Here is a 56,653-nt window from a genome sequence, read left to right as displayed (position 1 = left end):
ATCAGCAGCGTGCCGCGGGCGCGCGCCTGCAGGTTTTCCTCGGTGATATCGCGCGGCAGGCCGGCGAACGGGCCGGACAGGATTTTTTCGAAGCCGTTGACGGCGTCGGCAATCGGCAGCACCTCGTAGCGGATGCCAAGCGCTTTCGCGAGCTTGGCGGCATCGTCGAGCGAGACCTGCGCCGTGAACCGGAACGGAAGCATCACGCCGCGGACCTGGTCGGCGCCGAGCGCATCGACCGCAATCGCCGCGCACAGCGCGGAATCGATGCCGCCGGAGATGCCGAGCAGCACACCCGGAAATCCGTTCTTGCGGACGTAATCGCGCAGGCCCAGCACGCAGGCGGCGTAATCGCCCTTGTCGCCCTCGACCAGCGGCACCACTGGCCCGGAACAGCGCCAGCCGTCGGTGCCCTTGGTCCAGCGCAGCGTGACGATGCTCTCTTCGAATGCCGGCAACTGCGCCGCCACCGAGAGATCGGCGTTGAGCGCGAACGACGCGCCGTCGAACACCAGTTCGTCCTGCCCGCCGATCTGGTTGAGATAGACCAGCGGCAGGCCGCTCTCGGTGACGCGGGCCACCGCGATCGACAGCCGGAGGTCGTTCTTGTCGCGCGCATAGGGCGAGCCGTTCGGCACCACCAGGATTTCCGCGCCGGTCTCGGCGAGGCACTCGACGACGTTTTCGTACTCCTCCGATTCTTCGAGCCAGATGTCCTCGCAGATGGGAACGCCGACCCGGATGCCCCTAACGGTCACCGGACCCGCTGCCGGACCACGCGCGAACAGCCGCTTCTCGTCGAACACGCCGTAATTCGGCAGGTTGGCCTTGAAACGAAGGGCGGCGATACGGCCCTGATCGAGCAGCGCGCAGGCATTATAGAGCTTGCCGTCCTCGACCCAGGGCGTGCCGATCAGGACAGCCGGACCGCCGCCTGCCGTCTCCCGCGCCAGTTCCTCGACAGCCGCGCGGCAGGCCGCCTGGAACGCCGGCTTGAGCACCAGGTCTTCCGGCGGATAACCGCAGATGAACAATTCGGGCAACACCAGGAGATCGGCGCCGTCGGCCTTCGCCTTGTCCCGCGCGGCGCGTGCCTTGGCGGCATTTCCCGTGACGTCGCCGACCGTCGGGTTCAACTGCGCCAGCGTGATCTTGAAGGTGTTGGTCATGGGGCGATGGTGCCTTGCACAAGAGCAAACTGCAAATGCTCGCTTTAGATCGCGCCCATGCGTTCCGCGAGGGCGAACAGCCAGAACAGGCCGGCCATCAACAGCGCCACGCCGACCGCTGCCGACCCCATGTCCTTGACCTGGCCGATCTTCTGGTCGTGCTCGGTGGTCAGGCGGTCGGCGAGCTTCTCGATCGCGGTGTTGAGCAGCTCGACCACCAGGACAAAGGCGACGGCCGCGACCAGTTCCACGCGGCGCATCGTGGTCGTGCCGATCAGCCAGGCCAGCGGTACCGACAGAACCAATGCGAACAGTTCCTCGCGGACGGCCTGCTCCGAGCGGATCGCAAAAGCGAGGCCGTTACGCGTGTTGATCGTGGCCCGCCAGAGTCGCAGCAAATCAGAGTCCCGCTGCGGCCGGCATCGGCTTTTCCTTGCCGGCGCGTTCCTGCTTCAGCAGTTCGGCGATCAGGAAAGCCAGATCGATCGATTGTTCGGCGTTGAGACGGGGATCGCAGACCGTGTGATAGCGGTCGTTGAGATCCTCGTCGGTGATGGCGCGCGCGCCGCCGATGCATTCGGTGACGTCCTGCCCGGTCATTTCCAGGTGCACGCCGCCGGCATGCGTCCCCTCCGCCGCATGGATGGCGAAGAACGATTTCACCTCCGACAACACCCGGTCGAACGGACGGGTCTTGTATCCCGAGGTCGAGGTGATCGTGTTGCCGTGCATGGGATCGCAGGACCAGACCACGACCCGCCCTTCCCGCTGCACCGCGCGGATCAGCGGCGCGAGGTGATCGCCGACCTTGTCGGAGCCGAAACGGTTGATCAGCGTCAGCCGTCCGGGCTCGTTGTCGGGATTGAGGATGTCGATCAGCTTCAACAGCTCATCCGGCTTCAGCGAGGGACCGCATTTCAGCCCAATCGGGTTCTTGATGCCACGGAAATATTCGACATGGCCGTGATCGAGCTGGCGGGTGCGATCGCCGATCCAGATCATGTGGCCCGAGGTCGCGTACCAGTCGCCGGTCGTGGAATCGACCCGCGTCATCGCCTGCTCGTAGCCGAGCAGCAGCGCCTCGTGGCTGGTGTAGAAATCGGTGGCGCGCAGTTCGGGGTGGCTTTCGAGATCAAGGCCGCAGGCGCGCATGAAATTCAGCGCGTCCGAGATACGGTCCGCCAGCTCCTTGTACCGCCGCGACTGCGGGGAATCCTTGAGGAAGCCGAGCATCCACTGATGCACGCTGCCGAGATTGGCGAAACCGCCGGTCGCGAACGCGCGGAGCAGGTTCAGCGTCGCCGCCGACTGCCGGTACGCCATCAACTGGCGCTGCGGATCGGGGATGCGCGCCTCGGGGGTGAAGGCGATGTCGTTGATGATGTCGCCGCGGTAGCTCGGCAGCTCGACGCCACCAACCTTTTCCGTATTCGACGAGCGCGGTTTTGCGAACTGCCCGGCGATGCGGCCGACCTTCACCACCGGCAGCGCGCCGGCATAGGTGAGGACCACGGCCATCTGAAGCAGGACGCGGAAGAAGTCGCGGATGTTGTTGGCGCCGTGCTCGGCAAAACTCTCGGCGCAGTCGCCGCCCTGCAGCAGGAAGGCTTCGCCCGAGGAGACCCGGGCCAGCGCCTTTTTCAGGTTGCGGGCTTCGCCGGCGAACACCAGCGGGGGAAACGTGGCGAGCTGCGCCTCGACGTCGGCCAATGCCTTGGCATCGGGATAATCGGGCACTTGCAGCACCGGCTTGGCGCGCCAGCTATCGGGCGTCCACCGCTCGGACATGACGTTAACTCCTGAGCAAAAACCGCTACTTATCCGCCTTCGCTAAAGCTTCGGCGGACAGGGAATTGAAAAACCCGGCGAAGCCTTCGGCGTAGCCGGGCAAGCGATTGTGAAGGCCGGGTTATACACAGGCCTTCGGCCCACCGCTAGTTAGATTTCCGGTAGTCCTGACAAGCCCTTGCGGCAAAAGCCGATTTCGCTTTTGTTATGGCCGCTCGCAAAAGCTGGCAGGAGAACACGGTGGCCGAGCCGGGGCTGGACGACGTTTTTAGCGACGATATCACGGTGCCCGCGACGGATGGATATCCCCTTGCCGCGACGCTGTTTCTGCCCCGCGGAGCCAAGCGCCATGCCGTCCTGATCAATTCGGCGACCGCAGTCCCCCGCAAGCTCTACCGCGGCTTTGCCGGCTATCTGGCCAAGCGCGGCTGCGCGGTTCTGACCTACGACTATCGCGGCACCGGCGACAGCAGGCAGAAGGCGATGACCGGCGACAACCGGCCTAAATCGCTGGTCGGCTTCACGGCCTCGATGTCGGACTGGGCCGCACACGACATCACCGCCGCGGTATCGTGGATGCGCGAGCGCTACAAGGCACTCCCCTTCGCCTATGTCGGGCACTCCTTCGGCGGTCAGGCGCTCGGCCTGCTGCAGAACAATTCCGAGATTTCGCGCGCGCTCTTCATTGCAGCCCAAGCCGGCTACTGGAAACTGATGACGGCGCCGGAGCGCTACCGCGTCTATGCCTTGCTGAATTTTGTAGGCCTCCCCCTCACCCGCGCGCTCGGCTACATGCCGGGCAGGGCCGGCCTCGGCATGGATCTGCCGAAGGAGGCGTTCCTGCAATGGGTCGGCTGGGTGATGAGCCCGCGCTACCTGTTCGACGATGCCAAGCTCGACGCCTTGCAGAATTTTCCGAAATACAAGGGCGAACTGCGCGCACTCTGCATGTCCGACGATCCCTGGGCGACACGGCCCGCAGTCGAATTGCTGTGCTCAGGATTTGCCTCGATCAAGCCTGACATCATCACGGTGACGCCCGCCGATACCGGCGTCGCCAAGATCGGGCATATGGGATTTTTCAGGCCCGAGCATCGCGACACGCTGTGGCGTGGGGCGGCGGAGTGGATCGAGGCCGGGGAATAGGTTCATCGCGCCGCTGGTTGTTGTCGTCATTGCGAGCCAACGGGTCGCGCGAATGCGCGCTCGATGACAGGCTCCGCGAAGCAATCAATTAGCGCCGCAAGTGGAGACGTGGATTGCTTCGCTGCGCTCGCAATGACGGTGGATATAGTTGCGGCCGCGGCTCACTTACACGCGTCGGAATGCGATCGCGCGGGCAAGCGAGCGGGCTCGGGTGCGAACCGCACCACCGTCGTTGCCGCTGTGGACGATCCACTGGCCGTCAGGTGTTTGTCCCGTGATGATCCCCACATGATGCGGCCAAACGACCACTACGCCGATTCCGGGACCGCCGGCGTTCATGCCTTCGCTCGCCCAGGAGCGTGCAAGCGCAAGGCGCCGATCTGATTTGCCAAGATGTTTGCTTAAGTAACTGCCGCACCAGGCCTTCGCCTGATGACCGTGATGCCGATGGTAGGGACGTGCTTCGGCCTGAATGGAAAAGACAAGCAGGAACGTCGACGCGACAGCGAGCGGTTTTAGCATGATTGCTCCAGAGAACGCTGGTGGTGGGGACGGTTCAAGCGCGCCTCCAACAGCGTTCCTCGTGGATTGTTCCTGCATGGCTGCCATTTCGGCTCGACCTGATAATCGCGCGGAGCAGCCGCGTTCAACCTGCGGGATGCAATGACGCTCCGGAGCACTCTTCGGTCGAAAATCGCATCCAATTTGATCCGATTCACCTGAACCGACTTGAGTTGCCGGTAATAACTTCGGGGGAAGCTTGCTGGATCCACTCGGGGCAGAACGGGAGGATGACAGTGAAACAGAAACACCACCATCGATCGGAAACGCAGGAACACATCGCCTTGGCGCTCATGACGAAGGAAGCGGAACAGATCACGGCGCTGATCGCCAGCCTTCGTAAATCGGTCCGCGATATCGACAAGGAACGCCAGCAAGCCGATGTCGCACTGAGGGGCGCGCTTGACGTCCGCCGTAACAATTTGATGGTTACTATCGCTGCATTGGAAGACCGCGTTTCGGCTATTCAGGGACTAATCAAACTGGACCGCCCCTACGTGGGGCATCGAATGCATTGACCGGCGCTTCCGGCGCTTCACGGCTTCCAAGGAATGAAATGCATCAACTTTCCAGGGTGACGCAGGCCGGACACAATTGATTCTGATTCCGCTCCTGCCGGTCGGCGCGTAGAGTAACCGCCTCTCCGGTAGCAAACTGCATCAGACCCCTCACGGCGGCCAAGGTGGCCGCCGTGTCGCCGATGTGACAGCCGTTTATCGCCGCGCCTGAAACCAGTTCTGGTCTGCCGAATTAGCTCTTCCGATGAAAGCGGAAACAACGGCGGCCATCAGCGACGCTGCGCATCTATGCGTCGATATGCAGAACATCTTCGCCAAGGGCGGCGTGTGGGAAACGCCGTGGATGGAGCGGGTGCTGCCGGTAATCTCGAACATATGCGCACGGCACCCCGAGCGGACGGTGTTCACGCGCTTCGTCACACCGGAAAAACCCGAAGACCGTCGCGGCCAATGGCAGGCCTATTTCACGAAATGGCAGCGCGCAACGCGCGGCAGTCTTCCGCCCAGCGCCCTCGACCTGGTGCCGGAGCTTGCGCGATATTCGCCTCCGGCGCTGGTGGTCGACAAATCCGCCTATTCGGCATTCTTCGGCTCGAGGCTTGGCCATCTCTTGGTCGAACGGCACGTCGGAACGGTGGTGGTGTCGGGCGCGGAGACCGACGTCTGCGTGCTGTCCACTGTGCTCGGGGCCGTCGATCTCGGCTTCCGGGTCGTCATCGTGCAGGATGCCCTCTGCAGCTCCTCCGACACCGGCCACGATGCATTGATGACGATGTACCGGACGCGGTTCGGCGAGCAGATCGAACTGGTCAGCGCCGAGGAACTGTTCGACCTGTGGCATCCGGAATAGGTGCTCCGAGACCGGCGGAACTGCCGCTCCGGCTCCGGCGTTGACCCGCTGCAGTCAACCACGCGAGGATCGATCCATGGCGGCGCCGGACATTCGTAAGGGAATGCCGCCCGTCAAATTGCCGCGCGAGGAATTCGAGAAGCGCTACCGCGGCCGCTTCGTCGATCCGGCCTTTCAGCCTTTAGCCCGCGAACTCGACGCCATCGTCGCGGCCGCATGGGATGCCTACAGCCATTCACGCAAAGCCCCGCATACGCGCAAGGCGGGGCCCGGCTTCGCCGATCCGGAGTACGAAATCTCGCTGGACTGGCTCGCGGCGCGCGAGGCCATTCTTGAGGCGCAGCGGCGCCACGACGATGCGGCCGCGCAGCCGCGCATTCTCGTCATCAACGGCTCCGCGCGCAGCGAGCATACCTGTCCCGGCGAGATGTCGAAGACGTGGCGGCTGGTCAAGCTTGCCGAGCCGGCGTTGGCCGAGATGGGATTTGCGGTGGACATTCTCGACCTGTCGCGACTCGCGTCGGAATTCGGCCGGCAGATTCATCCCTGCAAATCCTGCGTCGCTACCGCGATGCCGCTCTGTCACTGGCCCTGCAGTTGCTATCCGAACTACTCGCTCGGCCAGACCGACGACTGGATGAACGATATCTATCCGCTGTGGGTCGCAGCCCACGGCATCCTGATCGTGACGCCGGTGAACTGGTATCACGCCCCGACCCCGCTGAAGGCGATGATGGACCGCCTGGTCTGCGCCGACGGCGGCAATCCCGATCCGACGTCAACCCACGGCAAGCACGCCGACCAGGCCAAGGCGCTCGAGCTGAAAGGCTGGCCCTATCCGCGTCACCTCGCCGGCCGATATTTCGGCCTTGTCGTTCACGGCGACAGCGCCGGCGCGGAGATGCTGCGCCGCTCGCTTTCGGACTGGCTGACCGACATGTCGTTGATCTCGGCAGGGAGAACCAGCGAGGCCGAAGGCTATGTCGGCTACATGGAGCCCTACGCCACCTCGCATCAGGCGCTCGACGAAGATCACGATTTCCAGGACGAGGTGCGCAACGCGGCGCGCGCGCTCGGCAATGCCGTGAAGCTGGCGCGCGCCGGCAGACTGGCAAATCCCGCCGAGGGGCTTGTCGATCCCAATCCGAAATAGCTTCGTAGGATGGGTTGAGCGCAGCGATACCCATCACATCTCCGCGCAAAAAAAAATGGGTTTCGCTGCGCTCTACCCATCCTACACGCCGCCGCTACGCGCCTTTGCCGTAGCTGTAAAACCCCTGCCCGGTCTTGCGGCCGAGATGGCCGGCGGCGACCATTTCCTTCAGCAGCGGCGCCGGGCGGTATTTCGGGTCGTTGAAGCCCTCGTAGAAGACCTCCATCACCGACAGCATCGTATCCAATCCAATCATGTCGGCGAGCGCCAGCGGGCCGATCGGATGGTTGCAGCCGAGCTTCATGCCGGCGTCGAGGTCTTCCGCCGTCGCGAGCCCCTCCTGCAGCGCGAAGATCGCCTCGTTGATCATCGGGCACAGGATGCGGTTGACCGCAAAGCCGGGGCTATTCTTGGCGGTGATCGACACCTTGCCGATCCGCTTCGCGAACGCTTCGGCCTTGGCATGCGTGTCGTCGGAGGTCTGCAGGCCGCGGATCAATTCGAGCAGCGCCATCAGCGGCACCGGATTGAAGAAGTGCATGCCGATGAAGCGGTCCGGACGATCGGTCGCTGCGGCGAGCTTGGTGATCGAGATCGACGAGGTGTTGGTGGCGAGCAGCGCCTGCGGGCGCAATTTTGGGCAAATATCCTTCAGGATCTTGACCTTCAAATCCTCGTTCTCGGTGGCGGCCTCGATCACGAGATCGCAGGTGGAAAACTTTGCCGTGTCGGTGGTCGTCGTGATCCGCGCGATCGCGGCCTGCCGGTCGGCGTCGGTCATCTTCTGCTTGTTGACCAGACGCTCCAGGCTGCTCGAGACAACCGACATGCCCCGCGCGAGCGCGGCATCGGAGATGTCGGTCATGACCACGGGAAGACCGGCGGCAGCACACACCTGCGCAATGCCGTTGCCCATCGTGCCCGCGCCTACAATACCGATTGTTTCGATCATGGGACAAACTCCGTTATTGAATGGTTGCCTGCACCGTTATCAGAGTGCCGCGGCCATCGGTAGTGTGCAGAGCGTAGGATGGGTGGAGCGAAGCGATACCCATCAATGGCGCTTCAAGGAAGGTGATGGGTATCGCTTCGCTCCACCCATCCTACGGCCCTATTCCGCCGCTTGCCTCACATACCGCGCCGTCGGCGTGTGCATCGTCACCAATTCTTCCGCAGCGGTCGGATGCAGTGCGATCGTCGCGTCGAAATCGGCTTTCGTCGCCTTCATCTTCACCGCGATCGCGACCGCCTGTATGATCTCGGCGGCGGTGTCGCCGACGATGTGGCAGCCGAGCACGCGGTCGGTCGTGCCGTCGACCACGAGCTTCATCAGCACGCGGGTGTCTCGGCCGGACATCGTCGCCTTGATAGGGCGGAAATCGGCCTTGTAGATGTCGACATGGCTCACTTGCGCGCGCGCCTGCGCTTCGGTCAGGCCGACGGTGCCGACCTCGGGCTGCGAGAACACCGCGGTCGGGATGGTGGCGTGGTCGACCTGGACGGGGCGCTTGCCGAACACGGTGTCGGCGAAGGCGTGGCCCTCGCGGATCGCCACCGGCGTCAGGTTGAGGCGATGGGTGACGTCGCCGATCGCATAGATGTTGTCGACCGAGGTCTTCGACCACTCATCGACCGCGATGCCGCCATTGGCTGGGTTGATGGCGACGCCGGCCTTCTCGAGCCCGAGATTGGCGACGTTCGGGTGGCGGCCGATCGCGAACATCACCTTCTCCGAGGCGATGCTCGAACCGCTGGATAGATGCGTGGTGTATTCGTTGCCGTGCTTGTCCACTTTATCGATGGTGCAGCCGGTGATGATCGTGATGCCCTGCTTCTCCATCTCGGCGCGCACGTGCTTGCGGACGTCCTCGTCGAAGCCGCGCAGGATGTTGTCGCCGCGATAGACCACGGTGACGTCGGAGCCGAAGCCGGCAAAGATGCCGGCGAATTCCAGCGCGATATAGCCGCCGCCCTGGATCACGATGCGCTTCGGCAATTCGGTCAGATGAAACGCCTCGTTCGAGGAAATCACGTGCTCGATGCCGGGAATCTCCCGCCCGTGATTGGGCGCGCCGCCGGTCGCGATCAGGATGTACTTTGCGGTGACCTTTTCGCCGGTCATCAACCGCAGCGTATGGGCGTCTTCCAGCACGGCGCGTGTTTTCGCGATGCGCGCGCCGCTCTTCTCGACATTGGCGGCGTAGATGCCTTCGAGGCGCGCGATCTCCTTGTCCTTGTTGGCGACAAGCGTGGACCAGTCGAACGAGATTTCGGGGATGGTCCAGCCGAATCCTGCGGCGTCGGCGATCTCGTGGCGGACATGGGAGCCGAGCACGAACAGCTTTTTCGGCACGCAGCCGCGGATCACGCAGGTGCCGCCCATCCGGTATTCTTCGGCAACCATGACCTTCGCGCCATGGCCGGCGGCGATACGGGCGGCGCGAACGCCACCTGAACCACCGCCGATGACAAACAGATCGACGTCGAACTCAGCCATATCAACCCCGCCCGAAGTCAGATCGCTTCCTATAGTTGTCGCAACGTGTGTTTTTGAACCGGTTTAAATATCCTTGCCACGCTTCTTCATCTCGGCGCGGAACTGGCCGTTGACGGTTTCGGCAAAGGCCTGCGCCCACTGGTTCATGTAGGACATGCTGAACTGGATGGCGCGGGGCTCGTGCGAGAGCAGCTTCTGGCCGAGCGGCGACTTGTAGAAGGTCACGAGATCCTTGAGCTCCTGCTCGGTGAACTCGTTGGCGTAGACCTGCGCCATGCCCTCGCCGATTTCCTTCTCGCGGCCGGCGAGATTCTTGGCCACGATCACCGCGACCTCGTTGAGATCCTTCTGATAGTTCAGATTGCTCTGCAACAGCACGTTCTTGGTCTGCTCGACCAGATTCGGAACGGCTGAAGCGTACATCGCGCTCGCGTTCTTCATCGCCAGGATTTCCTTGGCGGCGGCGAGCGCCGCCGGCGAAGCCGGCTTGAGCGCCGGCGCAGCGGCAGGAGCCTGCTTCTGTTGCGCGTTGGCGGGAATGCCGGTCAGGGCCAGTCCCACTGCAAGGCCGGCCGCCGACAAAATCCGTGAAAGGCTCTTCATTCCGATTCTCCTCGATTACCGGCGTTACCGCCGCTCAACTACGCGAATTCCCTGGGCACCTGCCAGGACGGCGATGCTGGCCAGGCCAATGAACAACCCGTGTTCAACGACACCCGGGATCAGGCTCAACAGGCCCGCCAGACGCGGCGCATCCGTGATGCGCCCCAGATGGGCATCGACAATCCAGTGGCCGCCATCGGTGACAAAAACGTGACCGTCCTTGGCCTTCCGGAGCCCCATTTGCCCGGAAACGCCGCTTTGGGCAAATGCCGTGGCCATGGCCCGTTGGGTTGCGGCCAGCCCGAACGGGATCACCTCCACCGGGAGGGGAAAACGGCCGAGAACATCGACCCATTTGGTATCGTCGGCAATCACGATCATGCGATCGGAGGCCGCCGCCACGATCTTCTCGCGCAACAGCGCGCCGCCACCGCCCTTGATCAGGTTGAGGGCGGAATCCACCTCGTCGGCGCCATCAACGGTAAGATCGAGCCGATCGATCTCATCGAGCGTGGTCAGCGGAATCTTGCAAGCTTCGGCCTGGGCGCGGGTCGCTTCCGAGGTCGGCACGCCGACCACCTTCATCCCGCCGGCAACCTTCTCGCCGAGCAGTTCGACAAAATGCTTGGCCGTCGAACCGGTGCCGAGCCCGAGCCTCATGCCATCCCGCACATGCTCCAGCGCCCGCGCCGCCGCCTGCCGCTTTAGTTGGTCCATATCCACGCGCCGATGCCTTTCGAAATCCGCCGATCTGCGGGCGCATGTCTAGCGTCGTTTGGGCCGCAGGAACAGCACCTTAAGACATTACGCGAGAGGGATTATGGGGCCTCCACCCGATCCATCGCCGCCAGGATGGCAGAAAAGCGCGGCTCCACCTGCGCCCGCATGCCGGGATGCGTGAAAACATAAAGTTCATCCTCCCGGATTGCGGTGAGCACGCGCGCAGCGACGGAAGCAGGATCGAGCCCCGCCTCGATCTGCCTTGCAATCTCAGCCACCACGGCCGCTGCCGGACTGGCGGAATCGAGCGGCTTCGACTGGCCATAGCGCTCCGGGCGATTGCGCCCGCTCTCGCCGATTCGGGTTCGAACAAAGCTTGGGCACAATACGCTCACGCCGATGCCGTGCGGCTTGAGCTGCGTGGCGAGGCCCTCAGACATACTGACGACTGCAAATTTGGTCGCCACATAGGGGCTGAATCCCAAACCGGTCTCCATACCCGCCATCGACGCGGTGTTGACGATATGGCCGCCTTCGCCATGCGCGCGGATATGGGGCAGAAAGCTTTTAATGCCGTGGAGCACGCCCATCAGGTTTACGTCGATGACCCATCGCCAGTTATCCAGCGAGATGTGGTCGATACCGCCGCCGGCGGCCACGCCTGCATTGTTGCACACGACATGCACGCGCCCGAAAGCATCGAACGAGGCCTGCGCCGCGCGCTCGACGCTCGCAGCATCGGCCACATCGCAAACTGTGCCGCGGATATCGGGGGAGATTTCCTGCAGGCTTTTGACGGCGGCCTGCAGCGCGTCCGTCTCGATATCGGCCAGCATCACCTTCATGCCGATTTGCGCAAACGCCCGGCCGAGCGCAAGTCCGATACCTGCGGCTCCGCCGGTCACAAAAGCCGTCTTGCCGGCGAAGTCCCTCATTGTCGTATCTCCGGATATCTGAGGTTTCCTACTTGCATGATGTCGCGCCTGCCGCTAGCGAATTCCGGATGAGCCTTCCCCGCACTGTTGTCTTCGACCTCGACGGCACGCTGGTCGACACCGCCCCTGACCTGATTGCCGCACTCAATTTCGCGCTCGACCGTGAAGGCGTGCCGCCCCTCCCCCTGAAATCTGCGCGCAACCTGATTGGCGCCGGCGCGCGCAAGCTGATCGAGCGCGGGCTCGAGGTGGAAGGCCGCGTGATGGGTGTCGAGGACGTCAACCGCCTCATGAAGGATTTCATCGACTATTACGCCGCCCACATTGCGGACGTCTCGCGGCCATTCGAGGGGCTGGAAGCCGCGCTCGATGAGCTTGCGGCACAGGGCTGCCGGCTCGCGGTGTGCACCAACAAGCTGGAATGGCTGTCGAAGCGGCTACTCGACCAACTAGGCCTGAGCGGACGGTTTTCCGCGATCTGCGGCGCCGACACATTCGGCGTCTCGAAGCCCGATCCCATCATCCTGCAGCAGACGGTGGCGCGGGCGGGCGGACATATCGCGACCACCATCATGGTCGGCGACGCCGGGCCCGACGTCGGCGTGGCAAGGCGGGCCGGCGTTCCCGTGATCGGGGTCGAGTTCGGCTATACAGATGTGCCGATCGCCGAATTGAAACCCGACCGGCTGATCGGCCATATGCGCGACCTGCCGGCGGCGGTGGAGAGCCTCAGCAAAGTCGCATCCCAGACCTAAACATCTGATTTGCTGGACGTATTTGGAACGTCGATTCTCGGCGTTAACCATTCCCCTGCTCGATCGAGGTGCCCGCGCCCGATGCCGGCTTCTCCGTCACCTTCGCGAGGCCCAAGTTCCAGCCGGTCACGGTTCCGGTCCAGTGATCCGTAATCCTGGCGATTTTGCCTTGCCGGCGACGACCATCATCGAGCCCAGCCCGGTGTTCGCGGAACTTAAGCCGGCCGCGCCGCCGCGGAAGGTGCGCAAGCCGATGCGGCCGAAAAAGCCTAAGCCACCCAAGGCGGCCGCGGTGCCGACCCCTGCCGAGCCGCCGCGCGCTGATTCCAGCCGCAGCCTCCTGCGGGCCTCCGAGAGGTTGCGGATTGTAGGCGCCTTACAAGCTGCCTAGATTATGCTAGCGAACCAGCTCGCGCAGGCCCCTTTACAAGGCAGTTTGAATGAACGGATCCCCGTCACCCGATCAGCTGACACGCCCGATGGTCGATCCCTTCGGCCGAACCATCCGGTATCTGCGCGTGTCGGTGACCGATCGCTGCGACTTGCGCTGCTTCTACTGCATGTCCGAGGACATGACGTTCCTGCCGAAGAAGGACCTGCTGACGCTGGAAGAACTCGACCGGCTGTGCTCGGCCTTCATCGCCAAGGGCGTGCGCAAGATCCGCCTCACCGGCGGCGAACCACTGGTCCGGCGCAACGTCATGTCGCTGGTGCGCTCGCTGTCGCGGCATCTTGGAAGCGGCGCGCTCGATGAGCTGACGCTGACCACCAACGGTTCGCAACTGGCGCGCTTCGCGACCGAATTGCGCGACTGCGGCGTCCGCCGCGTCAACGTCTCGCTCGACACGCTCGATGCGCAAAAGTTCTGCGCCATCACCCGCTGGGGTGATCTCGACAAGGTTCTGGCCGGCATCGAAGCCGCGCGAGATGCAGGCCTTGCGGTCAAGATCAACGCCGTGGCGCTGAAGAATATGAACGAGGAGGAAATCCCGGCGCTGATGGAATGGGCCCACGGCAAAGACATGGCGCTGACGCTGATCGAGGTGATGCCGATGGGCGATATCGGCGAAGGGCGCATCGACCAATATGTGCCGCTGTCGCTGCTCCGGGCCCGCCTCGCCCAGCACTATACGCTGACCGACCTCGATGAGGACACCGGCGGGCCTGCCCGCTATGTCCGGGTGGCCGAGACCGGCGGCAAGCTCGGCTTCATCACTCCGATGACGCATAATTTCTGCGAGTCCTGTAACCGTGTACGGATCACCTGCACCGGCACGCTGCACACCTGCCTCGGCCATGAGGATGCCTCCGATTTGCGCAAACCGTTGCGGGCCTCCCCCGACGACGACCTGCTGTCGGCTACCATCGATCGCGCCATCGGACTGAAGCCGAAGGGGCACGACTTCATCATCGACCGCCGGCACAATCGCCCGAGCGTCTCTCGCCACATGAGCGTGACCGGCGGCTGATTACCGCCCGTAAATTTACCACCCTCCCCAACGCGGATTCATCAGGCCAACCAATCAATTAATCCCCGCGTCAATTTGTCCATTTTCCGATTGACGCCGCCGCGGCGCGCTGAAATGGTGCGGCGGCTTTCACGCCAGCACGGTCGGAACAGGCCGCTGCATCCCTTGGGTTGCAGTCAAGACGGCGGTAGCGCGAGACGGGGGAGGACTTATCGTTGCAATCGCATCTGCGACTAAGCTGCGGCCCTGCGCGTTTTTCGCGCGGGAGGGCCCTTGCGCGTTTGGCGCATGGCGGCAGCTCCAGGCGCCCGGTGCGAGATGGCGACGCAATATCAATCAAGACATCCGGCGCGCGTCGATGACGCCGCCGAGGAGAACGTAATGCGCCCATTGTTGGCACTGAGTAATTCAATCGATTGGCTCAATGAGAAACTAGGCGGCGTCTGCAACTGGCTCGTGCTCGCAGCCTGTGTGGTGAGCGCCGCCAACGCGATGATCCGCTACGCGTTCGGCTACAGTTCCAACAGCTGGCTCGAATTGCAGTGGTACATGTTCGCCATCTTCGTGATGTTCGGCGCCTCCTATACGTTCAAGAAGAACGAGCATGTCCGGGTTGAAATTCTCTACCTGACGCTGTCCGAGCGCGGCCAGCTCTGGCTCGACCTGATCGGCACGCTGTGCTTCCTGATCCCGTCCTGCCTGCTGCTCAGCTATCTGTCGTGGCCGTTCTTCATGCAGGCCTACGCGGTTGGCGAGACTTCGAGCAATGCCGGCGGCCTGCTGCGCTGGCCGATCAAACTCGTCGTTCCCGTGGGCTTTGTTTTCCTGGCGCTGCAAGGCGTCTCCGAGGTGATCAAGCGCATCGCCGCACTGAAGGGTTATGTCGTGATCGACGCGAAGTACGAGAGGCCGACCCAATGATCACGCTGGAGATGATGCCGCCGCTGATGTTCGGCGGCTTGATTCTGGCCATGTTGATCGGCTTCCCGGTGGCCTTCACGCTGGCCGCGCTCGGGCTGTCGTTCGGGTTCCTGTCGATCTATCTCGGCTTCTTCGACATGAACTTCCTGCAGGCGATTCCGGGCCGCATTTTCGGCGGCGTGCTTTCCAACGAATTGCTGCTCGCGATTCCCTTCTTCACCTTCATGGGCTCTGTCCTGGAGCGGTGCGGTCTCGCCGAGGACATGCTGGACTCGATGGGCCAGTTGTTCGGCCCGGTCCGCGGCGGTCTCGGCTATTCGGTCATTATCGTCGGCTTCATCCTCGGTGCGATCACCGGCACGGTGGCGGCGCAGGTCATCGCCATGGCGCTGATCTCGATGCCGGTGATGCTCCGCTACGGCTACAATGTACGCTACATCACCGGCGTGCTCGCCGCATCCGGCACCATCACCCAGCTAGTGCCGCCCTCGCTGGTGCTGATCGTGATGGCTGACCAGCTCGGCAAATCGGTCGGCGACATGTATCTTGGCGCCTGGGGGCCGTCGCTCCTGCAGATCGCGCTGTTCGCCGGCTACACGTTCGTTCTGAGTATCTTCCTGCCCCATCACGTCCCGGCCGTGCCCAAGGACGCGCTGACACTGCGGGGCTGGCCGCTCTGGCGCAAATGCCTGATGGGCATCATTCCCTCTGCTGTGCTGATCTTCGTGGTGTTAGGCACCATGATGATGGGCCTGGCCACGCCCACGGAAGCCGGTGCAATGGGAGCCATCGGCGCCATCGTGCTCGCCGCGATCCATCACAAGGATCTGAGCAGCAAGGGTCACAAGATGCTGCTGGTCGGAATCGCCGCCACCGGCATCGCCGTGATCGTCGGAATTCTCGTCGGCGAAGGCAAATTGCTCAAGCTGACCTTCGCGGTGCTCTATCTCGCCGTCGTCTGGCTCTGCCTGGAAGCCGTCCGCATTCCGGACCTGCGCGACCTGATCAAGCAGGGCTACCAATCGACGATGCGCCTCTCCACCATGGTGGTGTTCATCCTGATCGGCTCGACCTGCTTCTCCGTGGTGTTCCTTGGCGTCTCCGGCGGCGTCTGGCTCGAGCATCACCTGACCTCGATTCCCGGCGGCGTCTGGGGATTCCTGATCTTCATCAACCTCTTCATCTTCTTCCTGGCATTCTTCCTCGACTTCTTCGAGATCGCCTTCATCATCCTGCCGATGGTGGCGCCGATTGCGCAGAAGGTGCTGGCGCCGGTCGTCGGACCCGATGCCGCGCTGATCTGGTTCGGCGTCATGCTTTGCGTCAACATGCAGACGTCGTTCCTGCATCCGCCGTTTGGTTTCGCGCTGTTCTATTTGCGCGGCGTCGCGCCAAAGGAAGTGAAGAGTTCCGATATCTATTGGGGCGCCCTGCCCTGGATCGGCCTGCAGGCGATCATGGTGGCGATCGTAATCGCTTTCCCGGTTGTGGTGACCGCCTTGCTCGACAAGCCGCTCGACGTCGATCTCAGCAAGGTCAAGATCGAGGTACCGCAGATCGAATTGCCGCCGCTGGATTTCGGCGGACCGAAGCAGTAGCGGCGCAAAACCCTCTGTCCGTCATGCCCCGCAAAGGCGGGCATCAGTATTCACCGGCAGCGGTGACAGAGCCGAGAGTGCACGGAGTACTGGATCGTCCGCCTGCGCGGACGATGACAGCTCGCAAAAAACCCCGGAGCATTCGCTCCGGGGTTTCGCTTGTTTGAAACGGTCGCAATCAGCCTTGACTGATCAGCCTTGCGGATTGCGCGCCATGAAGCTGTCGTAACCGAGCTCGGCGACCTGGAACCACTGGTATCCGTTGGCCGTGAACGAGTTCATCGATTCCAGCACCTTCTTGAAGTTCGGATTGGTCGCCGCCGTTTCGGCGTATACTTCCTTGGTGGCCTTGAGGCAGGCCTGCATGATCGCCGGCGAGTAGGCGTGCAGCTTGGTGCCGCCGGCGAGTAATTTCTTCAGCGCCGCCGGATTGCCCTGGTCGTATTTGGCCATCATCCAGCTATTGGCGGCCTGGCCGGCCTGTTCGAGGGCGCTTTGATAGGCCTTCGGCAGCGAATTCCATTTGTCCAGGTTAACGAGCCCGAGCAGCATCGGGCCGCCTTCCCACCATCCGGGATAATAATAATGCGGCGCGACCTTGTTGAAGCCGAGCTTCTCATCGTCATAGGGACCCACCCATTCCGCCGCATCGATCGTGCCTTTTTCCAGCGCGGGATAGATGTCGCCGGCGGCAAGCTGCTGCGGTACGACGCCCAGCTTCTGCATGACGCGGCCAGCGAGGCCGCCGATCCGCATCTTCAGCCCTTTCAGATCGTCGACGGTGTTGATTTCCTTTCGGAACCAGCCGCCCATCTGGCAGCCGGTGTTACCGGCCAAAAACGAGGTGACATTGTAGTTCTTGTAGAACTGGTTGAGCAGGTCTCTGCCGCCGCCGAGCATGTACCAGGCCTGGTTGAGACGCTGGTTGGGACCGAACGGCACGGCGGTTCCAAAAGCAAACGTCGGGTCCTTGCCGAAATAATAGTAGGACGCGGTATGGCCCATCTCGACGGTGCCGTTCTGCACGGCATCAAGCACCTGGAGGCCGGGAACGATTTCTCCGGCGGAGAAGGCTTGGATCTGGAACTTGTTGTCGGTGGCTTCGCCAACGAGCTTGGCCATAAGCTCGACCCCGCCCCATAGCGTGTCGAGCGACTTTGGCCAGCTAGCCGTCAGACGCCATTTGAGCTCCGGCATCGTTTGAGCGATGGCGGGAGCCGCCAGAGTTGCAGCGCCAGCCGCGCCAATACCAGTAGCTTTGAGAAAATCTCTTCTTTTCATTGAATCCATCCCTGTTGGTGAGCATGTCATGGCCTTCTTGGCGAGGCCTTCGCAGCCACCATGGAACAATCAGTTCCCGATTTCCATCCCGAACTATACGGGGCAAAACGAAAAAGCCCGGCTTTCTTGCGAACGCCGGGCTTTCTTCTACGACTTAAGGCGTAATCAGCCGCGGGTGCGCGAGCGGATCATGAAGCTGTCGAAGGTGTATTCGGCAACCTGCCACCACAGATACTGGTCGGAACGATAGGCCTGCATCGCGTCGATCGACTTCTTGAAGTCAGCGTTCTTGCCGGAGATTTCGGCCCACAGCTCGTTGGTCGACTTCAGGCAGGCTTCCAGCACTTCATTGGTGAACGGACGCAGTTGCGTGCCACCGGCCACCAGGCGCTTCAGCGCGGACGGGTTCTGCATGTCGTAACGTGCGTTCATCCAGGTATTGGCGTGAGCCGAGGCATTGGCGAGAATTGCCTGATAGTTCTTCGGCAGCGAATTCCACTTTTCGAGATTGCAGAAGGCGTGGATCATGGGGCCGCCTTCCCAGAAGCCCGGGTAGTAGTAGTACTTCGCGACCTTCGCGAAGCCGAGCTTCTCGTCGTCATAGGGACCGACCCACTCGGCCGCGTCGATGGTGCCCTTCTCGAGCGCCGGATAGATATCGCCGCCGCCGAGTTGCTGCGGCACCACGCCGACCTTCTGAAAGACCTGTCCGGCGATGCCGCCGATGCGCATCTTGAGGCCCGAGAGATCGGCAACCGTCTTGATCTCCTTGCGGAACCAGCCGCCCATCTGCGCGCCGGTATTGCCGCAGGGGAAGCCGATCACGCCGAACTTCTTGAAGAACTCGTTGCCGAGCTCCTCGCCGCCGCCCTGATACCACCAGGAATTCTGCTGGCGCGCATTGAGGCCGAACGGAACCGAGCCATAGATCGCAAAGGTTGGGTCCTTGCCGACGTAATAGTAGGAAACGGTGTGGCACATCTCGACCGTGTTGTTCGACGTCGCATCCAGCGCCTGCAGAGCCGGAACGATTTCGCCGGCGCCGAACACCTGGATCTGAAACTTGTTATCGGTCATCTCGGCGACGTATTTCGCCATCTGCTCAGCACAGCCATAGATGGTGTCGAGCGACTTCGGGAAGCTCGACGTCAGGCGCCATTTGATCTCAGGCGATGATTGCGCGATCGCCGGCGAGGCAACGGCTGTCGCGGCAGCACCAGCCGCTGAAACCTTCAAAAAATCACGACGCTTCATTCAAGTCTCCTTAAGACGGGGCGTTTCCCATATTCCGCGAGCAGTCCTCCGGCGGGGCGAATTCCACGTCATCCGGGGCGCTCTGGCGGGGCGGCTTTAACACGGAAGTTGGCTATCGAAAACGCGACAAAGGCATGACTGCACTGATTAAACCAAAGTCCTAGGAGGGTCGCATAAAGCGCCCTCAGGCCGCGGCAATGGCGCCCTGAAGCTGGTCGCGAACCTTGGTCCCGATGGCCCGGTAGATCACCGCATGCGGACCCTCCGGCTCGCTCGCCACCACCGGATTACCGGCATCGGACGTCGTCCGGATCGACATGTGCAGCGGGATCTCGCCCAGAAATGGGACACCCAGCCGCTCCGCTTCATGCCGCGCGCCGCCATGACCGAAAATGTCCGAGCGCGTGCCGCATTCAGGACACTGGAAGTAGCTCATGTTCTCCACGATGCCGAGCACCGGCACGTTGACCTTCTTGAACATCGCAAGCCCCCGCCGCGCGTCGATCAGCGAGAGATCCTGCGGGGTCGAGATGATCACCGCGCCCTTCAGCGGCACATTCTGCGCCAGCGTCAATTGCGCATCGCCCGTGCCCGGCGGCATGTCGACAACGAGAATATCGAGCGTGCCCCACGCCACGTCGCGCAGCATCTGGGTGATCGCCGACATCACCATCGGCCCGCGCCAGATCATCGCGGTGTTTTCCTCGACCAGAAAGCCGATCGACATGATGGCAAGGCCGAAACGCTTGATTGGAATCATCTTCCGGTCGTCATTGAGTTGCGGCTTCTCGTTGATGCCGGTCAGCCGCGGCACCGACGGGCCGTAAATGTCTGCATCGAGCAGGCCGACGCGCAGGCCGAGATCGCGCAGACCCAGCGCCAGGTTGAGCGCCGTGGTCGACTTGCCGACACCGCCCTTGCCCGAGGCCACTGCGATGACGGCGGCGACGCCTGGGATATCCGCCTGCTTCGACATCGGCGACGGCGCGCCTTGCGGCGGGCGGTGCGAGGCGACCGGTTGCACGCCGGGAGAATGTGAATGCGCATGCCGCTGCGGCGCGGGCGCAGCGGATGGCGATCCGGGCTTGCGCTCGGCCGTCAGCGCGATCATCGCCGTGCTGACGCCGGGGATCGCGCGCACCGCGGCTTCGGCCTGCGCGCGAACGTTTTCCCAGGCGCGGGCCTCGGCGGCATCGACGTTGATCGAGAAGAACACCTTGCCGTCGGTGACCGAGATCGCCGACAGCACGTTGGCATGGGTCAAGGGTACGCCACGCGGCGACGCCACCCGGCTAAGGGAATCGAGAACCTGTTGCTGCGTTACGCTCACTCGCGCATCTCCTGAAGCCCTTTCGGTTCTGCGTGAGAACCGGGCTCTACTCTCTTGTGTCGACACGCTTTCTTGGCGCCACCCGATTCACTTCGGACAACGTCCGAAAAGCGGGCCTGCGCTCCAAACGCTGCCAGTCCGATGCGACCCATTAGAGCGGTTCAGCGCAAAAGGCTACCTTACTCCCACGTCGTCTCGCCGCTCGGCGGGGGCTGCAGCCGCCTGCTCCTTGGCGGCCTCATAGTTCAATTCGATCATGACGCCGTTGGGGTCATTGACGAAGATCTGCCAGAGGTCGCCGCCCGGAACTTGCCGGGAGTCGTACGCCATGCCCTTCTGTTCCAGCCGCCGCTTCATGCCGTCAAAGCCGTAGCTCGCAAACGCGACATGGTGGACGACGCCGGAATCGGGCTTCTGCGGTTCCTCGGTCTTGGAGATATCGACGAGGTGCACCACCGCCTTGCCCTCGCTGTACATCCACGCCCCGGGGAAGGCAAAGTTCGGCCGGGCGCCCTTTTCCAGGCCCAGAACGTCCTGATAGAACCGGACCGTGTCGGCAAGGTTGCGGGTCCGGATGTTGAAATGGTCGAGCACGCCCACGCTGACGCCCATGCAATGTCACTCCCTTTTTTGTGAGGTTCTTGAGCCCCAATCCTAGCACAAAACCTGCCCTGCCCGCCAAACGAAGGCGTTGCCCTCCCCTGCGCAGGGGGTATGGTGCGGCTCCCTCCAAAACAACGTCCGGCCCATCCAAGGTCGCCGGCGAACTGCAAGGTATTGCATATGGCTAAAGTCGCTTTTCTCGGTCTCGGCGTGATGGGTTTCCCCATGGCAGGACATCTGGTGAAAAAAGGCGGCCACGAAGTGACCGTCTACAACCGGACCGGAACCAAAGCAAAGGAATGGGCCGACAAGTTCGGCGGCCGTACCGCGCCGACGCCGAAGGCTGCAGCCGAGGGCCAGGACTTCGTGATGTGCTGCGTCGGCAACGACAATGACCTGCGCGCGGTCACGATCGGCGCCGATGGCGCTTTCGCCGGCATGAAGAAAGGCGCTGTATTCGTCGACCACACCACCGCCTCCGCCGAGATTGCCCGCGAGCTCGACGCCGCCGCCACCAAGGCCGGCTTCAAGTTCATCGACGCACCGGTGTCCGGCGGCCAGGCCGGCGCGGAAAACGGCGTGCTGACGGTGATGTGCGGCGGCAAGGAAGATGCCTATGCCGCTGCCGAGCCGATCATCGCCGGCTCTTACGCGAGGATGTGCAAGCTTCTCGGGCCCGCCGGCGCCGGGCAGCTCACCAAAATGGTCAACCAGATCTGCATCGCAGGTCTCGTCCAGGGCCTTTCCGAGGGCATTCATTTCGCAAAGAAGTCAGGGCTGGACGTTGCGGCCGTGATCGAGACCATCTCCAAGGGCGCGGCGCAGTCCTGGCAGATGGAGAACCGCTACAAGGCCATGAACGAGGGCAAGTTCGATTTCGGCTTTGCCGTGGAATGGATGCGCAAGGACCTCTCGATCTGCATCGCCGAGGCCCGCCGCAACGGCGCCAACCTGCCGGTGACAGCTCTCGTCGATCAGTTCTACGCCGAGGTCGAGAAGATGGGCGGCAAGCGCTGGGATACGTCGAGCCTGATGGCCCGGCTGGAGCGATGAGTTAAAAAAGCAGGTTAAGGCAGAAACGATGGCCTCCGCTTCTTATCCCGTCAGAAGCGGGGGTTCCCCCCGTCCGACAGGTTAATTTAACTCCTCGTTAAGGGAAGTTTTTAGCTCTCTATAAGTCATCGCTTAATGATTTAGCGGCACAGATAGACAATGCAAAAGCCCGCGCCGTTCGTGGGCAGGATTTGTGTTGTTCGATGAGTAACCCCGCAGAAAAGCCTGAGGTTGTCCAGCTTCCGGCCGAAGCGCCGGTCGTGCCGCCGGTCAACACCCGGCGCGTGGCGGCGCAGCGGGTCCGCGAGGCGCGGGACCGGTTAACGTCATCAAGCGGAACGCGTCCGGCCTTCGATACCGAATTGCTCCGGCAATACGCCCAGACCCGGGTATCGGCGTCCTTTGTCGTTATGCTGCTGGTGGTTGCGACCGGCGTGCTGTTCGGCCTCTGGAAGTACGCCGTGCCGGCCGCGATCTGGACCGTCGGCATGCTCTGCATCCATGCCGCTATCATACGCAATTGCTGGCGCTTCCTCCGCGAGCAGCCCTCGCTCGCGGCGACGCGCAAGTGGCAGACCCGGTTCGTGCTGCTCGACCTGCTCTACGGCCTGTCCTGGACCGCGATCCTGCTCCACCCGGCCGGCCTCGACACCGTCTCGAACACGATGATGATGTTCCTGATGCTGCTGGTAATCGCGGTGTCGAGCATGCTGGCGGCGACGCTCCCGATTGCGGCGATGGCGGCAACCGCGCCGGTGACGGCGGCGATCGCGCTCAATTTCGTGATGGGCGGGACTTTCGACAATTACGCGCTCGCGCTGCTTGCGGTCGCCGCCGAAGCCTATTTTGCCCTGCTCGCCCATCAGCTCCATTCGACGACGCTGGCCATCCTGGAAGCGCGTGCCGAAAAGGACGCGTTGATCGGCGAGCTCGAACAGGCGAAGGCGATCTCGGACGAAGCACGGCACCGCGCCGAATCCGCCAACGTCGCCAAGTCGCGCTTTCTGGCGCAGATGAGCCATGAGCTCCGCACGCCACTGAACGCGATCCTCGGATTCTCAGAGGTGATGAAGAGCGAAATCTTCGGCGCGCATGCGGTGCCGGTCTACAAGGAATATTCCGCCGACATCCACAATTCCGGCGTCCACCTGCTCAATCTCATCAACGAGATTCTCGATCTGTCGCGGATCGAGGCCGGCCGCTATGAACTCAACGAGGAAGCGGTGTCGCTCGTGCATGTCGTCGCCGACTGCCATCATCTGTTAAAACTGCGCGCGAGCAGCCGCGGCATCACTATCCACGAGGTGTTCGAGCACGGCATGCCCAGGATCTGGGGCGACGAACGCGCCACGCGCCAGGTCGTGCTCAACCTGCTGTCCAATTCGATCAAGTTCACCCCGCAGGGCGGCGAGATCTGGCTCAAGGTCGGCTGGACCGCTTCCGGCGGACAATATCTCAGCGTCAAGGACACCGGCTCCGGCATTGCCGAGGACGAGATTCCGGTCGTGTTGGCTTCGTTCGGCCAGGGCTCCAACTCGATCAAGTCGGCCGAACAGGGCGCGGGCCTTGGGCTTCCGATCGCGAAAAGCCTGATCGACATGCATGGCGGCACCTTCACGCTGAAATCGAAGCTACGCATCGGCACCGAAGTCATCGTCACGTTCCCGCCGGAGCGCGTGATGAGCGCGCTGGCGCCGATGGCCGAGGAGGCCCCGCCTTTGCAGCCCGAACCATCCATCACGGCGGCTGCCGACGACAAGCGGCGGGCGCGTCACAAACCGATCATGAGTGCAGGAACCGGCTTGTAACCGGGTTGTAGCTGGAGCGCTTGCGCAAGGGACCCAAACCACTTCACTATTCCTGAATGAGCAAAGAAACGCCGTGTATCGCAGTCTGTATGATCGATCCAAAAACCAAACTCTGCTTCGGCTGCGGACGAACGTTGCCGGAGATCGCGCGCTGGCACCGCATGGATACAGCGGAGCGATTGGCCGTGATGGAAGGGCTTGCGGCGCGCATGGCGGAAGCCGGCCTCGTGCAGATGCCGCCGCGCACCGAGCGCGGCTGATCACCGGACGAACCGGCGGAGGCGCGCTGTGATCCGCATCATGCTCGTTCTCGCGATGCTCGCTGCCACTGCCGGCGCCGTCGTCGCCTATGGCGATCCGGAGCAGATCGCGCGCGCCAGCAACTCGGTCACGAAAATGCTACGGCAACGCAGCTTGGAGCCGGCACCAGCCGTGCAGATCGCGCGCGGCAGAGCCGGCGAATTCGCGCTGCACGCCAAGATCAACGGCGTCAAGGCGCCGATGGTGATCGACACCGGTGCGACCTCGGTGGTGTTGACCTGGGAGACGGCGAAGGCGATCGGCCTGCCGATCGAGATGCTCGAATACAATGTCGACGTCGAAACCGCCGGCGGTCACACCAAGGCGGCGCGGCTGACGCTCGATCGCCTCGCGGTCGGCGGGCTCGTCGAGAAATCGGTTCCGGCGCTGGTCGTGCCGCGGGGACAGATGAAGACCAACCTGCTCGGCATGAGTTTTCTGGATCGCCTGGAAAGCTGGGGCGTGCAGGCCGACAAGGTGATGCTGCACGGCTATCCCGAGGCGGCGTCCAACCGCAAACGCTCCCGCTCGGCGGCGAACTAGGGTGCGTACTCATAAATTCGTCATGACCGCTTAGCCACCAGGAGCGGCGCAAAAGCAGACATGCCGACAGCGACGCGATGGGCCATAACCGGACATTCACAATGTTCAGGCTTCCGTAACGCGTCCGATGTTTTTTGATCGCGAAATGCGAACCAAATCGTTACTATTCGCCTGAGCGCTACTTTTCCGGTGGCGACTGTCAAGCAGTACGATCATGAGCCTCAAACCCGCTGTCTTGCGCGACGTTCCGGCCGATGCGCCTTCAATGAAGAAAGCACTCGGCCCCAAGCTTGCAAAGCAATTCGCTGCAAATCCTAATGTGGCGAAATACTCGTTTGTGCTTAAATTTCCCGACGGCGTCGTCACGGGACGCGCGGTATCTCATGCGTTAGGAAAAATACCGACGCCACGCGGGCCGACCCTGCTCGCGGGCACGAGCTTTACAGTCGAAGCAATGAGCGCGGCTAAGGCAGACGCTTGTGACGTGATCGCCATTCACGAGTACTTTTGGACCGATGACAGCTACGCAGCTATTCGCCAAAGCATCTGAAGCACAGCGGAAATCGTGATTGGTCTGAGACAATCTTAGCCTTCGCGGATGTCCACCTTGGGTCATTCGCGTCATTTTGACGGTGTACCGATCACTTCTGGTCCGCCCCGGTAAACAGGCATCCTCCAGTCGCCGTCGGCACGTTCTCAAAGGTGCCAAAGGCGGAAGTGATCCCAACTCGCGGCGTCGCTAAACGGCGATTGTGCGACACATCGAGAGTGGCTCTGTTAAGCCGCTTCCCTGTTTAGGAGAGTGGCCGCCGCGCCGCTCCCTCCCCATTTTGTCTGCAAGCACGTCCTCGTATGCATCGGAGATGGGTAATGACCACAAGAACCTTCTGCACGCTTGCCGCCGCCATCTTTGCCCTGATCGCACTTCTGCAGTTGATCCGGATTGTGATCGGATGGTCCATCACCTTGAATGGCGTCGATGTGCCGTTCTGGCCAAGCTGGATTGCGGTCATCGTGGCTGGCGCGTTGAGCTTCGTCGGCTTCCGCGCCGCCATGCGCAGCTAAAGGCGACCGCCAGTCCGGTATAACAAAGCAAAAGGAGGAGGCGCGTTCAGCGTTCTCCCGCCCGCTGCAAATTGCCTGCAGAGGTGTCAACCTTTCGGCCTTGCCGCCTTGCGCGCCTTGTTGGCTTCCTCGATTTCGGGCTCGATCGAATTCAGGCTCTCGTAGATTTCTGCGAGCACCGTCTTCAGATCCAAAATGTTCTTCGAGGGGAAATCGCGCACCGCAACCTCCTCGAAGTGGATGGCGATCGGGATCAACTCTTCCACCAGCGCGCGTCCCTTGGGCGTGAGATTGATCGCGACGGTGCGCGCATTGTCTTTCAACCGCGTGCGCGTCACCAGGCCACGCCGCTTCATCTCGCCGATCAGCCGCGACAGTGTCGATATCTCGATCGTCGTCATCGCGGCGAGATCGCCGAGGCGCTGGTCGCCGATCTCCCAGAGCGCAGCCATAACGCGGTACATCGGTAGCGTCACGCCGTAGCCAGCAATGCGCCTGGAAAACAGCTCACCCATCCGAACGCCGACGCGGTTGAGCAAGTAGGGAAAGGAATTTGTCAGCCTATACAAGGTCTTGTGCTCCGCCCCGATGCAACTTTTGCGCGCCTTCAATAGCCGCGCGCCGATCGCTTTTCAAGGCAATTGTTGCATTTGAAAGTTTCTGATTGACTGTCATTTGCAAACGCAATTATTGTTTCTGAAAGTTAAACCGCCGGACAAGAGCGGATCGTTCAGTGGAGGAAACCATGTCGCTGGATTCGGCATCCGACGAATTGCGTGAAACGTTCAAGCGCGCGTTGCGGCGATTTCCCGCGGCGGTGTCGGTGATCACGTCTGCAGACCAGAACCGCCGCCACGGAATGACGGCAACCGCGGTGACGTCGCTCTCGCTCGACCCGCCTTCGCTGATCGTCTGCGTCAACCAACAGACGCTGCTGCACGACATCATGCTCTTGGCGCGCCGCTTCTGCGTCAACGTGCTGCGCCGCGATCAGGTCACGCTTTCATCCGCCTTCAGCGGCGCGCTTCCGGCCGAAGAACGGTTCGGGCTCGGCGACTGGATGACATCGGCTGAGGGCGTCACCTACCTCGCCGATGCGCAGATCAACATCTTCTGCAAGAAGGCGGCCGCGGTGCCCTACGGCACGCACACGATCTTCATCGGCGAAGCCGAGACCGTGAACGTGCGCGATCCGATCGAGCCGCTGATCTACCAGGACGCGACCTACTGCTTCTCGGTGCCGCACGACAGCCAGGCTGCGTGAACCGCGCCCGGCGCCTGACCGCCTTTCAACCAATCGAAGACACGGAGCAAACCAATGGTATCAGTCGCCCAGTTGAAGGACGTGCCGGCACAGCCGTCGCTTCGCCCTGATATTGCCGAGTTGCGGAGCCGCGTGGCGCAGATCGCACCGCAGATCAAGGCGCGCGCCCACACCACGGAAAAGGCCGGCCGCGTTCCGGAAGAGAACATCACCGCACTACGCAACATCGGCTATTTCGACATCGTCAAACCGGCGATGTTCGGCGGCTACGAGCACGATTTCGACGTGCTGGTCGAACTGAACATCGAGCTTGCGAAAAGCTGCGCCTCGACGGCTTGGGTCGGCGGCCTGCTCGCGGCCCATCAATGGCTGATCGCGGGATTTCCGGAAGCGGCGCAGTGCGACGTCTGGGTCAGCAATCCCGATGCAGTGGCCTGCGGCTCCTATGCGCCGGCCGCCAAGGCGATCGAAGCCGACGGCGGCTATCGCCTCACCGGACGCTGGTCGTTTGCCAGCGGCTGCGACAACGCGCAATGGTCGTTGTGCGCGGCGCTGTTGCCGTCGAAGACCGAAAGCGGCCAGTTTGCGCCGGCCTTCCTGCTGGTCCCCGCTTCCGACTACGTCATCGACGATACCTGGAACGTCGTCGGCCTCAGCGGCACCGGCAGCAAGACGCTGGTGCTGTCGGACGTGTTCGTGCCCGCGCATCGCCTGTTGTCGTTCGCCGACACCACATCCGGGAAAACGCCGGGCGCCGCGCTCTATGCCAACAACCCCACCTTCGCGATTCCGATGCTGTCGAACATCCCTTCCTGCCTGGCTTCGGCCGCGGTCGGCGCCGCGGCCGGCGCGCTGGAAGACTACCTTGCCGTCACCTCCAGGCGGATCACCCGCGGCGCGGTGGCCGGCCACAACAACCGCATGGCGGATTTCCCGACCGTCCAGTTGCGCGTTGCGGAAGCGGCCGCCTCCGTCGATGCCGCGCGCGAAGTGCTGCTGCGCGATCTCAGGGATCGCGCGGCGACGATCCGCGATGGCCGGCCGGTTTCGATCGAGGACCGTATTATCAGCCGCCGCGGCCAGGCCTTTTCGGTTGCGCTCGCCATTCGCGCCACTGAAGCGCTGAACGCCTCGACCGGCGGGCTTGGCCTCGATCTCTCCAACCCGGTGCAGCGCGCCTGGCGCGACGCCAATGCCGTCGGCCGTCACATCAGCATGAACTGGGATGCCGTCGGCACCATGTACGGCCAGCTCGCGCTCGGGCTGACGCCGCAAGGCCAGTACTAATCAACATCAGATATCAGCGAGGACGATATGCAGGGCAAGATCGCGCTAGAGGAACACTTCGCAATCCCGGACACGCTGATGGATTCGGCGGGCTTTGTCCCGGATTCCTATTGGCCGGAACTGAAGGAACGCCTTCTGGATATCCAGGACAAGCGGCTGGCCCAGATGGACCGGCATGGCGTCGAAATGATGATCCTGTCCTTGAACGCCCCCGCGGTGCAGGCGATTCCCGACGTCGCTCGCGCCAACGAGATTGCGATCCGGGCTAATGATTTCCTCGCCGAACAAGTCGCCAAGCGCCCGTCGCGCTTTCAGGCTTTTGCCGCGCTGCCGATGCAGGATCCGGATCTTGCGATCGCCGAGCTCGAGCGCTGCATCAAGACGCTCGGCTTCCGCGGCGTGCTGGTCAACGGCTTCTCGCAGATCGGCGACGGCAAGCGCCCCGTTTATTACGACCTGCCGCAATACTGGCCGTTCTGGGCGGCGGTCGAGAAGACCGGCCTGCCCTTCTATCTGCATCCGCGCAATCCGCTGCCGGAGGATTGCGCGATTTATGAAGGGCACCCGTGGCTGATGGGCCCAACCTGGGCGTTCGGACAGGAGACCGCGGTTCACGCGCTGCGCCTGATGGGCTCCGGCCTGTTCGATGCCTATCCAAAACTCAAGATCATCCTCGGGCACATGGGCGAAGGACTGCCCTACAGCATGTGGCGCATCGATCACCGCAACGGCTGGGTCAAGGCGCCGCCGAAGCACAAGGCGAAGAAGAAGATCTGCGACTACTTCAACGCCAACTTCTTCCTGACCACGTCGGGCAATTTCCGTACGCAAACGCTGATCGATTCCATTCTCGAGATCGGATCGGACCACATCCTGTTCTCGGTCGATTGGCCGTTCGAAAACGTCGATCACGCCTCGGACTGGTTCAACAGCGCCAGCATCAGCGAGAACGATCGCCTGAAGATCGGCAGAACAAATGCGCTCGACCTGTTCAAGCTCGATCTCGGCGAAACCACGATCGCCGGGCACAGCATCCATCAAGCCGCGGAATAAGCGGTCTCACACGACATAATCACCATCTGGGAGGGATACGGCCATGACTGCGAAGGCAATCGATCTTCACGAGGAACTAGCCGAGGCAAAGGTCGGAAAATTTCACTGGCGCCTCGGCGCCATCATGGGACTGCTTACGCTGTTCGACGGATATGACACGTTCAATCCGGCTTACGTCATTCATTATGTCGCAAAGCCGTGGGGTCTTCAGGCCGGACAGGCGGGGCTGTTGATCTCCAGCGGGTTGGTCGGATTCCTGCTCGGTGCTGCGATCCACGGCATCATCGCCGACCGCCTCGGCCGTCGCGGCACGCTGCTCGGGGGCCTGTGGATCACCAGCATCTTCACCCTGCTCACCGCGACCTCGGCGGACTCGTTCCTGTCGTTCTGCATCCTGCGGCTGCTCACCGGCATCGGCCTTGGCGTGCTGCTGCCGCTCGCGACCACCTACATCAACGAACTGGCGCCGCGGCGCGTGGCGAATACGTTTGCTTTATGGGGCGTTGCGCTTGGCTGGGCGCTCGGCGGAACGCTGGCCGGTGTCGCCGGCGTGTTCGCGACGCCGGTATTCGGCTGGACCTCGTTATATTGGATCGGCTCGCTGTCGTTCCTGCTGCTGCCCTTCATGCACCTGATGCTGCCGGAATCGCCGAAGTTTCTCGCCCTTCAGGGCCGCACCGGCGAAATCCGCGACATGCTGACCAAGCTCCGTCCGGAGCGTGCCAATGTCTACAAGTCAGCCGAAATTGCTGTCGGTGAGTCCGAGAAGCCGGTCAATTCGGTCGCGACGCTGCTCCAGGCCAAATATCGCCGGACCACATTCGCGATCTGGGCATCGGCTTTCCTCAGCCTGTTCTGCATCTTCGGTCTGTCAGGCTGGATTCCGACCGTGATGATGCAGCGCGGAGAAACCTTTGCGGCAAGCTTCGGCTTCGGCGCGCTGATGCAGATCATGTCGTTCGTCGGCGCGCTCGTGCTTGGACACTTTGTCGACAGGTCCGGCAGCAGCCGCGGGCTGATCGCAACCTGGTGGGCGATCGGCGGCATCGCAGTGCTCTCCCTCGTGGTGATGAACGATCACATCGTCAACATCACGTCGGTGGCGGCCGCCGGCTTCTTCATCATCGGCGCGCAGTTCGTGCTGAACAATTTTACCGCGGCGTCCTACGAGACCGGCGTGCGCGCCACCGCAGTTGGAATGGAACTCGGGGTCGCGCGCGTCGGCGCCATTCTCGGCCCGTTCGTCGCCGGCGCGTTGCAGCAGATCTACCAGAGCCCGACGCCGATGTTCGTGTCGATCGGCATCTCCGCGATTGCCGCCGGGGCGATTATCCTGCTGGCCCGGCGGCCGGCGAGCGCCCCCGCGAGCAGCCTTGAAGAGACGGCCGGCTTGCGCAAGGTTGCACAGCCCGCCTCTTGAGGAGGTCTCAATGCGGGAGGTCCGGCTCCGGAATCGATCTGGAGCCGGCCATTTCGTCCGCAAGGAGCGACCATGCAAGATTTCGTCTACCAGAGCGCACCGATGCGGGTGGTGTTCGGCACCGGCACGTTGCGTCAATTGCCCGACGAATTGTCCCGCCTCGGCGTCACCCGCGCGCTCGTGCTGGCGACCCCACGGCAGAAAGACCTCGTCGCCGGCATCCGGGAGATGATCGGTGAACGCTTTGCCGGCGTTTTCACCGGCGCCGTCATGCATACGCCCGTCGAGGTAACGGAACGGGCCATGGAAACCGTGCGCGACGTGCGGGCCGATTGCCTCGTGGCGATCGGCGGCGGTTCGACCACCGGCCTCGGCAAGGCAATTGCGTTGCGCACCGACCTGCCGCAAATCGTGCTGCCGACCAGCTACGCCGGCTCGGAAATGACGCCGGTCGTCGGCCAGACCAGCGGCAGGATCAAGACCACGCAGTCGAGTCCGAAAATTCTCCCTGAAATCGTCATCTACGACGTCGACCTGACCATGACGATGCCGGCGGGATTGTCCGCGACATCAGGCATCAACGCCATCGCGCATGCGGTCGAAGCGCTCTACGCGCGCGATCGTAATCCCGTGATATCGCTGATGGCGGAGGAGGGAATCCGCACGCTGGCGCAGGCGCTGCCAATAGTTTGCGCCCAGCCGAATGACAGAGCCGCGCGCACCGACGCGCTCTATGGCGCCTGGCTCTGCGGCATCTGCCTCGGCGCCGTCGGCATGGCCCTGCATCACAAGCTCTGCCATACGCTGGGCGGATCGTTCAATCTGCCGCATGCAGAGACGCATACTGTCATTCTCCCACATGCCCTCGCCTACAACGCGCCCGCTGCGCCTGAAGCGATGACGCGCATCGCCGCCGCGCTTGGCGTGCCCGACCCGGCGCTCGGCCTCTACGATCTGGCGCGAAAGCTTGCTGCGCCGGCATCGCTGCGCGAGATCGGCATGCCCGAGGCCGGCATCGACCAGGCCGCCGACCTCGCCGTGAAAAATCCCTACTGGAATCCGCGCCCGATCGAGCCAGAGGCGATCCGCGAATTAATCGCGCGGGCCTGGCGCGGCGACGCTCCGCAAACCACCCTCACCATCTCCTGAAGAGAATATCGACATGCGCAACTTTGACGAAGCCGCGATCACCGACGCCGTCGTGCACGTCAGGCTTTACGCCGCGACCGGCTCCGCCGCGCGGTCCTCGACCAGCGCGATGGCATCACGCAGCACATCGACACCGGCCCCTGGCCTGACGCCCTTCTCCGCCAGATGGCGGCGAAAAGCGCGCGCGCCGGGGACGCCGTGAAACGCGCCGACGAAGTGCCGCGTCATCGAATGCAGCTTTGCTCCCTGCGCCAACTGTTCTTCGATGTAGGGAAGCATCGCTTCGAATACATCCTTCATGGTGGCGTATGGTGCCGCCTCGCCGAACAATTCCGGGTCGACCTCGAGCAATCGCCAGGGCTCCTGATAGGCCGCCCGCCCCAACATCACGCCGTCGACATGGTCGAGATGCCGCTTTGCCTCCGCAAGGCTGCCGATGCCGCCATTGATGATGACGGGCACCTCAGGCAGCGCGGCCTTCAGCCGGTAGACCCGGTCGTAATCGAGCGGCGGGATGTCACGGTTTTCCTTCGGCGACAATCCGTTGAGCCAGGCCTTTCGGGCGTGCACGATCAGCGCGTCAGCGCCCGCTGCGATCACGCCGCGCGCCAGCACGTCGAGCGCAGTTTCCGGATCCTGATCATCGATGCCGATCCGGCATTTGACGGTGACGGGAATCTTGACCGCGCGCTTCATGGCGGCAACGCCGTCGGCGACCAGTGCCGGCTCCGCCATCAGGCATGCGCCGAAGCGGCCGTCCTTCACCCGGTCGGACGGACAGCCGACATTGAGGTTGATTTCGTCGTAGCCGCAATCCTCGCCGATTCTGGCTGCGGTCGCGAGATCGGCCGGCTCCGACCCGCCGAGCTGCAGCGCGACCGGATGCTCGCTCCGGTCGAAGCCGAGCAAACGCCTGCGGTCGCCATGAATGATGGCGCCGGTCGTCAGCATCTCCGTGTAGAGCCGGCCCCGCCGCGTCATCAGACGGTGGAAGACGCGGCAATGCCGATCGGTCCAGTCCATCATGGGTGCGACGGAAAAGCGATGTTCTAACATGTTGTTTTCATTGCACTTAATCATCTTTGTCCGTCCAATCGATTTTGGTTCGACGGACAATCTGAAGCTTCAGAGCTAAGGCATTTTCCCTTCTTTTCAAAGGCTTGATCCGATCGCGCGCCGATTTTCATTTGTTTTCACGCTGCCCGGTACTGCGTGGCAGTACCAAATTGCCCGTGCAGTACCACGCCTCAACGCAATGTTTTGGCTGCGTCCAACTACGCCAGCTGGCCGAACTTGAAATGGGAGCGGCACCGTCGCGACACAGACGCCTGATCGACCCGTTGGGCCTTCATGTCGCATTGAGCGCGAAGCGGCTGCGGCCCGCCCCGCAATGACTGCGGGTGACGCGCTGGTCGCTCACGCCGCGGCTTCACGCATCATCGCCTTCAGCATTTCCGCGAGCACGCTGGCGATCGCGCTCGTCCCGCGCTCGTGGCCGATCAGCATGAGCGTCTGCGTCTCGTGCGCCAACTCGCGCACCGGCACATAGACCAGGCGGCCGACGCGCCGCTCGAACTCGATGTCGAACGGCGTAAGAAAGGTGATGCCATTATCAAGAATGGCGGCGTGGCGCATGATCTCGATGGCATTGGTTTCGATGATCGGCAGCGGTTCCAGCGAGGCTTTCGCAAATGCCGAATCCAGGTAGGGCCTGATCACGGTCGACCCGTCGGCAATCACCAACGGATAGTCGACGCAGTCGCCGAGCCGGATCTGGTTGCGCTTGGCGAGCGGATGGCTCGGCGCCATCACCGCGCCGAGCTTGCCGGCGGCCCGGGCCAGCACCTTGAGATGACTGCCGCGGGTGAAATCGAAGCCGATGCCGAGGTCGGCCTCGCCACTGGCGACCGCGGATTGAATGTCCTCCCCGGTGGTCAGCAGCGTCAGGCAGAGCCGCACCCGGGGATTGGAGACACGAAACTGCTTGACAGTGCCGGGCACGAGGTTCGAGGCGAGACCGCTCATCATCGCCACCGTGATCTCGCCCCGGCGCAACCCCTTCAATTCCTCGATCTTGCCCTGGGCGCGGGTCAATTCCTTCAGGGTCTGGCGAATATGGCCGACCAGCACCTCACCCGCCGCAGTCAGAATCAGCTTGCGCGGCAGCCTTTGGAAAATGGGCGTGCCGAGCTCGGTCTCAAGCGCAAGAATCTGGCGGCTGATGGCGGAGGCCGCGACGTTGAGATGGCTCGCAGCCTTGCGGATCGATCCGGTGCGCGCCACCTCGTCCACATAGGTCAACAGGCGGCTGTGCAGCATCCCCTTGCTCCTGCTTGAAAAAAAGTCCTCGCTCCGAAGCGATGCTGTTACGTTGCCTGAAAGGCAACAGTGTTTGCGAAATAAAGCGCTTTTGTGCAAGCCTTTCGGCGTGCTGAATCTATCGTGGCTCGTCACGCGTACGCCTCACGCCGTCGAACCGACCGCAATCAGGAGTCTCCTCAATGGCGTTCAGCGTCGAAAACCTCGCTCAGTCCAAGGCCTTCCGCATCTCGCCGACGGACACCAACTATTTCGTGATGCTGTTCGATCATGAGAGTGACCGGATCGACAATATCTTCGTCATCGAGATCTTCCGGCCGGGCGGCGCGACGCCGCCCAACGAACATGCAGCCGCGCACGAATTCTTCCATGTGCTGCACGGCGAAGGCGTCGCGCGCTGCGACGACAAGACACTGCCGATAAGAAAGGGCGACTCGCTGCTGCTACATCCCGGCTCCGAACACGTGATCGAGAACACCGGAGCCGGCAAGCTGTATTGCCTGACGGTGATGACACCGAACGAAGGCTTTGCCGAATTGATCCGCGGCGGCGAACCGGTCGAGGTCGAGGCCGATGACATCGCTGTGCTGCAGGGACGCGACGTGGCGGGTCAACGATGACCAATATCCGCCTCCAACCGGTCGATGATCTCGTGCCACTCGGCGCCAGCGCGCGCAATCGCTGGTCAGTCTCGGCGACCCAGGCAAACCTTGTGCGGCCGCCGATCGTGCCGCAGCCGGTGACGATCGATGTCGGCGCCAAGCTCGTGACCTTCGATCTCGCGCGCACCGCCATCATCGTCATCGACATGCAGAACGACTTCTGCCATCCGGACGGCTGGCTCGGCCACATCGGTGTCGACGTGACGCCGGCACGCGCGCCGATCGCGCCGCTGCAACGGCTGTTGCCGGTGCTGCGCGGTATCGACGTGCCGGTGATCTGGCTCAACTGGGGCAACCGGCCCGATCGACTCAACCTCAGCCCAGCTCTGCTGCATGTCTACAAGCGGTCCGGCACAGGCATCGGCCTCGGTGACCGGCTGCCGGGCTCCGGTGCGCGAGTGCTGGAACGCGGCAGCTGGTCGGCTTCGATTGTCGAGGAGCTGACCGTCGAGTCCACCGACATTCATGTCGCCAAGTATCGCATGTCAGGATTCCAGGACACCGAACTCGATAGCATCCTGCGCAACCTCAATGTCACGACGCTCTTGTTCGCCGGGGTCAATGCCGACCAGTGCGTGCTCTGCACGCTGCAGGATGCCAACTTCCATGGCTACGACTGCATGCTGCTGTGCGACTGCGCAGCCACCACCTCACCGGACTACTGTATGGCTGCGACCGTCTACAACGTAAACCAATGCTTCGGCTTCGTGCTGGAGTCTTCCATCCTTACCGCTGCCCTCGCCAGCTGCGGGCCGCGATTGCCGAGGTAAGCGCCATGAACGATCTCACGCCGTTTGACGCCTCATCCAACCGGCATCCATCGACAGATAGACTAGCATCGCTGCTCGCCAGTCTCGGCGATATCCCGGTCGTGACTGATCCCACTATCGTGCGCCGGCGCTCGCGTGATTTCTTCTGGTACAGCCCGGTCCTCAACGATCAGCTCAACGACAAGTCGGCCGATCTGATCGTCGCGCCACGCGACGAGGCCGATATTGTTCGCGTCGTCGCGGCCTGCGTACGTCACCGTGTGCCACTGACAGTGCGGGCCGGTGGCACCGGTAATTATGGCCAAGCCGTACCGCTCGCCGGCGGCGTGCTGCTCGACGTCACCGCGCTTGACACGATCGAATGGATCAGACCCGGACAGATCCGCGTCGGCGCCGGTGCAAAAATGAATGCGATCGACGCCGCTACACGGCCCTCCGGCTATGAGCTGCGGATGCATCCCTCCACCAAGCGTACCGCGACCATTGGCGGGTTCGTCGCCGGCGGATCCGGCGGCGTCGGCTCGATCACCTATGGCGGCTTGCGCGAACCCGGCAACATCCTCGCCGCGCGCATCGTCACCATGGAACCAGAGCCCCGCATCATCGAACTGCGCGACGACGCGGCGCAGAAGATCAACCGTGCCTACGGCACCACGGGCATCATTACCGCGCTCGAAATGCCGCTGGCGCCGGCGTGGCCATGGATCGATGTGGTGGTCGTTTTCGACGATTTCCTGGCCGCGGTCGAATTCGGCCAGGCGGCGGCGCTTTCCGACGGCATCGTCAAGAAGCTGCTGTCGCCCATCACATGGCCGCTGCCAGCCTATTTTGGTGCGCTGAAATCCTGTTGTCCCGAGGGCAAGAGTATCCTGATCGCGATGATCGCTGAGCACTCGCTGAAACACTTCAAGAATCTGCTCGGCGATCGCGGCACCATTACCCTGGAGATGCCGACTGACGACGAAGGCTCCGGCAAGGTGCCGCTGTACGAATACACCTGGAATCATACCACCCTGCAGGTGCTCAAGAACGACCGCAGTGTGACCTATCTGCAATGCCTGTACCCTCATGACCGGCTCCTGCAGAAGGTTGACGAGATGCGTACGATGTTTCCGGACGAGGTGCTGCAGCATCTCGAGTTCATCCGTTTCAACGGCCAGTTGACCTGCAGCGGACTGCCCGTGGTGCGGTACAGCGACGCGGAGCGGCTAAACGAGATTATCCGCCTGCACGAGGCGCACGAGGTCCATATCGCCAATCCGCACGTATACACCGTCGAAGACGGCAGCCGCTACAAGCGCGTCGACGTCGATCAGCTTGGATTCAAGCACGAAGTCGATCCCTACGGCCTGCTCAATCCCGGCAAGATGCGCAGCTTCGTGGCGGAGCGTGACGGGCCCATGTCGACCGACTGATGGGGGTCCGGAGTGCTCGCTGCAATCGCAGCTGCTATGACGGGTCCAGCGTTATGAAGGACGATTTTAGGCAAGGTGGATTCGCGATCAACGGCATCCAAGGACATCACGATGGCGACGGTATTCGGCGAGACGAACTGGCGATCAATGAGCCAGGAGCAGCGCGACCTCGGGCTCAACAACAGCGCCGCCGTCCCGGGCAGTGCCGAACTTGTCGCGAGCTGGGAGCAGCGCTCCTCCGCCGTGCGGGACAAGCATTCCGCGCATCTCGACTTGAGATACGGTCCACGCGACCGTAATCGGACCGATTTCCTCAAAGCCGCCGACGGCGGCCCGACGCTGGTGCTGATCCATGGCGGCTACTGGCAGATGCGCTCGAAGGAAACCGTCAGCTGGTTCGCCGAGGGACCGATGGCTCACGGCATCAATGTCGCGCTGATCGGCTACACTCTGGCGCCGGAGGCGACCATGGACGAGATTGTTTTCGAGATCCATCGGGCTCTCGACGCCCTGGTTGATCAGCTTCCCGCGCTCGGCGGCGACCCGAGCCGTATTGTCGTATCCGGCTGGTCGGCAGGTGGACATCTGGCGGCGATGGCGCTGTCGCATCCGCGTGTAAAGGCAGGCATTGCGATCAGCGGCATCTTCGATCTCGAACCGATCCGCCACAGCTATCTCAACGTCAAGCTCAAGCTCGACGAAGCGATGTCGCGGCGCAGTTCGCCGCTGCTGCACTCGGCAGGCCCTTCGGCGCCGCTGGCGCTGGTGGTCGGCGGGGCCGAACTGCCGATGCTGCGCCAGCAGACCGCCGACATGGCAGCGCACCGCGCCGTCAATGGATTGCCGGTGAGCTATGAGGAAATTCCCGGCGCCGACCACTTCTCGGTCATGCTCGCGCTGGGCTCGCCGATCGGGCGGATCACGACCCTGATCCGGCAGCTGTTCGAGCGCGGTTGATCAGCGCGGCAGCTTCGCCGCCTTCACGTCGTACAGGAGCTTGATGAATTCCCCCGAGGCGTGCTCGGCGGTGAGACGGCCCTTGTCGGCGGTGGCCTTGTGCGCTTCGCCGACCGCGCCATCGGGATTGAGGTCGCCGGCGATCCAGGCATAGGCAATGAACCCGGTCGGTCTGAGATGGTTGAAGGCCGCTTCGTCGTCCTCGGCAACGGACCGGAAGTCCTGTGCGCGAGCCATGTCGACCAGCTCCGGGCGGAAATGCAGCATCAGCGAGGTCTCGACGTCACCGCCGTGAATGCCGAATTTCAGCTCGCGCTCGCTGTAGAGGCCGGCCGGCTTGCCGAGCCGCGACCAGGCAGACTTGACCACCAGCATGTCGGCGCGCACTCGCAGTTCGCGCGCGATGATGCCCATCACCTCGTCGTTGCCGCCGTGCGAGTTGACGATCACGAGTTTCCGCACGCCGGCACGCGCGACCGACAATCCGAGCTCGGTCCAGGCCTCGATCAGCGTTGCCGCCGACAAGGTCAAGGTGCCGGGCATCCGCAGATGCTCGTTGGATTTTCCGACCTGCTGGACCGGCAGGATCCGGATGTCGAGATCATCGGGCAGACGATCGACCAGTGTCTCGAGCATGCCACGGTTGATCGCCGCGTCGACGCCAACCGGCAGATGCGGCCCGTGCTGCTCGATGGCGGCGATCGGAAGGATGGTGATGGTGCTCTCTGGATCGAGGCTTTCGAATTCACGCGAGGCGTATTCATCCCACCAGACCCGGCGGCGCGGCTTGTCCATGTTCGGCTCCTTTTCACGCCGCACCGCGCGGTTGCGGCGCGCACGACCATGATGTCCGACTATGGCATCGCGGAGCCGTTGACAATGGTGCGCAGTGGCGTGGCCCGGGGTTTTTGTACGTTGCCTAAAAGGCAACGTATGCCTCGAATCAAAATGCTTCCGGATGACAGACGACGCGTGCATCTTTTGCAGTGCCGGGAACGCTGCCACCGGGATTCCGCCGCCATCGGAATTCCATCCGATCGAGATCACACCGAGGTTGCCATGAACGCTGTCATGACCATCGTGTCCCGCGCCCTGCTCGTCACCGCGGCTTGCCTTGCCTTCGTCGCCCCGTCGACCGCCGCCGACAAGGTGACATTTCTGACCAGCTGGTTCGCTCAGGCCGAACATGGCGGCTTCTACCAAGCCAAGGCGACCGGGCTTTATGAGAAGGCCGGGCTCGACGTCACCATCAAGATGGGTGGGCCGCAGGTGAACGGATCGCAGCTCCTGCTGGCCGGCGAGACGGATCTCCTGATGGGCTACGACATCCAGGTGCTGAAGGGCCGCGAACAGGGACTGCCGCTGGTGACGGTGGCCTCCTCGTTCCAGTTCGATCTGCAAGGCATCATGGCCCATGACGATGTGGCAGAACTCGCCGCCTTGAAAGGCAAGCCGATCCTGATCTCCGGTTCGTCGCGGACCACGTTCTGGCCGTGGCTGCGCGCCAAATACGGCTACACCGACGACCAGATCCGCGCTTACACTTTCAACCTGCAACCGTTCTTTGCCGACCCCACGGTGTCGCAGCAGGCCTATCTCTCGTCCGAACCGTTCCAGGTGCAGCAGCAGGGCGTCAAGGCAAAATTCTTCCTGTTCGCCGACGGTGGCTATCCGCCCTACGGCTCGACGATCGTGACCACCGAGAAGATGCTCGCCGAAAAGCCCGATGTGGTGGCGCGCTTCGTCAAGGCATCGCTCGAGGGCTGGCGTGACTACCTCAAAAACCCGGAACCGGCCAACGCCCTGATCAAAGCCGACAACCCGAAAATGACCGACGCCCAGATCGCATTCGCGATCGACAAGCTGAAGCGGACCAAAGCGCTCGACGGCGGCGATGCCGCCACCGGCGGAATCGGCATCATGACGGCTGCGCGATGGAAGCAAACCTATGACTTCCTGGTCACCGCCAACCTGCTCGATCCAAAGACCGAATGGCAAAAGGCGTTCACTGATCGCTTTGTCAAGGATCTGAAGATCGGATTCTAGCGCACGGCGCGCAGGCGCGAAGCTTGCAATGGTCCGGTGATGATTAGCCCGCAAAGAAGTCTATCATGAATGCTCCCTTGCCCAGCGACCCCCTGGATCCACACACCACGCGCCGCGCAGCCGATCGTCCGCCGGCGGTCGAAGTGCTGTCCGCGGAAAAGATCTTCGCCAACGGCACTCGTGCCCTGGCACCGATCGACCTCACCATCGCCGAGGGTGAATTCCTCACTTTGATCGGCCCGTCCGGTTGCGGCAAAAGCACGCTGCTCAAGCTAATCGCCAATTTGATCCAGCCATCGGACGGGCGGATTTTGTGGTGGCGCGGCGATTTCGGACATGTGGGCCAGGGCGGCCGCGGTCTCGCCTTCGTATTCCAGGAGCCGACCCTGATGCCCTGGGCGCGGGTCGACGCCAATGTGCGGCTGCCGCTCGACCTCGCGGACGTGCCACGCGGCAAGGCCGATCCGCGGGTCAGCGACGCCATCGCCCGGGTCGGCCTCTCGGCCTTCGCGCGGCATTTCCCGCGCCAGCTCTCCGGCGGCATGAAGATGCGGGTGTCGATCGCACGCGCGCTCGCCACCGAGCCGAACCTGCTGTTGATGGACGAGCCATTCGGCGCGCTCGATGAATTCACCCGCAACAAGCTCGATGATGATCTGATCAAATTGTGGTGGGAACGCAAGCTGACCACGGTGTTCGTCACCCACTCCATCTATGAAGCGGTGTTCCTGTCGACGCGGATCGTGGTGCTCGCCGCCAGCCCCGGCCGCATCTTCCGCACCATGACCATCGATGAACCGCAACCACGCAGCCAGGATTTCCGCGACAGCGCCCGGTTCGCCGCCTACTGCCGCGAACTATCGACCTGGCTTGCCGAAGCGTCGTTGCCGTCGGCATCGGGAGTTACGCCATGAAGCCGCTGTTGCAATCGGAGACTTTCGTACGAATCGCGGCGCCGCTCGCGGTCGGCGTGGCGCTGCTCGCGGTCTGGGAAATCGGCTGCCGCCTCGGCTCAATCCCGGTCTATCTGTTTCCGAAACCGAGCGACATCTTCGCCAGTCTGATCAAGAACGGTCCGTCGCTGCTGCGCGCACTGCTGATCACCCTACGCATCACCCTGCAGGCGTTCGCCGCTGCCGTTGTGCTGGGAACGCTGATCGCCTTCATGTTCGTGCAAAGCCGCGCCATCGAGGTCAGCCTGTTTCCCTATGCGGTGCTGCTGCAGGTCACGCCGATCGTGGCGATCGCGCCGCTGATCATCATCCTGGTGAAGAACACGCAACTCTCACTGACGGTGTGCGCGACGTTGGTGGCGCTCTTCCCCATCATCTCCAACACCACGCTGGGCCTGCGCAGCGTCGATCCCGGGCTCGCCAGCTATTTCCGCATGAACCGTGCCAGCCGATTGAAAACCCTGGTGCGGCTGCGGATTCCCGGCGCTCTACCGTACTTCTTCGGCGGCCTGCGCATTTCCTCCGGGCTTGCGCTGATCGGCGCAGTGGTCGCCGAGTTCGTCGCCGGCACCGGCGGCCGCTCATCAGGACTTGCCTACGAGATTCTCGATGCCGGATTCCAGCTGGATATTCCCAGGATGTTCGCCGCATTGTTCCTGATCACCGTTACCGGCGTGTTGCTGTTCGGCGCGATGGTGGGACTGTCCAAGCTCGCGCTGTCGAATTGGCACGAGAGCGAGATCGGAGCCGAAGCATGAACGCAATGCTGATCGAGAACGCCGAGGGAATTTTCACCGGCCTCGCTGGCGACGCGATGCGCGCCCAAGGATCGATCCGGATCCGCGACGGTGTCATCACGGCGATCGGCGTGCTCACGCCGGAGAGCGGCGAACGAAGGCTGGATGCCTCCGGTTGCGTGATCTATCCCGGCTTGATCTCAACCCACCACCACCTATTCCAGAGCGTGTTGAAGGGGGTGCAGGCCGGCATCAATCAGCCGCTCGCCAGCTGGCTGCGGTCAGTGCCCTATGCGTACTGGTCGAAGATCGACGAGCAGGCGCTGGCGGTCGCCGCCCGGATCGGCCTTGCCGAGCTGCTGCTGTCCGGCACCACGACCGTGGCCGATCACCACTATCTGTTTAGCGATACCTACCGTTTCGATCCGGCGACGGTGATCTTCGAAGTCGCCCGCGGCCTCGGGCTGCGCCTGGTGCTTTGCCGCGGCGGCGGCACCAAGACGAGCCACGTCAGCGGCGGCGACGGAGCACCGACGCCGATTGAACCGCTCGAGCGCATGCTGGCCTCGGTCGAAGCCTGCGCCCAGCGTTTTCATGATCCCTCTCCCGCCGGTCTCACCAAGGTTGCGATGGCGCCGACCACGCCGACCTGGTCACTGGACCCGGGTGAACTTCGCGAAGTGATCGCCACCTCGCGGCACATGAAGCTGCGGCTGCACAGCCACCTGTCGGAGACGTCGGACTATGTCGACTTCTGCATGTCGGTGCATGGCAAACGCCCGGTGCACTGGCTTGCCGACCACGATTGGCTCGGCCCCGATATCTGGTACGCGCATATGGTACATCTCGACCATGACGAGGTGAAGATTCTCGCCGACACCGGCACCGGCATGGCGCACTGCCCGCAGTCGAACTGCCGGCTCGGCTCCGGTGTCGCGCCAGCCGACGCCCTCGCCGCGCTCGGCGGCGCGGTGTCGCTGGGCGTCGACGGTGCCGCGTCGAACGAGGCTGCCGACATGATCTGCGAGATGCACAGCGCTTGGCACACCCATCGCGCGGTGAAGGGCGCGAATGCCGTCACCGCCGAAAACGTCGTGCACTGGGCCACGGCCGGCGGCGCGCGGGTGCTGGGCCTGCCGCATGTCGGCACGCTTGCGCCCGGCCAGCAGGCGGACATCGCCGTGTTTGATCTCGACCTGCCGCGATACTTCGGCATGCATGATGTCCTGGTCGCACCGGTGACTTGCGGTGGCGCCCGTGTGCGTCATCTGCTGATTGGCGGGCGGACCGTCGTTGACGACGGCGCCATCCCCGGCCTCGACCTTGCACGACTTCGATCCGACGCGGCGCGCGTCGTGACGCGCATCGCCGCCTGAACTTTTGGGAGACACCTCATGCTGGCCACCAAACAACCGGTGCTTCGCCGCTTCTGGTATGCGGTTATGCGAATCGAACAACTCGAGAGCGGGCCGCAGCCGTTCACGCTGCTGGGTGAGCCGATCGTGCTGTTTCTCGATGCCAAGGGCGAACCCGCGGCGCTGGAGGATCGCTGCTGCCATCGCACCGCAAAACTCTCCAAGGGCTGGTGCCGCAACGGCAACATCGTTTGCGGCTATCATGGCTGGGAGTACGACCGCGACGGCAAGCTGGTGATGATCCCGCAGTTTCCGTTCGAGCAACCGATTCCCGACGCCAGGGCGCGCGCGTTCCGCACGAAAGCTCGCTACGGCTATGTCTGGGTTGCGCTGGACGAGCCGCTGCGCGACATTCCCGACATTCCAGAGGACAGCGATCCCGCCTATCGCCGTATCTTCCAGTTCTATGACACCTGGAACACGGCAGCACTGCGGCTTATGGAGAACTCGTTCGACAACGCGCACTTCGCCTTCGTGCACAAAAACACGTTCGGCGACATCGACCAACCGCGACCGGAGAAATACGAGATCGTCGAGACCGATTACGGCTTCGAGGCGGAAACCCTCGTCACCGTAAAGAACCCACCGATCGCGGCGAAGATCTCTGGCACAACGGAGCCCTATACAAAGCGACACATGCGCAACAAATGGTTCATGCCGTTCTGCCGCCGGCTCGACATGGAGTATCCCTCCGGCATCCGGCATATCATCTTTAACTGCGCAACGCCGATCACCGACGGCAAGATCCAGGTAGTGCAGCTCCTGTTCCGCAACGACACCGAGGCGGACTGCTCGACGCAGGAACTGATCGACTGGGATGCCGCAATTATCGCAGAAGATCGGGACATCCTGGAATCAACTGACCCCGATGCGATCGTCGACATGGGCCGCAAGATCGAGAAGCACATGCCGTCCGATCGCCCCGGCATGTTGATGCGCAAACGCCTGCTCGACCTGCTACAAGAACATGACGAGGAAGAGGTTCCGAAGCCGATGGCCATGGACGCCAGTGCCCTGGAGCGGAGTCATCTGGCGGTGTAGTCAAATGCTCGTTGCCTTGTACGCGACAATGGAAAGCAGATGGCGATTTGGAGGATGCGAGGCGAGGATCTCTTTCGGCCAGAATCTCGCACCCGCGAATCCAGCCGACGACATCGCCGATGTGGCAGCCCGCCGGCATCCCAGTGAGGTGCAGCACGTCGCCCACCAGTCGAAGAGCGCCTGCCCTTCGGCGAGACTTGGCAGAACGAAATACGCTGGCGATACGCGAACGTTTAGCAAGGGCACGCAAACGCACCACGACCGTCCGCGAGCTTGTTGTCACCGTCCCTCGTAAACGGGTGGACGCTTTTGTGCCTCGGCATCACGGCCTTCCTGGAAATCCCTGGTCGTGAGCAGCGCACGATATTGGTCGCCGAGCTTAGCCAGCGCCGTCTGAGAGTCTTCGAGCGCCATATGGGAGGAGGCCAGGGACGTCTTAATGCCGAGAGGGCCGCATGCGGCGATCTTGTTGGCGATCTCGACAGCCTTCGCGAGAGCCGCATCTCGGTTTGGGGCCACTTCCTGAACCGTTCCCATCCGGAGGGCTTCCTTCGCACCCCAATGATCGCCTGTTAGAATGAACCGCATGGCATTTCCCCATCCGGCTTCGCTGGGGAAACGAACCGTTGCGCCGCCTCCGGGAAAACGGCCGTGCGTGTTCTCATCCTGACCGAACTCCGTGTCTTCCGACGCTACGCGTATGTCCGCTACAAGGAAAAGCTCGTGCGCCATATTCCAGGTGTCGCCATGCACCGCGACAACCAGAGGCTTCGTGAGCGCTGGCTTGGTCCGCCCTAGAGGGTCGATGAAGCCGGGCCCATCCATCATCTTTTTTCCAGACTGAGCGAATGCCTTGTAGGCATCGACATCGACACCTCTGGAGAAGCGGTCGCCATAGCCGAACAGAACCGCCGCACGGAGCGAGGGATCCCGATCGTACTCGTAGTATGCTCTCGCCAAGCCTTCTGTCGCGTCCGGATCCAGCCGGTTGTCGATGTAGGGCCGATTGATGCCAATCAGTACAATTTGGCCTTTGCGCTCAATGGTGATCTTCGTCTGCTGACCGTACGGAATGTCCGCCATAAGCCCGGACTGCGCGGCCTCGTCGGTTTGTGATGTCATCGACTTGTCTCCCGATTTTTGGACCGCGACCGCCACGCGGTCGGTACACGTCATGATCACCCGGCTAGCGCTGCATCTGCATGATTTGATCCATCGGCATCATGTTGTGATTGAGGTTCGCCATGATCCAGAGCGATCCGCCCATGAGAAGAATGACGATCAGGACGCCGAAAGCCAGAGCCAGCACGTTATTGGTGTTGTCAGGCCCAGTGGTGATGTGCAGGAAGAACACCAGATGCACGCCCATCTGCGCGATCGCCAACACGACAAGCGCGACCGGAATACTCGGCTGCCACACCAGATCGGTGCCCGCGACAAAGAAAGAGGTCGCCGTCAGCAGAATGGCGAGCCCAAGGCCAGTCAGGTAACCGACGACCCGCTGTGCGACGCCTCCGCCGTCGGCGTGCTCGTCGCCAGGCGCAACGTCTATGTCGTTGATGGCTTCATCGAATCCATTCGTCACTTTGCGCTTCCCAGCAAGTACACGATCGTGAACACCGCGATCCAGATGATGTCGAGGGCGTGCCAGAACAGCGCAAAGCATAGGATGCGGCGCTGAATGTCCGGCCTGAACCCCTTGGTAAAGACTTGCGCCATCATCGTCAGCAGCCACAGCGTACCGGCCGAGACGTGCAGCCCGTGGCAGCCCACCAATGTGAAGAACGCCGACAGAAACGCGCTGCGCGTCGGTCCGGCGCCGCGGGCAACGAGGCTGGCAAATTCCTGCCCTTCGAGGGTGAGAAAGCCGAGGCCGAGCACGCAGGTCACTGCCATGGCAAGCTGGAACCAGTTCTTGCTACGAACGTCGGCCGCGATACTGGCGAGGCCGCAGGTAAAGCTCGACGCCAGAAGGAATGCAGTTTCGATCGCGACATTGCGCAGATCGAACAGGTCGTGCCCCGTCGGCCCGCCCGCCGTCTGCCCAACCAGAACGGCGTAGGTCGCAAAGAAGGTCGCGAACATGATCATGTCGCTGAGAATGAAGATCCAGAAGCCGTAGCCGGTGACGATGCGTTTGGGCGCAGGACCGTTCCACTCGCGGCCAGCGGCGGCGCCTTGATGCGCCTCCGTCAGTGCAACTGTGCTCATTCAGCGGCCTCTTTGCCAAGTATCGCGCTACGCTGTGCCCAGTTGCTGCGGTCGATCCGCGCGACTTCCAGTGCCGGAATGACATCCTCATCGTGGTCGCGCCAGGCGAACACGATGAACGTGGCGAAGGCGCCGATTGCTCCTGCGGCAACCATCCACCAGATGTGCCAGACCAGTGCAAATCCCATCATGGTGGCGAAGAAGGCGCAGACGAAGCCGGTCGCCGAATTGCGCGGGATCTCGATATTTCGATACGCCGGTTCCTCGTCGAGTCTGCTTTGGCCGGTTGCGCGGTGCTTGAACTTCCAATAGGCGTCCTCACCGGATACCCGCGGCAACACCGCGAAATTGAAGGCCGGCGGCGGGGAGGCAGTGGCCCATTCCAGCGAGCGGCCGTCCCAGGGATCGCCGGTTTCGTCACGAAGTTGCGCACGCTGGCGGACGCTGACGACAAGCTGGGCGATCTGAAATGCGATGCCGCACATGATCAGGACTGCGCCGCAGGCGGCCACGATTAGCCAGGGATGCCATTGGGGCACGTCATAATGCTGCATCCGCCGAGTCATGCCGAGCAGGCCGAGCACGTAGAGCGGCATGAAGGCGACGTAGAAACCGACAAGCCAGCACCAGAACGCCGCCCGGCCAAGGCCTTCGTGCAGCTTGAAACCGAATGCCTTGGGAAACCAGTAGGTGTACCCCGCAAACGCACCGAACAGAACGCCGCCGATGATGACGTTGTGGAAGTGTGCGACCAGGAACAGGCTGTTATGCAGAACAAAGGCGACAGGCGGCACCGCCATCAGCACACCGGTCACGCCGCCGATGATGAATGTCACCATGAATCCGATCGACCACAATAGCGGCGTCTGAAACCGCACCTTGCCGCCATACATCGTGAACAGCCAGTTGAACACCTTCACACCGGTGGGCACGGCGATGATCATGGTCGCAATACCGAAGATCGCGTTGACGTCGGCGCCTGCACCCATCGTGAAGAAATGATGCAGCCACACCATGAACGAGAGGATGCAGATTGCCATGGTCGCGGCCACCATCGAGCGGTACCCGAACAATGGCTTGCCTGAAAATGTCGAGATCACCTCCGAGAAGATGCCGAACGCCGGCAGCACGAGAATGTAAACTTCCGGATGGCCCCAGGCCCAGATCAGGTTCATGAACATCATCACGTTGCCGCCGCCTTCGTTGGTAAAGAAATGAAAGCCGAGATAGCGGTCGAGCAGCAGCATCGCGAGGGTGGCGGTCAGGATTGGAAATGCCGCCACGATCAACAGATTCGTGGCAAGCGTCGTCCAGCAGAACATCGGCATGCGCAAATAGCTCATGCCCCTGGTGCGTATCTTCAGCACGGTGGTGACGAGGTTGATGCCCGCCACCAGTGTGCCGACGCCGGATATTTCGAGCGACCACAGATAGTAGTCGACGCCGACGCCGGGCGAATAGGCGAGCTCCGACAGCGGCGGATAGGGCAGCCAGCCGGTGCGCGCGAATTCGCCGACGATCAACGAGATGTTGATGAGCAGCGCCCCGGTAGCGGTCAGCCAAAAGCCGACCGAGTTCAACGTCGGAAAAGCGACGTCGCGGACGCCGAGCTGCAGAGGTACGATGAAGTTCATCAACCCGATCATGAACGGCATGGCGACGAAGAAGATCATGATGGTGCCGTGCGCCGAGAATATCTGGTTGTAATGTTCAGGTGGAAGGAAACCTGGGCTATGAAAGGCGAGCGACTGCTGCAGCCGCATCATGATGGCGTCGGCGAAGCCGCGTAACAACATCACCATAGCGAGCAGTGTGTACATTACACCGATGCGCTTATGATCGACGCTGGTGATCCATTCCCGCCACAGATACGGCAGGTACCCCTTGATCACGACCCAGCCGAGGATCGCAAGAATGGCGAGCGCCACGACGCCCGAGGCGATCATCGGGATCGGCTGATCGAAGGGAATGGCGTCCCAGGTGAGCTTACCGAGCATCGGCAACCCTCGCTGTTGGCGAAGCGCCCTTCACGCCGGACTGGGCGCCCAGCGACGGCGGCAGCTTCTGCGTGACGATTGCGTTGAACAGGTCGGGATCGGTCAGCCGGTAAACTGCCGGCTCACTCTTCGTCGACGGCTTGGCGATCTCGCCATAGCTGGCCTCATCAAGCGACTTAACGGCACGCGATGTATCGTCGACCCATTTCGAAAATTGCTCTGGTGGCACGGCACGGACGTCGAAGTGCATGTCCGAAAACCCGTCGCCGCTGAAATGCGCCGAGAGGCCCTGAAACATGCCCGGCGTATCGGCCCGAAGATTAAGCCGGCTTGTCATGCCGTTCATGGTGTAGATCATGCTTCCGAATTGCGGGATGAAGAACGCGTTCATTACGCTTGCCGAGGTGAGCTCGAACCGCAGCGGCACGCCGGCCGGAACGGTGAGCGCATTGATGGTTGCGATTTTCTGGTCGGGATAGATGAACAGCCATTTCCAGTCGAGCGACACCACCTGAATCGTCAACGGCTTGTCCGATCCCTCGATCGGTTTCGCTGGATCGAGCTGATGCGCGCCGATCCATGCAACGCCGCTGAGCAGAATCACGGTGAGCGCCGGGATCGCCCACACCACCAGCTCGATGCGCCCGGAATACTCCCAGTTCGGCCAGTGAAATGCCCTCGTGTTGGATGCCCGAAACCAGAATGCAAAGGCAAAGATCGCGATGATCGTCGGCACGACGATCGCCAGCATGATCGCAAGCGAGTCGATCAGGATGGTCTTTTCAGCGGCTCCGATCGGACCCTGTGGATCAAGGATATTCATCGCCCAACCGGATAATTGAAGGCGCAACAACGCTGCCGCGGCCTGGACGTTTTACGCCCACAAGATACCTGAATCATGTTTGCCCCATATCGCTGCTACGGCCGTGCTAAGTCGGACTCCCGTTCGCAATCACTTGAACTGCGGAACCGTCGGGACGGTGATGCGCGGCGGCGGAATCGGGGCAACCCTGGAAGCATTTCCCATCCCGCTCGGATCGACCGACAACGCGCTAAGTCCAGCAGCGCTTGGTCGGTCCGCTCCCAAATATCTCGTTGCGCCTGCGCCTCGCGCAAATGAACCGGCAGGCAACAAGACTAAGGTGACTTCTGCCGAGGTGTTCGACATCGGATAGCTCCACTCTTCACTAGAACGCCGTATCGTTGGCGTTCATGTAGGCTTGCAATCCGCCGCCACCATTAAATTCCATTTTAGAGAGCTTTCTTGGTGCGGTCGTTCGAACGGAGACCATTTGCCCTGAAGTTTGACGACGTCGAAAACCAGCGAACGAAAGGGTCTCGGACTTTCCGCGACGCTCCGACTGCCAAACTTCCAAGGAAGATCGCTGGCCGCGGCCTCGGTCACTCGCTAGCAAATCGGGAAAGGTCGATTTCCTAGGCGCATCGCCCTTACAGTTCGATCCTGCGGCCTATTTCAATCAGCGCTCTCGAGGGTATCTTGAACCGGTCGATGGCGTGTGCAGAATTGCGCGACATGAATGAAAATAATGCCAGGGACGATCGCGACAGCGGATTTCGATGTTTGCGGCTGATAAGGTCGTTGCGCTCGATATAATATCTCGCATCGTCCAGGATCGGCACTCCGCCCTTTTTCGCAAGTCTGAGGACAGCCGGAAGGTCGGGGATCTCGACGAATCCAAAGTGAACGGTTGCGTGCCAAAAGCCGTCGCTGAGCTGTTCTATGCGGACGCGATCTTTTGATCGAACACGAGGAACGTCCTCGAAGCTAACCGTCAGGGCAATAACTGTCTTTGGCAGCGTTCCGACTTGCTTCACGTAATCGATGATGACCGGCGGTATCGCGTTGCCAAGTCGCGTAAGAAACACCGCAGTACCCGAAACTCTAGCGACGTTATCGCTGCGTAGGTGTGCGAAGAACTCAGCCGGCTGTAGAGATCTTGCCGCGCTGCGCCGACGCATAGCCTCAACGCCGGAGTGCCAGGTTGTCATAATGATGAACACAAGGGCGCCGAATGTAAGCGGAATCCAGCCGCCCTCTAATATCTTCAGAAGATTTGCCGAGAAGAAGGCAAGATCAATTGCCAACAAGATACCCGTGACGGCGGCTGCTGGACAGAGCGACCATTGCCACCGATCACGCATCACATGGTAGAGCAGCGCTGTAGTTAGGATCATTGTGGTCGATACAGCCGTCCCGTAGGCTCCTGCAAGACGATCGGAACTCCCGAACCCCGCGGCCAAGACAACGGTAAGCGCCATCATGCTCCAATTCACGAATGGTACGTAGATCTGCCCATATTCTTCTGCCGAAGTCTGACTGATCCGCACACCAGGAAACCAGCCGAGCTGCATGGCCTGCCGCGTCATGGAGAACGAACCGGTAATGATGGCTTGGCTGGCGATGATGGTGGCAAGCGTAGCAAGCGCAACCAACGGGTATATCGACCAGTTGGGCGCGAGTTTGAAAAACGGGTTTTCTTGCAGGTTGGGAGCTTCCAGGAAATTTCCGATCTGGCCAGCGTAATTCAGGACCAGAGCTGGCAGCACGAAGCAATACCAGGTAACGCGAATTGGATTTCGTCCGACGTGACCCATGTCGGCGTAAAGCGCTTCACCGCCCGTCAGCGCGAGAAATACTCCACCCAGTACGGTGAACCCGAGAAACCCGTGATTCATCACGAGTTGAACACCGTAAACAGGATTTATCGCAGCCAGAACATGCGGATGATGCACAATTCCAATACCGCCAAGGACTGCGATGGTAGCAAACCAAACGAACATGATCGGCCCGAAGGCCTTTCCAACGACGCCGGTTCCCCGATTCTGAATTGCAAACAGCCCGACCAAAATGACAAGGGCAATCTGCATCGTGTACGGTTTGAATATGCTCGTTGCGGCGTTTAGACCCTCAACCGCACTCAGAACCGAGATTGCCGGCGTAATAATTCCATCTCCATAAATGAGGGCTGCACCAAACAGACCCATGATAATGAGCACCCGACCACGACCAGCCCAATGGGCTCCGGTCATTGTCATCAGCGCGAGAATCCCACCTTCTCCTTGGTTGTCAGCGCGCATTACAAAAAGACAGTACTTGATCGATATCGTGATAATCAGCGCCCAAAAGATCAGAGATAGCGAGCCAAGAGCTGCGTCTGGCGTGAATTGATCTCCCATGATGTGCACAATTGTCTGCAGCGTATAAAGAGGGCTGGTTCCGAGGTCGCCGTAAACAATGCCGAGCGCCAGAAGTCCAGCCGATGCAGTTGCGGGCTGTGCAAACCTGTTCTGGGTCTCTCCAGTAGAATTTTTCGCGGCATTCAGTGTTGAAGCAGTAGATGTGGGCATGTGTTTCAACGCTCCTTGCTTCGCGTACACACGTCGCGTGCGTTTCGGGACGCGCGGCCCCCTATCGACAGCCGATAGTGACGGGATCCAGCTGCGGCATGAAGAAATGCCTGCGCATGTAGAACAGTTCGGGTCGGCGTGATGAAATCGCCGAGATGATCGAATGGCACTTCAAGATTATTCGGGCCTTTCTGCCGACTGACCAGGCCGATCAGGCGCACAGCTGTGCCGGCCATTTTTTCCGTTCTCACCTCCATTGGGCTCACTCGGTTATTCGCACGGGGCTCAAAGCAACGCGAGATAGATGCAGAAAATCACCACCGGGATCACTAACGCTGCCGAAAGCCATGACCCGGCGCGAGAATGCGAGATCTGGGTCACCTCTTCGCGCTCGATCGCGCGGCGCCTGCGCTCAAAGTCGGCGCTGCTTCGTGCGACGATCACGCTTCCGGTCACCACCAAGACCAGTCCAGCGTAGCGAGCCGCGACCGCGACCAGCCCGCCGGCGTCTTCCGCAGAAGTATGGGACAAGTTCCCGCCACTCACCGCATCAACAAGCACGTTCAGCTTGAAGAGAAAAAATCCAAATGCGACCACGGCCAAGCCGGTGCGTATCCAGGCAAGAAACGTTCGCTCGTTCGCCGCGTGGTCGGTGTAATGGGCGATCATCAAATCTCTCCTAGCAACCGACATGGATGTTGCGCCGATCTCGCGAACATCGCTGGCTGTTTCCACACGACAGTGAACGCCAAAATCAGATAACCTGCTGGCCACAATGTAGGTCCACAATTTGCCCGCACCATCAAATTCGATTTTCGAAAAGCTAAATTCGGATTTAGAGATCGCCCGTTGCGTGCAGACGATCTGATCACCCCATAGTTCGACCCGCCGCAGCCGACAACGAGACGTGGTGCAGGCCATGCCGCAATGCGTCATGGCTAAGCTCCGATTGTAAAACGTTGTTTAGTGGCAGCCCGGGACCATCGGCCTAGCTTGGAAGACAGCAGGCATGCGCCAGGTTTATCATTCGTGAAACTTCCTGATTTGGTCCGCACCATAGTTTTCCGCTGGATCTCGATCGCCTTCGCGGTCTGCATTTTGCTGTTCTCGGCCATCGTCTATTGGGAGGCTGCCGCTCATATGCGGGTGCGGATGGATGCCGCCATCACCGAGGAAAGTCTCGTGATCGCCGCCGACACACCGAGCCGCCAGTTGAATGCGATTGAGGATCGGCTGAGCGAGGATCCGCGCCGCATCAAGCTCGCCGGTTTGTTCGACGCGGACGGACATCGGATCGCCGGCAATCTGGAAAGCCTTCCGCCGGCGCTCATGGTCAATGCGACTGTGCAGGACGCGAAAGCTGTCAGGGTCGACCAGCGCGGGCAGGAAAGCATGGCGGTTCGGGCTATTGCGCGCAATCTTCCAAACGGAAACGTGTTGGTGATAGCCCGTTACAACGGCGAGGATAAGGAGATGGTTGAGGTGATGGGGCGCGCCTTGCTGTTAGCCCTTCCCTTCGCCATCGGGTTGAGTTTGGTTATTGGGGGAGTACTAAGTGTCCGTGTTCAACGGCGCGTCACAGACCTGAATGCTCTGGTTCGGCGCATCATGTCGAGCAACTTGCGCGAGCGTATCCCGGTCTCTGGGCTTGATCATCCGTTCGATAAGCTTGCCGTGATCGCAAACGGCATGTTGGACGAAATCGAAATTCTCGTCGCCGAGATGGCCGGGGTCGGCAATGCGATAGCCCACGATCTACGCACGCCGCTCACCCGCATGAGAATCGGGCTCGAGCGCGGGCGTACCAACGCCAAGACCCTGGAGGAACTGCAATTGGTCGCGGACCGGGCGGTTGGCGCGCTCGATCAATCGTTGACAATCATAACCGCGCTGCTGCGGATCGGCGAGATCGAGAACAGTCGAGGCAACGCCAACTTTGGCGATGTCGCGCTGGCGGGCCTCGTGCGGGAAGTCGGGGATTTCTACAGCCCGATGGCCGAAGACAAGCACATCACGCTGCGGGTCGCGTCTGCGGGTAACGCAACGGCATATTGCGACCGCGACCTCTTCTTCGAGGCAGTGGCGAATCTGGTCGACAATGCGGTCAAATTCACGCCCGCGGGGGGATCCATCGATCTATCTCTGGCCCGTGGCGAAAACGAAAACATCATTCGGGTCTCGGACACCGGGCCAGGAATAGGAAAGGACGAACGGCACGCGGTGATCAGGCGCTTCTACAGATCCGACAAAAGCCGAAATACGCCCGGAACCGGTCTTGGCCTGAGCCTCGTCTCGGCCATCGTCAAATTGCACGGCTTTAGGCTAACGCTGAACACTGGCGCGGGCTGCGTTGCTGAAATTGCCTGTCCTGTTCCATCCAATTGACGCCGGCAGGAGGGCGATATGGACGCTGGCTTCGGCAGACACATGGGTGCTCACCGGCACGGCGATCGCCTTTACGGTGCTGACGGCTTTTACGATGACGACGGCGTCTACGACGACGATGGTCTCGACTGTTCGAATTTGGACTACGCTCGCCTGCATCCCGAGTGCAGCTAGGCGGCCGCGGCTACCTTGCTGAAGGAAGTCCGAACGCAAGCGTGTGGATGGATTCGGCGATCGACCCGCCCCGCGATCCTGATGCCGTCGCTGCAGCACGTACCAGCGGACGTCCGCATGTATAAATTCCTTTTTAATGGAATTCTCGCGCGCGCGTGACCATTCTTGTCTTCGCTAGCTGCGCGCAATCTGCGGCGCCTACCATCGGTGCACCCGCCCCGAGAAATGCGTTCCTGTCCTAATCATATACGGTGACCTCTGTTGACCAAGGAGGCTTTTGATGGGTGATCGGCACAAAGCAACCATTGGACGACGCCAGCTGCTGCGCACGGGGATGATCGGTTTTATCGTAACGGCCACCAGCGGTCTGGAGAGCGGCGCTGTCGCCGCCGACACCGAAACCAAGACCGACAAGCTCAAGACCCGCTTTCAGGCACACTCTGCCGAGGTCCAAAACTTCTACCGGGTCAACCGTTACCCGAAGCGTTGAGGGAGGCGTCGATGCTTATAAAGCGGTCAGAGCGTCAGGCGCGCCGAAGGACAGTCGCTTCGATGTTGGCTAAGCAATCATCAGACAGCAACAACCTTGACCGTCGTTCTTTCCTGCGCCGCTCAGGTCTCGCCGCCGGAAGCTTGGCGGCGCTCGGCAGCTTACCGCTCGCTGGTATACGACAAGCGGAAGCCGGCCCCCCGCCGCCGCCAGGTGCAACCGTTACAACCCGGAAGAATGTCTGCACCCATTGCTCGGTAGGTTGCTCAGTCATCGCCGAAGTTGCAAACGGCGTGTGGATCGGCCAGGAGCCGGATTATGACAGCCCGATCAATCGTGGGTCACATTGCTGCAAAGGAGCCGCAGTCCGCGACGACGTGTTGAGTGACCGGCGCTTGCGTTACCCGCAGAAGCTGGTGGACGGCCAATGGAAACGGCTCTCGTGGGATCAGGCCATCGATGAGATCGGCGACAAGCTTCTGGATATCCGCCAGAAGGCCGGCCCGGATTCGGTCTACTGGCTCGGTTCGGCTAAATTTACAAACGAAGCAGCCTACCTCAACCGCAAGTTCGCCGCCTTCTGGGGAACGAACAATTCGGATCACCAGGCGCGCATCTGTCACTCCACCACGGTCACCGGGGTCGCCAATACCTGGGGCTACGGTGCGATGACCAACAGCTACAACGACATCCGTAACTCCAAGACCATCTTGATCATGGGCGGCAATCCCGCCGAGGCGCATCCGGTTTCATTGCAGCACATTCTCGAAGGCAAGGAACTCAACCGCGCAAACCTCATCGTCGTCGACCCGCGGATGACGCGAACCGCGGCGCACGCAACCGAATATGTCCGGGTGCGGCCCGGAGTTCACATCCCGACCATCTATGGGATGCTCTGGCATATTTTCGAGAACGGCTGGGAGGACAAGGAATTCATCCAGCAGCGCGTCTATGGTATCGAGGAAATCCGAAAGGAAGTTGCGAAATGGACGCCTGACGAAGTCGAGCGCGTGACCGGCTTGCCCGAAGCGCAGGTCAAGCATATCGCCGACGTTTTCTCTCACCAGAAGCCTGTAACGCTTATCTGGGCGATGGGCCAGACGCAGTTTGCCACGGGCACGGCAAATGTCCGGGCGAGTTGCATCCTGCTGCTCGCCACCGGCAATGTCGGTCATGCCGGCGGCGGCGCGAATATTTTCCGCGGCCATACCAATGTGCAGGGCGCCACCGATCTCGGTCTCGATGTAACGACGCTGCCTTTGTATTATGGACTTTCTGAAGAGGCGTGGCAGCATTGGTGCCGAGTGTGGGAAGTCGACATTGACTGGATGCGCTCCCGCTTCACCAACAAGACCCTGATGGAGAGTCCGGGGATCCCCAGCACGCGCTGGTTTGACGCCACCTTGTTGCCGAAAGATCAGGTCAGTCAGCCCGACACGTTACAAGCGATGTTCGTGATGGGGCATGGCGTCAATACCATCACCAGGATGCCGGAAGCCGTTCGTGGAATAGAAAAGCTCGACCTGCTGGTCGTGTGTGACCCCTACCCGACGGCGTGGTCCGTGCTCTCGAAACGCAATAACGGCACCTATCTTTTGCCGGCCTGCACCAGCTTCGAG

Annotated in this window: 56 protein-coding genes and 1 pseudogene (2 of these 57 only partly in view); 33 read left to right on the top strand and 24 right to left on the bottom strand. The window is 61.9% G+C overall.

The genetic code is table 11. From position 1 onward, the window contains the following. The 3 genes in view from GWE18_RS03105 to GWE18_RS03095 are tightly spaced (at most 44 nt apart) and all read right to left on the bottom strand, a layout consistent with a single transcriptional unit that may run on beyond the window. On the bottom strand, positions 1-1,169 hold the 5' portion of the coding sequence (locus tag GWE18_RS03105) for an NAD+ synthase (protein ID WP_275184318.1). It extends 580 nt beyond the left edge of the window; only the first 1,169 of its 1,749 coding nucleotides appear in the window; its start codon is at positions 1,167-1,169; its stop codon lies beyond the left edge, outside the window. A gap of 44 nt (positions 1,170-1,213) precedes the next feature. Further along, entirely contained in the window at positions 1,214-1,567 is a 354-nt protein-coding gene (locus tag GWE18_RS03100) for a diacylglycerol kinase (RefSeq protein WP_275184317.1), read from the bottom strand. Between the two features lies 1 nt (position 1,568). After that, a complete protein-coding gene (locus tag GWE18_RS03095) occupies positions 1,569-2,957 on the bottom strand; it encodes a 3-deoxy-7-phosphoheptulonate synthase class II (RefSeq protein ID WP_275184316.1) in 1,389 nt (462 codons plus the stop codon). A gap of 240 nt (positions 2,958-3,197) precedes the next feature. On the opposite strand from GWE18_RS03095, the gene GWE18_RS03090 reads away from it, so the two are divergent. Next, the gene (locus GWE18_RS03090; protein WP_275184315.1) at positions 3,198-4,103 is read left to right on the top strand and encodes an alpha/beta fold hydrolase; all 906 of its coding nucleotides are present in this window, start codon (positions 3,198-3,200) and stop codon (positions 4,101-4,103) included. Between the two features lie 165 nt (positions 4,104-4,268). Here the strand turns inward: GWE18_RS03090 and GWE18_RS03085 are convergent, their stop codons facing one another. Then, the gene (locus GWE18_RS03085) at positions 4,269-4,712 is read right to left on the bottom strand and encodes a hypothetical protein (protein ID WP_275184314.1); all 444 of its coding nucleotides are present in this window, start codon (positions 4,710-4,712) and stop codon (positions 4,269-4,271) included. A gap of 182 nt (positions 4,713-4,894) precedes the next feature. Between GWE18_RS03085 and GWE18_RS03080 the strand changes: the two genes are divergently transcribed. The 3 genes from GWE18_RS03080 (at position 4,895) to GWE18_RS03070 (ending at position 7,185) form a co-directional block, all read left to right on the top strand. Further along, complete coding sequence (locus GWE18_RS03080; RefSeq protein WP_275184313.1) at positions 4,895-5,182, top strand: hypothetical protein; 288 nt, start codon at positions 4,895-4,897, stop codon at positions 5,180-5,182. Positions 5,183-5,426: 244 nt separating this feature from the next. Then, positions 5,427-6,032 (top strand): cysteine hydrolase, encoded by a 606-nt coding sequence (locus tag GWE18_RS03075; protein WP_275184312.1) that lies wholly within the window; start codon positions 5,427-5,429, stop codon positions 6,030-6,032. A gap of 76 nt (positions 6,033-6,108) precedes the next feature. Then, entirely contained in the window at positions 6,109-7,185 is a 1,077-nt protein-coding gene (locus GWE18_RS03070) for a flavodoxin family protein (protein WP_275184311.1), read from the top strand. Positions 7,186-7,279: 94 nt separating this feature from the next. On the opposite strand, the gene GWE18_RS03065 is transcribed toward GWE18_RS03070, so the two are convergent. The 5 genes from GWE18_RS03065 to GWE18_RS03045 all read right to left on the bottom strand — a co-directional run bounded on the left by GWE18_RS03065 (position 7,280) and on the right by GWE18_RS03045 (position 11,940). Beyond that, positions 7,280-8,137: a 3-hydroxybutyryl-CoA dehydrogenase gene (locus GWE18_RS03065; RefSeq protein ID WP_275184310.1), complete on the bottom strand. Its 858-nt coding sequence runs from the start codon at positions 8,135-8,137 to the stop codon at positions 7,280-7,282. A gap of 159 nt (positions 8,138-8,296) precedes the next feature. Continuing rightward, positions 8,297-9,682, bottom strand: a complete 1,386-nt coding sequence (gene gor, locus GWE18_RS03060) for a glutathione-disulfide reductase (protein ID WP_275184309.1) — start codon at positions 9,680-9,682, stop codon at positions 8,297-8,299. A 63-nt stretch (positions 9,683-9,745) separates the two neighbouring features. Further along, on the bottom strand, positions 9,746-10,285 hold the full coding sequence (locus GWE18_RS03055) for a DUF2059 domain-containing protein (RefSeq protein WP_275184308.1): 540 nt from the start codon (positions 10,283-10,285) through the stop codon (positions 9,746-9,748). 24 nt (positions 10,286-10,309) lie between these two features. Next, positions 10,310-11,008, bottom strand: coding sequence for a ribose-5-phosphate isomerase RpiA (rpiA, locus tag GWE18_RS03050; protein WP_275184307.1), 699 nt, complete (start codon positions 11,006-11,008; stop codon positions 10,310-10,312). A gap of 95 nt (positions 11,009-11,103) precedes the next feature. After that, positions 11,104-11,940: an SDR family NAD(P)-dependent oxidoreductase gene (locus tag GWE18_RS03045; RefSeq protein WP_275184306.1), complete on the bottom strand. Its 837-nt coding sequence runs from the start codon at positions 11,938-11,940 to the stop codon at positions 11,104-11,106. Between the two features lie 68 nt (positions 11,941-12,008). Between GWE18_RS03045 and gph the strand changes: the two genes are divergently transcribed. The 5 genes and pseudogenes from gph to GWE18_RS03020 all read left to right on the top strand — a co-directional run bounded on the left by gph (position 12,009) and on the right by GWE18_RS03020 (position 16,683). Then, positions 12,009-12,695, top strand: a complete 687-nt coding sequence (gene gph / locus GWE18_RS03040; RefSeq protein ID WP_275184305.1) for a phosphoglycolate phosphatase — start codon at positions 12,009-12,011, stop codon at positions 12,693-12,695. A 53-nt stretch (positions 12,696-12,748) separates the two neighbouring features. Further along, positions 12,749-13,086 (top strand): annotated as a pseudogene (locus tag GWE18_RS03035) (hypothetical protein); the annotation flags it as partial. Between the two features lie 49 nt (positions 13,087-13,135). Next, positions 13,136-14,164, top strand: a complete 1,029-nt coding sequence (moaA, locus tag GWE18_RS03030) for a GTP 3',8-cyclase MoaA (protein ID WP_275184304.1) — start codon at positions 13,136-13,138, stop codon at positions 14,162-14,164. 381 nt (positions 14,165-14,545) lie between these two features. Then, on the top strand, positions 14,546-15,085 hold the full coding sequence (locus GWE18_RS03025; protein WP_057850397.1) for a TRAP transporter small permease subunit: 540 nt from the start codon (positions 14,546-14,548) through the stop codon (positions 15,083-15,085). After that, positions 15,082-16,683 carry a TRAP transporter large permease subunit gene (locus GWE18_RS03020; protein ID WP_275184303.1) on the top strand — a complete coding sequence of 534 codons (1,602 nt, stop codon included), beginning with the start codon at positions 15,082-15,084 and terminating at the stop codon, positions 16,681-16,683. The genes GWE18_RS03025 and GWE18_RS03020 overlap by 4 nt, the downstream gene beginning before the upstream one ends. A gap of 192 nt (positions 16,684-16,875) precedes the next feature. Here the strand turns inward: GWE18_RS03020 and GWE18_RS03015 are convergent, their stop codons facing one another. The 4 genes from GWE18_RS03015 to GWE18_RS03000 form a co-directional block, all read right to left on the bottom strand. Then, complete coding sequence (locus GWE18_RS03015; RefSeq protein WP_275184302.1) at positions 16,876-17,964, bottom strand: TRAP transporter substrate-binding protein; 1,089 nt, start codon at positions 17,962-17,964, stop codon at positions 16,876-16,878. Between the two features lie 165 nt (positions 17,965-18,129). Further along, positions 18,130-19,218, bottom strand: coding sequence for a TRAP transporter substrate-binding protein (locus GWE18_RS03010; RefSeq protein ID WP_275184301.1), 1,089 nt, complete (start codon positions 19,216-19,218; stop codon positions 18,130-18,132). A 184-nt stretch (positions 19,219-19,402) separates the two neighbouring features. Beyond that, positions 19,403-20,548, bottom strand: a complete 1,146-nt coding sequence (locus GWE18_RS03005; protein WP_275184300.1) for an Mrp/NBP35 family ATP-binding protein — start codon at positions 20,546-20,548, stop codon at positions 19,403-19,405. A 174-nt stretch (positions 20,549-20,722) separates the two neighbouring features. Continuing rightward, positions 20,723-21,160, bottom strand: a complete 438-nt coding sequence (locus GWE18_RS03000; protein ID WP_275184299.1) for a VOC family protein — start codon at positions 21,158-21,160, stop codon at positions 20,723-20,725. 171 nt (positions 21,161-21,331) lie between these two features. On the opposite strand from GWE18_RS03000, the gene GWE18_RS02995 reads away from it, so the two are divergent. The 6 genes from GWE18_RS02995 (at position 21,332) to GWE18_RS02970 (ending at position 25,920) form a co-directional block, all read left to right on the top strand. Next, positions 21,332-22,204, top strand: coding sequence for an NAD(P)-dependent oxidoreductase (locus GWE18_RS02995; RefSeq protein WP_275184298.1), 873 nt, complete (start codon positions 21,332-21,334; stop codon positions 22,202-22,204). Positions 22,205-22,407: 203 nt separating this feature from the next. Next, complete coding sequence (locus tag GWE18_RS02990; protein WP_057850314.1) at positions 22,408-24,012, top strand: HAMP domain-containing sensor histidine kinase; 1,605 nt, start codon at positions 22,408-22,410, stop codon at positions 24,010-24,012. Positions 24,013-24,068: 56 nt separating this feature from the next. Further along, positions 24,069-24,272 carry a DUF1289 domain-containing protein gene (locus tag GWE18_RS02985; RefSeq protein WP_275184297.1) on the top strand — a complete coding sequence of 68 codons (204 nt, stop codon included), beginning with the start codon at positions 24,069-24,071 and terminating at the stop codon, positions 24,270-24,272. Positions 24,273-24,300: 28 nt separating this feature from the next. Next, positions 24,301-24,855: a TIGR02281 family clan AA aspartic protease gene (locus tag GWE18_RS02980; RefSeq protein ID WP_275184296.1), complete on the top strand. Its 555-nt coding sequence runs from the start codon at positions 24,301-24,303 to the stop codon at positions 24,853-24,855. 214 nt (positions 24,856-25,069) lie between these two features. Beyond that, complete coding sequence (locus tag GWE18_RS02975) at positions 25,070-25,405, top strand: hypothetical protein (protein WP_275184295.1); 336 nt, start codon at positions 25,070-25,072, stop codon at positions 25,403-25,405. A 320-nt stretch (positions 25,406-25,725) separates the two neighbouring features. Then, positions 25,726-25,920, top strand: a complete 195-nt coding sequence (locus GWE18_RS02970) for a hypothetical protein (protein WP_275184294.1) — start codon at positions 25,726-25,728, stop codon at positions 25,918-25,920. Between the two features lie 86 nt (positions 25,921-26,006). Here GWE18_RS02970 and GWE18_RS02965 read toward each other — a convergent pair whose 3' ends face one another. After that, positions 26,007-26,489 carry a MarR family winged helix-turn-helix transcriptional regulator gene (locus tag GWE18_RS02965; protein ID WP_275184293.1) on the bottom strand — a complete coding sequence of 161 codons (483 nt, stop codon included), beginning with the start codon at positions 26,487-26,489 and terminating at the stop codon, positions 26,007-26,009. Positions 26,490-26,665: 176 nt separating this feature from the next. On the opposite strand from GWE18_RS02965, the gene GWE18_RS02960 reads away from it, so the two are divergent. The 5 genes from GWE18_RS02960 (at position 26,666) to GWE18_RS02940 (ending at position 32,093) form a co-directional block, all read left to right on the top strand. After that, complete coding sequence (locus tag GWE18_RS02960) at positions 26,666-27,184, top strand: flavin reductase family protein (protein ID WP_057850316.1); 519 nt, start codon at positions 26,666-26,668, stop codon at positions 27,182-27,184. 54 nt (positions 27,185-27,238) lie between these two features. Further along, on the top strand, positions 27,239-28,471 hold the full coding sequence (locus tag GWE18_RS02955) for an acyl-CoA dehydrogenase family protein (RefSeq protein WP_275184292.1): 1,233 nt from the start codon (positions 27,239-27,241) through the stop codon (positions 28,469-28,471). Positions 28,472-28,498: 27 nt separating this feature from the next. Continuing rightward, on the top strand, positions 28,499-29,524 hold the full coding sequence (locus tag GWE18_RS02950; protein ID WP_275184291.1) for an amidohydrolase family protein: 1,026 nt from the start codon (positions 28,499-28,501) through the stop codon (positions 29,522-29,524). A 43-nt stretch (positions 29,525-29,567) separates the two neighbouring features. After that, the gene (locus GWE18_RS02945) at positions 29,568-30,944 is read left to right on the top strand and encodes an MFS transporter (protein ID WP_275184290.1); all 1,377 of its coding nucleotides are present in this window, start codon (positions 29,568-29,570) and stop codon (positions 30,942-30,944) included. Positions 30,945-31,016: 72 nt separating this feature from the next. Then, positions 31,017-32,093, top strand: coding sequence for a maleylacetate reductase (locus tag GWE18_RS02940; protein WP_275184289.1), 1,077 nt, complete (start codon positions 31,017-31,019; stop codon positions 32,091-32,093). Between the two features lie 66 nt (positions 32,094-32,159). Here GWE18_RS02940 and dusA read toward each other — a convergent pair whose 3' ends face one another. Further along, the gene (gene dusA, locus GWE18_RS02935; protein WP_275184288.1) at positions 32,160-33,149 is read right to left on the bottom strand and encodes a tRNA dihydrouridine(20/20a) synthase DusA; all 990 of its coding nucleotides are present in this window, start codon (positions 33,147-33,149) and stop codon (positions 32,160-32,162) included. A gap of 360 nt (positions 33,150-33,509) precedes the next feature. Then, positions 33,510-34,412: a LysR family transcriptional regulator gene (locus tag GWE18_RS02930; RefSeq protein WP_135172950.1), complete on the bottom strand. Its 903-nt coding sequence runs from the start codon at positions 34,410-34,412 to the stop codon at positions 33,510-33,512. 182 nt (positions 34,413-34,594) lie between these two features. On the opposite strand from GWE18_RS02930, the gene GWE18_RS02925 reads away from it, so the two are divergent. The 4 genes from GWE18_RS02925 to GWE18_RS02910 all read left to right on the top strand — a co-directional run bounded on the left by GWE18_RS02925 (position 34,595) and on the right by GWE18_RS02910 (position 38,216). Continuing rightward, on the top strand, positions 34,595-35,032 hold the full coding sequence (locus GWE18_RS02925) for a cupin domain-containing protein (protein WP_057850920.1): 438 nt from the start codon (positions 34,595-34,597) through the stop codon (positions 35,030-35,032). Next, positions 35,029-35,844, top strand: a complete 816-nt coding sequence (locus tag GWE18_RS02920) for a cysteine hydrolase family protein (RefSeq protein ID WP_275184287.1) — start codon at positions 35,029-35,031, stop codon at positions 35,842-35,844. The genes GWE18_RS02925 and GWE18_RS02920 overlap by 4 nt, the downstream gene beginning before the upstream one ends. Before the next feature lie 5 nt (positions 35,845-35,849). Then, positions 35,850-37,259 (top strand): FAD-binding oxidoreductase, encoded by a 1,410-nt coding sequence (locus GWE18_RS02915; RefSeq protein WP_275184286.1) that lies wholly within the window; start codon positions 35,850-35,852, stop codon positions 37,257-37,259. Between the two features lie 111 nt (positions 37,260-37,370). Then, positions 37,371-38,216, top strand: a complete 846-nt coding sequence (locus GWE18_RS02910) for an alpha/beta hydrolase (RefSeq protein WP_275184285.1) — start codon at positions 37,371-37,373, stop codon at positions 38,214-38,216. Here GWE18_RS02910 and GWE18_RS02905 read toward each other — a convergent pair whose 3' ends face one another. After that, positions 38,217-39,011 (bottom strand): creatininase family protein, encoded by a 795-nt coding sequence (locus tag GWE18_RS02905; RefSeq protein WP_275184284.1) that lies wholly within the window; start codon positions 39,009-39,011, stop codon positions 38,217-38,219. 264 nt (positions 39,012-39,275) lie between these two features. On the opposite strand from GWE18_RS02905, the gene GWE18_RS02900 reads away from it, so the two are divergent. The 5 genes from GWE18_RS02900 (at position 39,276) to GWE18_RS02880 (ending at position 44,408) form a co-directional block, all read left to right on the top strand. After that, complete coding sequence (locus GWE18_RS02900; protein ID WP_275184283.1) at positions 39,276-40,262, top strand: ABC transporter substrate-binding protein; 987 nt, start codon at positions 39,276-39,278, stop codon at positions 40,260-40,262. Positions 40,263-40,327: 65 nt separating this feature from the next. Continuing rightward, positions 40,328-41,176 carry an ABC transporter ATP-binding protein gene (locus tag GWE18_RS02895; RefSeq protein ID WP_275184282.1) on the top strand — a complete coding sequence of 283 codons (849 nt, stop codon included), beginning with the start codon at positions 40,328-40,330 and terminating at the stop codon, positions 41,174-41,176. After that, complete coding sequence (locus tag GWE18_RS02890; RefSeq protein ID WP_275184281.1) at positions 41,173-41,973, top strand: ABC transporter permease; 801 nt, start codon at positions 41,173-41,175, stop codon at positions 41,971-41,973. The genes GWE18_RS02895 and GWE18_RS02890 overlap by 4 nt, the downstream gene beginning before the upstream one ends. Beyond that, positions 41,970-43,328 (top strand): amidohydrolase family protein, encoded by a 1,359-nt coding sequence (locus GWE18_RS02885; protein WP_275184280.1) that lies wholly within the window; start codon positions 41,970-41,972, stop codon positions 43,326-43,328. Before GWE18_RS02890 ends, GWE18_RS02885 begins: the two co-directional genes overlap by 4 nt. Before the next feature lie 18 nt (positions 43,329-43,346). Next, positions 43,347-44,408 carry an aromatic ring-hydroxylating dioxygenase subunit alpha gene (locus tag GWE18_RS02880; protein WP_275184279.1) on the top strand — a complete coding sequence of 354 codons (1,062 nt, stop codon included), beginning with the start codon at positions 43,347-43,349 and terminating at the stop codon, positions 44,406-44,408. Between the two features lie 279 nt (positions 44,409-44,687). Here the strand turns inward: GWE18_RS02880 and GWE18_RS02875 are convergent, their stop codons facing one another. From GWE18_RS02875 to GWE18_RS02845, 7 genes are all read right to left on the bottom strand, one after another. Further along, the gene (locus GWE18_RS02875) at positions 44,688-45,530 is read right to left on the bottom strand and encodes an enoyl-CoA hydratase-related protein (protein ID WP_275184278.1); all 843 of its coding nucleotides are present in this window, start codon (positions 45,528-45,530) and stop codon (positions 44,688-44,690) included. Between the two features lie 64 nt (positions 45,531-45,594). Continuing rightward, entirely contained in the window at positions 45,595-45,993 is a 399-nt protein-coding gene (gene cyoD / locus GWE18_RS02870; protein WP_275184277.1) for a cytochrome o ubiquinol oxidase subunit IV, read from the bottom strand. Then, on the bottom strand, positions 45,990-46,619 hold the full coding sequence (cyoC, locus tag GWE18_RS02865) for a cytochrome o ubiquinol oxidase subunit III (protein WP_275184276.1): 630 nt from the start codon (positions 46,617-46,619) through the stop codon (positions 45,990-45,992). The genes cyoD and cyoC overlap by 4 nt, the downstream gene beginning before the upstream one ends. Further along, on the bottom strand, positions 46,616-48,616 hold the full coding sequence (gene cyoB, locus GWE18_RS02860; protein WP_275184275.1) for a cytochrome o ubiquinol oxidase subunit I: 2,001 nt from the start codon (positions 48,614-48,616) through the stop codon (positions 46,616-46,618). Before cyoB ends, cyoC begins: the two co-directional genes overlap by 4 nt. After that, positions 48,606-49,466 (bottom strand): ubiquinol oxidase subunit II, encoded by an 861-nt coding sequence (gene cyoA / locus GWE18_RS02855; RefSeq protein ID WP_275184274.1) that lies wholly within the window; start codon positions 49,464-49,466, stop codon positions 48,606-48,608. The genes cyoB and cyoA overlap by 11 nt, the downstream gene beginning before the upstream one ends. Positions 49,467-50,065: 599 nt before the next feature. Beyond that, positions 50,066-51,985 carry a KUP/HAK/KT family potassium transporter gene (locus GWE18_RS02850; RefSeq protein ID WP_275184273.1) on the bottom strand — a complete coding sequence of 640 codons (1,920 nt, stop codon included), beginning with the start codon at positions 51,983-51,985 and terminating at the stop codon, positions 50,066-50,068. 285 nt (positions 51,986-52,270) lie between these two features. Further along, positions 52,271-52,921, bottom strand: coding sequence for a DUF202 domain-containing protein (locus GWE18_RS02845; RefSeq protein ID WP_275184272.1), 651 nt, complete (start codon positions 52,919-52,921; stop codon positions 52,271-52,273). Between the two features lie 93 nt (positions 52,922-53,014). Here GWE18_RS02845 and GWE18_RS02840 point away from each other — a divergent pair, with 93 nt between their 5' ends. From GWE18_RS02840 to GWE18_RS02825, 4 genes are all read left to right on the top strand, one after another. Beyond that, complete coding sequence (locus GWE18_RS02840) at positions 53,015-54,370, top strand: ATP-binding protein (RefSeq protein ID WP_275184271.1); 1,356 nt, start codon at positions 53,015-53,017, stop codon at positions 54,368-54,370. 18 nt (positions 54,371-54,388) lie between these two features. After that, the gene (locus tag GWE18_RS02835) at positions 54,389-54,544 is read left to right on the top strand and encodes a hypothetical protein (protein ID WP_275184270.1); all 156 of its coding nucleotides are present in this window, start codon (positions 54,389-54,391) and stop codon (positions 54,542-54,544) included. A gap of 280 nt (positions 54,545-54,824) precedes the next feature. Beyond that, positions 54,825-55,034, top strand: coding sequence for a formate dehydrogenase (locus GWE18_RS02830; RefSeq protein WP_275184269.1), 210 nt, complete (start codon positions 54,825-54,827; stop codon positions 55,032-55,034). A gap of 11 nt (positions 55,035-55,045) precedes the next feature. Then, positions 55,046-56,653, top strand: partial view of a formate dehydrogenase subunit alpha gene (locus GWE18_RS02825; protein WP_275184268.1) — the 5' portion only. The gene runs 1,353 nt beyond the window's last position; only the first 1,608 of its 2,961 coding nucleotides appear in the window; it begins with the start codon at positions 55,046-55,048; its stop codon lies beyond the right edge, outside the window.

The organism is Bradyrhizobium sp. CSA112, assembly GCF_029051645.1.
GTDB lineage: Bacteria > Pseudomonadota > Alphaproteobacteria > Rhizobiales > Xanthobacteraceae > Bradyrhizobium.
Note: the sequence above shows the minus strand (reverse complement) of the source record. Positions and strands in the feature narration are given on the sequence as shown.

Coding starts and splice junctions, on each gene's coding strand:
- GWE18_RS03095 (WP_275184316.1), bottom strand. CDS start 2,957: ATGTCCGAGCGGTGGACGCCCGATAGCTGGCGCGCCAAGCCGGTGCTG.
- GWE18_RS03085 (WP_275184314.1), bottom strand. CDS start 4,712: ATGGCAGCCATGCAGGAACAATCCACGAGGAACGCTGTTGGAGGCGCG.
- GWE18_RS03080 (WP_275184313.1), top strand. CDS start 4,895: ATGACAGTGAAACAGAAACACCACCATCGATCGGAAACGCAGGAACAC.
- GWE18_RS03075 (WP_275184312.1), top strand. CDS start 5,427: ATGAAAGCGGAAACAACGGCGGCCATCAGCGACGCTGCGCATCTATGC.
- GWE18_RS03070 (WP_275184311.1), top strand. CDS start 6,109: ATGGCGGCGCCGGACATTCGTAAGGGAATGCCGCCCGTCAAATTGCCG.
- GWE18_RS03065 (WP_275184310.1), bottom strand. CDS start 8,137: ATGATCGAAACAATCGGTATTGTAGGCGCGGGCACGATGGGCAACGGC.
- gor (WP_275184309.1), bottom strand. CDS start 9,682: ATGGCTGAGTTCGACGTCGATCTGTTTGTCATCGGCGGTGGTTCAGGT.
- GWE18_RS03055 (WP_275184308.1), bottom strand. CDS start 10,285: ATGAAGAGCCTTTCACGGATTTTGTCGGCGGCCGGCCTTGCAGTGGGA.
- GWE18_RS03045 (WP_275184306.1), bottom strand. CDS start 11,940: ATGAGGGACTTCGCCGGCAAGACGGCTTTTGTGACCGGCGGAGCCGCA.
- gph (WP_275184305.1), top strand. CDS start 12,009: ATGAGCCTTCCCCGCACTGTTGTCTTCGACCTCGACGGCACGCTGGTC.
- moaA (WP_275184304.1), top strand. CDS start 13,136: ATGAACGGATCCCCGTCACCCGATCAGCTGACACGCCCGATGGTCGAT.
- GWE18_RS03025 (WP_057850397.1), top strand. CDS start 14,546: ATGCGCCCATTGTTGGCACTGAGTAATTCAATCGATTGGCTCAATGAG.
- GWE18_RS03020 (WP_275184303.1), top strand. CDS start 15,082: ATGATCACGCTGGAGATGATGCCGCCGCTGATGTTCGGCGGCTTGATT.
- GWE18_RS03015 (WP_275184302.1), bottom strand. CDS start 17,964: ATGAAAAGAAGAGATTTTCTCAAAGCTACTGGTATTGGCGCGGCTGGC.
- GWE18_RS03010 (WP_275184301.1), bottom strand. CDS start 19,218: ATGAAGCGTCGTGATTTTTTGAAGGTTTCAGCGGCTGGTGCTGCCGCG.
- GWE18_RS03000 (WP_275184299.1), bottom strand. CDS start 21,160: ATGGGCGTCAGCGTGGGCGTGCTCGACCATTTCAACATCCGGACCCGC.
- GWE18_RS02995 (WP_275184298.1), top strand. CDS start 21,332: ATGGCTAAAGTCGCTTTTCTCGGTCTCGGCGTGATGGGTTTCCCCATG.
- GWE18_RS02990 (WP_057850314.1), top strand. CDS start 22,408: ATGAGTAACCCCGCAGAAAAGCCTGAGGTTGTCCAGCTTCCGGCCGAA.
- GWE18_RS02985 (WP_275184297.1), top strand. CDS start 24,069: ATGAGCAAAGAAACGCCGTGTATCGCAGTCTGTATGATCGATCCAAAA.
- GWE18_RS02975 (WP_275184295.1), top strand. CDS start 25,070: ATGAGCCTCAAACCCGCTGTCTTGCGCGACGTTCCGGCCGATGCGCCT.
- GWE18_RS02970 (WP_275184294.1), top strand. CDS start 25,726: ATGACCACAAGAACCTTCTGCACGCTTGCCGCCGCCATCTTTGCCCTG.
- GWE18_RS02960 (WP_057850316.1), top strand. CDS start 26,666: ATGTCGCTGGATTCGGCATCCGACGAATTGCGTGAAACGTTCAAGCGC.
- GWE18_RS02955 (WP_275184292.1), top strand. CDS start 27,239: ATGGTATCAGTCGCCCAGTTGAAGGACGTGCCGGCACAGCCGTCGCTT.
- GWE18_RS02950 (WP_275184291.1), top strand. CDS start 28,499: ATGCAGGGCAAGATCGCGCTAGAGGAACACTTCGCAATCCCGGACACG.
- GWE18_RS02945 (WP_275184290.1), top strand. CDS start 29,568: ATGACTGCGAAGGCAATCGATCTTCACGAGGAACTAGCCGAGGCAAAG.
- GWE18_RS02940 (WP_275184289.1), top strand. CDS start 31,017: ATGCAAGATTTCGTCTACCAGAGCGCACCGATGCGGGTGGTGTTCGGC.
- dusA (WP_275184288.1), bottom strand. CDS start 33,149: ATGTTAGAACATCGCTTTTCCGTCGCACCCATGATGGACTGGACCGAT.
- GWE18_RS02930 (WP_135172950.1), bottom strand. CDS start 34,412: ATGCTGCACAGCCGCCTGTTGACCTATGTGGACGAGGTGGCGCGCACC.
- GWE18_RS02925 (WP_057850920.1), top strand. CDS start 34,595: ATGGCGTTCAGCGTCGAAAACCTCGCTCAGTCCAAGGCCTTCCGCATC.
- GWE18_RS02920 (WP_275184287.1), top strand. CDS start 35,029: ATGACCAATATCCGCCTCCAACCGGTCGATGATCTCGTGCCACTCGGC.
- GWE18_RS02915 (WP_275184286.1), top strand. CDS start 35,850: ATGAACGATCTCACGCCGTTTGACGCCTCATCCAACCGGCATCCATCG.
- GWE18_RS02910 (WP_275184285.1), top strand. CDS start 37,371: ATGGCGACGGTATTCGGCGAGACGAACTGGCGATCAATGAGCCAGGAG.
- GWE18_RS02905 (WP_275184284.1), bottom strand. CDS start 39,011: ATGGACAAGCCGCGCCGCCGGGTCTGGTGGGATGAATACGCCTCGCGT.
- GWE18_RS02900 (WP_275184283.1), top strand. CDS start 39,276: ATGAACGCTGTCATGACCATCGTGTCCCGCGCCCTGCTCGTCACCGCG.
- GWE18_RS02895 (WP_275184282.1), top strand. CDS start 40,328: ATGAATGCTCCCTTGCCCAGCGACCCCCTGGATCCACACACCACGCGC.
- GWE18_RS02890 (WP_275184281.1), top strand. CDS start 41,173: ATGAAGCCGCTGTTGCAATCGGAGACTTTCGTACGAATCGCGGCGCCG.
- GWE18_RS02885 (WP_275184280.1), top strand. CDS start 41,970: ATGAACGCAATGCTGATCGAGAACGCCGAGGGAATTTTCACCGGCCTC.
- GWE18_RS02880 (WP_275184279.1), top strand. CDS start 43,347: ATGCTGGCCACCAAACAACCGGTGCTTCGCCGCTTCTGGTATGCGGTT.
- GWE18_RS02875 (WP_275184278.1), bottom strand. CDS start 45,530: ATGACATCACAAACCGACGAGGCCGCGCAGTCCGGGCTTATGGCGGAC.
- cyoC (WP_275184276.1), bottom strand. CDS start 46,619: ATGAGCACAGTTGCACTGACGGAGGCGCATCAAGGCGCCGCCGCTGGC.
- cyoB (WP_275184275.1), bottom strand. CDS start 48,616: ATGCTCGGTAAGCTCACCTGGGACGCCATTCCCTTCGATCAGCCGATC.
- GWE18_RS02850 (WP_275184273.1), bottom strand. CDS start 51,985: ATGCCCACATCTACTGCTTCAACACTGAATGCCGCGAAAAATTCTACT.
- GWE18_RS02845 (WP_275184272.1), bottom strand. CDS start 52,921: ATGACGCATTGCGGCATGGCCTGCACCACGTCTCGTTGTCGGCTGCGG.
- GWE18_RS02835 (WP_275184270.1), top strand. CDS start 54,389: ATGGACGCTGGCTTCGGCAGACACATGGGTGCTCACCGGCACGGCGAT.
- GWE18_RS02830 (WP_275184269.1), top strand. CDS start 54,825: ATGGGTGATCGGCACAAAGCAACCATTGGACGACGCCAGCTGCTGCGC.